The organism is Agromyces sp. H66 (genome assembly GCF_004959775.1).
Lineage (GTDB): Bacteria > Actinomycetota > Actinomycetes > Actinomycetales > Microbacteriaceae > Agromyces.
Genome location: NZ_SJZG01000012.1, coordinates 1 through 57,492, shown reverse-complemented (window position 1 = coordinate 57,492; position 57,492 = coordinate 1). Strand labels below are relative to the sequence as shown.

General features: G+C 71.9%; 48 protein-coding genes and 1 pseudogene (1 of these 49 only partly in view). 16 read left to right on the top strand and 33 right to left on the bottom strand.

Annotated elements, in window-relative coordinates; translation table 11 throughout:
- A protein-coding gene (locus tag EZM51_RS17020) for a permease (RefSeq protein ID WP_349236072.1) crosses the window boundary here: on the bottom strand, window positions 1–469 show its 5' end (the start). It extends 473 nt beyond the left edge of the window; only the first 469 of its 942 coding nucleotides appear in the window; it begins with the start codon at window positions 467–469; its stop codon lies off the left edge, out of view.
- A 162-nt stretch (window positions 470–631) separates the two neighbouring features.
- On the opposite strand from EZM51_RS17020, the gene EZM51_RS17015 reads away from it, so the two are divergent.
- Window positions 632–925: a DUF1905 domain-containing protein gene (locus tag EZM51_RS17015; protein WP_136709502.1), complete on the top strand. Its 294-nt coding sequence runs from the start codon at window positions 632–634 to the stop codon at window positions 923–925.
- A gap of 52 nt (window positions 926–977) precedes the next feature.
- On the opposite strand, the gene EZM51_RS17010 is transcribed toward EZM51_RS17015, so the two are convergent.
- Both EZM51_RS17010 and EZM51_RS17005 read right to left on the bottom strand, forming a co-directional pair.
- Entirely contained in the window at window positions 978–2,225 is a 1,248-nt protein-coding gene (locus EZM51_RS17010) for a sigma-70 family RNA polymerase sigma factor (RefSeq protein WP_248305721.1), read from the bottom strand.
- Window positions 2,226–2,227: 2 nt separating this feature from the next.
- A complete protein-coding gene (locus tag EZM51_RS17005; RefSeq protein ID WP_136709501.1) occupies window positions 2,228–2,602 on the bottom strand; it encodes a YciI family protein in 375 nt (124 codons plus the stop codon).
- Window positions 2,603–2,793: 191 nt separating this feature from the next.
- Here EZM51_RS17005 and EZM51_RS17000 point away from each other — a divergent pair, with 191 nt between their 5' ends.
- Entirely contained in the window at window positions 2,794–3,933 is a 1,140-nt protein-coding gene (locus EZM51_RS17000) for a YbdK family carboxylate-amine ligase (RefSeq protein WP_136709500.1), read from the top strand.
- Window positions 3,934–4,037: 104 nt separating this feature from the next.
- On the opposite strand, the gene EZM51_RS16995 is transcribed toward EZM51_RS17000, so the two are convergent.
- The 11 genes from EZM51_RS16995 to EZM51_RS16940 all read right to left on the bottom strand — a co-directional run bounded on the left by EZM51_RS16995 (window position 4,038) and on the right by EZM51_RS16940 (window position 17,131).
- Entirely contained in the window at window positions 4,038–7,154 is a 3,117-nt protein-coding gene (locus EZM51_RS16995) for a M14 family metallopeptidase (protein ID WP_169053958.1), read from the bottom strand.
- Window positions 7,155–7,334: 180 nt separating this feature from the next.
- Window positions 7,335–7,958, bottom strand: a complete 624-nt coding sequence (locus EZM51_RS20655) for a hypothetical protein (protein WP_169053957.1) — start codon at window positions 7,956–7,958, stop codon at window positions 7,335–7,337.
- A gap of 194 nt (window positions 7,959–8,152) precedes the next feature.
- On the bottom strand, window positions 8,153–8,740 hold the full coding sequence (locus EZM51_RS16980) for a hypothetical protein (protein ID WP_136709496.1): 588 nt from the start codon (window positions 8,738–8,740) through the stop codon (window positions 8,153–8,155).
- A 64-nt stretch (window positions 8,741–8,804) separates the two neighbouring features.
- Entirely contained in the window at window positions 8,805–9,032 is a 228-nt protein-coding gene (locus EZM51_RS20650; protein ID WP_169053956.1) for a hypothetical protein, read from the bottom strand.
- Window positions 9,033–9,330: 298 nt separating this feature from the next.
- Entirely contained in the window at window positions 9,331–10,221 is an 891-nt protein-coding gene (locus EZM51_RS16970) for a MurR/RpiR family transcriptional regulator (RefSeq protein ID WP_136709495.1), read from the bottom strand.
- Entirely contained in the window at window positions 10,211–11,209 is a 999-nt protein-coding gene (gene murQ, locus EZM51_RS16965; protein WP_136709494.1) for an N-acetylmuramic acid 6-phosphate etherase, read from the bottom strand. The genes EZM51_RS16970 and murQ overlap by 11 nt, the downstream gene beginning before the upstream one ends.
- Window positions 11,206–12,501, bottom strand: a complete 1,296-nt coding sequence (locus tag EZM51_RS16960; protein ID WP_136709493.1) for an anhydro-N-acetylmuramic acid kinase — start codon at window positions 12,499–12,501, stop codon at window positions 11,206–11,208. The genes murQ and EZM51_RS16960 overlap by 4 nt, the downstream gene beginning before the upstream one ends.
- Window positions 12,498–14,045 (bottom strand): glycoside hydrolase family 3 N-terminal domain-containing protein, encoded by a 1,548-nt coding sequence (locus tag EZM51_RS16955; RefSeq protein ID WP_136709492.1) that lies wholly within the window; start codon window positions 14,043–14,045, stop codon window positions 12,498–12,500. Before EZM51_RS16955 ends, EZM51_RS16960 begins: the two co-directional genes overlap by 4 nt.
- Window positions 14,042–14,869 carry a carbohydrate ABC transporter permease gene (locus tag EZM51_RS16950; RefSeq protein ID WP_211195962.1) on the bottom strand — a complete coding sequence of 276 codons (828 nt, stop codon included), beginning with the start codon at window positions 14,867–14,869 and terminating at the stop codon, window positions 14,042–14,044. Before EZM51_RS16950 ends, EZM51_RS16955 begins: the two co-directional genes overlap by 4 nt.
- Window positions 14,866–15,837, bottom strand: coding sequence for a sugar ABC transporter permease (locus tag EZM51_RS16945; protein WP_136709491.1), 972 nt, complete (start codon window positions 15,835–15,837; stop codon window positions 14,866–14,868). The genes EZM51_RS16950 and EZM51_RS16945 overlap by 4 nt, the downstream gene beginning before the upstream one ends.
- A 4-nt stretch (window positions 15,838–15,841) precedes the next feature.
- The gene (locus EZM51_RS16940; protein ID WP_136709490.1) at window positions 15,842–17,131 is read right to left on the bottom strand and encodes a sugar ABC transporter substrate-binding protein; all 1,290 of its coding nucleotides are present in this window, start codon (window positions 17,129–17,131) and stop codon (window positions 15,842–15,844) included.
- A 163-nt stretch (window positions 17,132–17,294) separates the two neighbouring features.
- Between EZM51_RS16940 and EZM51_RS16935 the strand changes: the two genes are divergently transcribed.
- On the top strand, window positions 17,295–18,320 hold the full coding sequence (locus EZM51_RS16935) for a BadF/BadG/BcrA/BcrD ATPase family protein (RefSeq protein WP_169053955.1): 1,026 nt from the start codon (window positions 17,295–17,297) through the stop codon (window positions 18,318–18,320).
- A complete protein-coding gene (locus EZM51_RS16930; RefSeq protein ID WP_136709488.1) occupies window positions 18,313–18,771 on the top strand; it encodes an NUDIX domain-containing protein in 459 nt (152 codons plus the stop codon). Before EZM51_RS16935 ends, EZM51_RS16930 begins: the two co-directional genes overlap by 8 nt.
- A gap of 90 nt (window positions 18,772–18,861) precedes the next feature.
- On the opposite strand, the gene EZM51_RS16925 is transcribed toward EZM51_RS16930, so the two are convergent.
- Window positions 18,862–20,547, bottom strand: coding sequence for an acyl-CoA dehydrogenase family protein (locus EZM51_RS16925; protein WP_136709487.1), 1,686 nt, complete (start codon window positions 20,545–20,547; stop codon window positions 18,862–18,864).
- Between the two features lie 231 nt (window positions 20,548–20,778).
- Here EZM51_RS16925 and EZM51_RS16920 point away from each other — a divergent pair, with 231 nt between their 5' ends.
- The 5 genes from EZM51_RS16920 (at window position 20,779) to EZM51_RS16900 (ending at window position 27,293) form a co-directional block, all read left to right on the top strand.
- Entirely contained in the window at window positions 20,779–22,512 is a 1,734-nt protein-coding gene (locus tag EZM51_RS16920) for an ABC transporter ATP-binding protein (protein WP_136709486.1), read from the top strand.
- A 107-nt stretch (window positions 22,513–22,619) separates the two neighbouring features.
- Entirely contained in the window at window positions 22,620–24,674 is a 2,055-nt protein-coding gene (locus EZM51_RS16915) for an ABC transporter ATP-binding protein (protein WP_136709576.1), read from the top strand.
- Between the two features lie 230 nt (window positions 24,675–24,904).
- Window positions 24,905–26,026: an alcohol dehydrogenase catalytic domain-containing protein gene (locus EZM51_RS16910; RefSeq protein WP_136709485.1), complete on the top strand. Its 1,122-nt coding sequence runs from the start codon at window positions 24,905–24,907 to the stop codon at window positions 26,024–26,026.
- Window positions 26,027–26,088: 62 nt separating this feature from the next.
- Entirely contained in the window at window positions 26,089–26,838 is a 750-nt protein-coding gene (gene fabG, locus EZM51_RS16905; RefSeq protein WP_136709484.1) for a 3-oxoacyl-ACP reductase FabG, read from the top strand.
- Entirely contained in the window at window positions 26,835–27,293 is a 459-nt protein-coding gene (locus EZM51_RS16900) for a MaoC family dehydratase (RefSeq protein ID WP_136709483.1), read from the top strand. The genes fabG and EZM51_RS16900 overlap by 4 nt, the downstream gene beginning before the upstream one ends.
- A 114-nt stretch (window positions 27,294–27,407) precedes the next feature.
- Here the strand turns inward: EZM51_RS16900 and EZM51_RS16895 are convergent, their stop codons facing one another.
- Window positions 27,408–28,631 (bottom strand): acetyl-CoA C-acetyltransferase, encoded by a 1,224-nt coding sequence (locus EZM51_RS16895; RefSeq protein ID WP_136709482.1) that lies wholly within the window; start codon window positions 28,629–28,631, stop codon window positions 27,408–27,410.
- Between the two features lie 13 nt (window positions 28,632–28,644).
- Window positions 28,645–29,862 carry an acyl-CoA dehydrogenase family protein gene (locus tag EZM51_RS16890; protein ID WP_136709481.1) on the bottom strand — a complete coding sequence of 406 codons (1,218 nt, stop codon included), beginning with the start codon at window positions 29,860–29,862 and terminating at the stop codon, window positions 28,645–28,647.
- Window positions 29,863–29,953: 91 nt separating this feature from the next.
- Between EZM51_RS16890 and EZM51_RS16885 the strand changes: the two genes are divergently transcribed.
- The 5 genes and pseudogenes from EZM51_RS16885 to EZM51_RS16865 all read left to right on the top strand — a co-directional run bounded on the left by EZM51_RS16885 (window position 29,954) and on the right by EZM51_RS16865 (window position 35,168).
- The gene (locus EZM51_RS16885; protein WP_169053954.1) at window positions 29,954–30,646 is read left to right on the top strand and encodes a QsdR family transcriptional regulator; all 693 of its coding nucleotides are present in this window, start codon (window positions 29,954–29,956) and stop codon (window positions 30,644–30,646) included.
- A 63-nt stretch (window positions 30,647–30,709) separates the two neighbouring features.
- Window positions 30,710–31,117 carry a thioesterase family protein gene (locus EZM51_RS16880; protein WP_136709480.1) on the top strand — a complete coding sequence of 136 codons (408 nt, stop codon included), beginning with the start codon at window positions 30,710–30,712 and terminating at the stop codon, window positions 31,115–31,117.
- A 126-nt stretch (window positions 31,118–31,243) separates the two neighbouring features.
- A complete protein-coding gene (locus EZM51_RS16875; RefSeq protein ID WP_136709479.1) occupies window positions 31,244–32,293 on the top strand; it encodes a phosphotransferase family protein in 1,050 nt (349 codons plus the stop codon).
- 1 nt (window position 32,294) lies between these two features.
- Window positions 32,295–33,497 (top strand): acyl-CoA dehydrogenase family protein, encoded by a 1,203-nt coding sequence (locus EZM51_RS16870; protein WP_136709478.1) that lies wholly within the window; start codon window positions 32,295–32,297, stop codon window positions 33,495–33,497.
- A 44-nt stretch (window positions 33,498–33,541) separates the two neighbouring features.
- Window positions 33,542–35,168 (top strand): annotated as a pseudogene (locus EZM51_RS16865) (AMP-binding protein).
- A gap of 79 nt (window positions 35,169–35,247) precedes the next feature.
- On the opposite strand, the gene EZM51_RS16860 reads toward EZM51_RS16865, so the two are convergent.
- The 11 genes from EZM51_RS16860 to EZM51_RS16810 form a co-directional block, all read right to left on the bottom strand.
- Entirely contained in the window at window positions 35,248–36,522 is a 1,275-nt protein-coding gene (locus EZM51_RS16860; protein ID WP_136709477.1) for an ABC transporter substrate-binding protein, read from the bottom strand.
- A 3-nt stretch (window positions 36,523–36,525) separates the two neighbouring features.
- Complete coding sequence (locus tag EZM51_RS16855; RefSeq protein WP_136709476.1) at window positions 36,526–37,701, bottom strand: branched-chain amino acid ABC transporter permease; 1,176 nt, start codon at window positions 37,699–37,701, stop codon at window positions 36,526–36,528.
- Window positions 37,698–38,576, bottom strand: a complete 879-nt coding sequence (locus tag EZM51_RS16850) for a branched-chain amino acid ABC transporter permease (RefSeq protein ID WP_136709475.1) — start codon at window positions 38,574–38,576, stop codon at window positions 37,698–37,700. The genes EZM51_RS16855 and EZM51_RS16850 overlap by 4 nt, the downstream gene beginning before the upstream one ends.
- Window positions 38,576–39,292 carry an ABC transporter ATP-binding protein gene (locus EZM51_RS16845; protein WP_136709474.1) on the bottom strand — a complete coding sequence of 239 codons (717 nt, stop codon included), beginning with the start codon at window positions 39,290–39,292 and terminating at the stop codon, window positions 38,576–38,578. The genes EZM51_RS16850 and EZM51_RS16845 overlap by 1 nt, the downstream gene beginning before the upstream one ends.
- The gene (locus tag EZM51_RS21140; RefSeq protein WP_136709473.1) at window positions 39,289–40,089 is read right to left on the bottom strand and encodes an ABC transporter ATP-binding protein; all 801 of its coding nucleotides are present in this window, start codon (window positions 40,087–40,089) and stop codon (window positions 39,289–39,291) included. Before EZM51_RS21140 ends, EZM51_RS16845 begins: the two co-directional genes overlap by 4 nt.
- Window positions 40,090–40,200: 111 nt before the next feature.
- The gene (locus EZM51_RS16835) at window positions 40,201–40,935 is read right to left on the bottom strand and encodes a glucose 1-dehydrogenase (protein ID WP_136709472.1); all 735 of its coding nucleotides are present in this window, start codon (window positions 40,933–40,935) and stop codon (window positions 40,201–40,203) included.
- Window positions 40,936–40,995: 60 nt separating this feature from the next.
- Complete coding sequence (locus EZM51_RS16830) at window positions 40,996–42,003, bottom strand: NADPH:quinone oxidoreductase family protein (RefSeq protein ID WP_248305720.1); 1,008 nt, start codon at window positions 42,001–42,003, stop codon at window positions 40,996–40,998.
- Complete coding sequence (locus tag EZM51_RS16825) at window positions 41,990–42,580, bottom strand: TetR/AcrR family transcriptional regulator (protein WP_136709471.1); 591 nt, start codon at window positions 42,578–42,580, stop codon at window positions 41,990–41,992. Before EZM51_RS16825 ends, EZM51_RS16830 begins: the two co-directional genes overlap by 14 nt.
- 12 nt (window positions 42,581–42,592) lie before the next feature.
- Entirely contained in the window at window positions 42,593–43,336 is a 744-nt protein-coding gene (locus tag EZM51_RS16820) for an SDR family oxidoreductase (protein WP_136709470.1), read from the bottom strand.
- Between the two features lie 55 nt (window positions 43,337–43,391).
- Window positions 43,392–44,465, bottom strand: coding sequence for a DUF1648 domain-containing protein (locus EZM51_RS16815; RefSeq protein WP_136709469.1), 1,074 nt, complete (start codon window positions 44,463–44,465; stop codon window positions 43,392–43,394).
- Window positions 44,462–44,812, bottom strand: a complete 351-nt coding sequence (locus tag EZM51_RS16810; protein ID WP_136709468.1) for a GntR family transcriptional regulator — start codon at window positions 44,810–44,812, stop codon at window positions 44,462–44,464. Before EZM51_RS16810 ends, EZM51_RS16815 begins: the two co-directional genes overlap by 4 nt.
- 135 nt (window positions 44,813–44,947) lie before the next feature.
- Here EZM51_RS16810 and EZM51_RS16805 point away from each other — a divergent pair, with 135 nt between their 5' ends.
- A complete protein-coding gene (locus tag EZM51_RS16805) occupies window positions 44,948–46,306 on the top strand; it encodes an MFS transporter (protein WP_248305719.1) in 1,359 nt (452 codons plus the stop codon).
- Window positions 46,307–46,320: 14 nt separating this feature from the next.
- Here EZM51_RS16805 and EZM51_RS16800 read toward each other — a convergent pair whose 3' ends face one another.
- The 4 genes from EZM51_RS16800 to EZM51_RS16785 form a co-directional block, all read right to left on the bottom strand.
- Window positions 46,321–49,341 carry a DEAD/DEAH box helicase gene (locus EZM51_RS16800; RefSeq protein WP_136709467.1) on the bottom strand — a complete coding sequence of 1,007 codons (3,021 nt, stop codon included), beginning with the start codon at window positions 49,339–49,341 and terminating at the stop codon, window positions 46,321–46,323.
- Between the two features lie 42 nt (window positions 49,342–49,383).
- Entirely contained in the window at window positions 49,384–50,946 is a 1,563-nt protein-coding gene (locus EZM51_RS16795) for a DUF3482 domain-containing protein (RefSeq protein WP_136709466.1), read from the bottom strand.
- A complete protein-coding gene (locus EZM51_RS16790) occupies window positions 50,943–52,442 on the bottom strand; it encodes a DUF2868 domain-containing protein (protein ID WP_136709465.1) in 1,500 nt (499 codons plus the stop codon). Before EZM51_RS16790 ends, EZM51_RS16795 begins: the two co-directional genes overlap by 4 nt.
- A 144-nt stretch (window positions 52,443–52,586) precedes the next feature.
- A complete protein-coding gene (locus tag EZM51_RS16785) occupies window positions 52,587–53,018 on the bottom strand; it encodes a hypothetical protein (RefSeq protein ID WP_136709464.1) in 432 nt (143 codons plus the stop codon).
- A 58-nt stretch (window positions 53,019–53,076) separates the two neighbouring features.
- Between EZM51_RS16785 and EZM51_RS16780 the strand changes: the two genes are divergently transcribed.
- Complete coding sequence (locus EZM51_RS16780; protein WP_136709463.1) at window positions 53,077–53,568, top strand: MarR family winged helix-turn-helix transcriptional regulator; 492 nt, start codon at window positions 53,077–53,079, stop codon at window positions 53,566–53,568.
- An 84-nt stretch (window positions 53,569–53,652) separates the two neighbouring features.
- Here the strand turns inward: EZM51_RS16780 and EZM51_RS16775 are convergent.
- Window positions 53,653–57,492, bottom strand: a 3,840-nt coding sequence (locus tag EZM51_RS16775; protein ID WP_136709462.1) for a S8 family serine peptidase, incomplete at its 5' end; no start/stop codon positions are given.

Below are 57,492 nucleotides of genomic sequence, written 5' to 3'. Positions count from 1 at the left end.
GATGCCGGCTGTAGATCCAGCCGATGAGGTTCGCGATGACGAAGCCGCCGAGGATGCGGCTGACGAGGATCCCGTCGTCCCAGCCGAAGGCCTGGTAGGTCGTGATGATCGTGACGGGGTTGAGGATCGGCGCCGCGACCAGGAACGTCATCGCCTCGCCGATGCTGAGCCCGCGCAGGATGAGTCCTCGCGCCAGGGGGACGTTGCCGCACTCGCAGACGGGGAGCAGTACGCCGAGCAGCGAGATGGTGACGCGCCGGGCGACCGGATCCCTCGGCAGCCGCCGGAGCAGGAAGCCCTCGGGCAGCCACACCTGCACGCCGATCGACAGCAGGATGCCGAGGAAGACGAACGGGAGGCTCTCGATGACGACGCTGATCGACAGGGTGAAGAAGTCTCGCACCGAGTTCGAGAGCGTGTCGCCCACGCTTTCGGGGGCGAACACCCGGATCGCGACGAAGAGCAGCACGAGTGCGATCCCGAGCGACAGGCCGACCCAGGTGGGAGGCCGTTGCGTGAGCCGGGGCGCCGGGGGCTGCAGGGTGGCTGGGGTCCACGGGCTCCAGCGTAGAGGACCGCATCGCGGGGTTCGAGCGCGTCGAGTGTCGGCGGACACGGGTACGATCCGGGCATGCGATTCCGGTTCACCGCTCCGCTCTGGGAGTGGGACGCACAGGGTGGTTGGTTCTTCCTGACGCTCCCCGAGGAGGCCGCCACCGACATCAAGGAAGTGCCGCGGATGCCGCGTGGCTTCGGTTCGGTGCGGGTGCGCGCCACCGTCGGCACCACGACGTGGTCCACCTCGGTGTTCCCCGACTCGAAGCTCGGCAGCTACGTGCTGCCGGTGAAGAAGGCCGTGCGCTCGGCCGAGGGACTCGAGCGCGGCGACGACGTGCGAGTCGACCTCGAGGTGCTCGACCTCTAGCTACCCGCGTGGCCCGGGGCAGCGGGCTTCGAGGCGGCGCTGGCGCGCCTCCTCAACCCGCGGAGCGCGCCTTGGCCGCGAGGTAGCGCTGCTCGGGCCCGTTGAGCGTGCGGCGTGCCGCCTCGGCGAACGCGAGCGACGCGGCATCCGTCGAGCCCGACCGCTCCAGCAGGTGCGCCCGCACGGCCCACGTGCGGTGATGGTCGGCGAGTGCAGCCGAATCGGCTTCGGCGCGGTCGAGCGCCGCGAGTCCGGCCGCGGGGCCCTCGACCATGGCGAGCGCCACGATGCGCCCGAGCGTCACCATCGGGCCGGGCGCGAGGCGCGCGAGCAGGTCGTAGAGTCCGAGGATCTCGAGCCAATCCGTGGCCTTGGTCGAGGACGCCTCGTCGTGCACGGCGGCGATGGCCGCCTGCAACTGATACGGCCCGATGGGGGCGCGGTCGAGCACGTCGGTCACGATCGCGACGCCCTCCTCGATCATGCGTCGGTCCCAGCGGGTGCGGTCCTGCTCGTCGAGGGGCACGAGCGCGCCGGTGTCGTCGGTGCGGGCGGCGCGTCGCGCGTCCGTGAGCAGCATCAGGGCGAGGAGCCCGGAGGTCTCGCCCGATGCATCCGGGTCCGCTCCGTGGAGCTGGCGGGCGAGGCGGATCGCCTCCGCCGAAAGGTCCACGCGGGCGAGCCGATCGCCCGAGCTCGCCGTGTGCCCTTCGGTGAAGATGAGGTAGAGCACGTGGCGGAGCGCGGCGAGGCGGGCCTCGAGCTCGTCGGCACGGGGCATCCGGAATCCCTCGCCGCTCGCCCGGATGCGCGCCTTCGCGCGCGAGATGCGCTGCGCGACCGTGGACTCGGGCACGAGCAGGGCGCGGGCGATCTCCGCCGTGGTGAGGCCGCCGACCGCACGCAGCGTGAGCGCGACCTGCGCGGCCCGCGTCAGCGCCGGGTGGCAGCAGAGCAGGAACAGCGTGAGCGTGTCGTCGGCGGCAGGCACGGGTGCCGGGGGCGGTTCCAACTCGGCGGCGTGCGACTCGCGGCGTCGACGTGCGGCATCCGATCGCACCTGGTCGATGTAGCGGCGTGCGGCGACCCGCACGAGCCAGGCGCGCGGGCTGTCGGGCACGCCGTCGCGCGGCCATTGGTCGGATGCGGCGATGAGCGCCTCCTGCACGGCGTCCTCGCACGCCTCGAAGTCGCCGTAGCGCCGCACGAGCACCGCGAGCGCCGACGGGGCGGCGTCTCGCAGTGCCCGCACCGCGTCGGTCACGAGCGGCTCCCCCGCGGCGCCCGGGTCGTGCGTCACGGTCAGAGGTCGTCGCCGCCGCTCATCTCGAGCACGGGACGCACCTCGATGAGGCCGAACCGCGATTCGGGGAACCGCGCCGCGATCTCGATCGCACGCGACTCGCTCTCGCAGTCGACGAGGTAGAAGCCCGCGAGCAACTCCTTCGTCTCGGCGAACGGCCCATCGCTCGCGACGGCGCCGTCGTCGGTCGCCGTGACCCGCTTGGCGAGCGAGACGTCGGCGAGCGCCTCGCTCGCGACCAGCTCACCGCGCGAAGCGAGCTCCTCGCTGATGCCCTGGTAGTACGCGTACCCCTCGGCCTGCTCCTCAGGGCTGAAGCCCTCCCACACGGCGCGCGACTCGGGGTTGCTGAAGATCTGGATGAGGTACTTCATCGCTGATCGCTCCTTCGTTCGACGGGAGGGCCGGACCGCGCTCCCACCAGTATGTCGAGGCAGGTCGCCGATTCTCGACGTCGGCCGCGACGTCCGTGCGTATCGGTCGCGATCGTGCGGCGCACGGGCTTGACAGCGCGGCATCCGCTCACCGAACCTTCGATTGCGAGTTGCACGCGAGAGGGGGCGTGGTGACCACCTTCGGTGTCGAAGAGGAGTTCCAGTTCCTGGATCCCGAGACGTTGCGTCCCGCGAATGTCGCAGCGTACGTGTTCGGCGCGCTGACGAGCTCCCCCGAGTGGCGGGACGTGACGCACAAGGAGTTCCTCGCCTCGCAGGTGGAACACGCCTCGGCGGTGTTCACCGACCACGACCGGGCGCGCGCGTCGCTCGTCGGGTTCCGGCGGTTCGTGGCCGATCGCGCGTCCGAGCTGGGGGTGGTCGCCGCGAGCACGGGGACGCCGCCCGACACCTCCCCGTTCCCCGCGATCACGGACGTCCAGCGGTACCACCGGATCGTGCGCGACATGGCGGGCGTCATCGCCGACCACCAACTGAACGGCCTGCACGTGCACGTCGGCGTTCCCGACCGGGAGGCCGGTGTCGTCGCGCTGAACGCGGCACGCCCGTGGATGCCGCTGCTCACCGCCATGTCGACGAACTCGCCGCTCTGGCGCGGCCACGACACGGACTACGACGGCTGGCGCACGATCCTGCTGCGGCGCTGGACCACCTCGGGCTGCCCGCCGGCCTTCGTGGACGCCGCCGACTACGACCGGCGCATCGCTCGACTGCTCGGCATCGGCGGCATGAAGGATCTCGCACTCCTCGCCTGGGACCTGCGCCTCTCGGAGCACCTGCCCACGATCGAGTTCCGCATGGCCGACGCGCAACTCGACGCGGAGACGACGTTGCTCATCGCGGCCGTCGTGCGGGCCCTCGTGACGCACGCGCTCGCGAAGCCCGAGGCGACGGATGCCGCAGCCGACGCGTCGGCGGACGTGCCGCCCGAGCTCCTCTCGGCCGCCTTGATGCATTCGGCGCGATTCGGCATGCGCCGGGAGGTTTTCGATCCGGCGACGGGCGGACTCGCGCCTGCGGGCGAAGCGCTGACGAGGTTCGTGCGGATCCTCGAACGCGAGCTCACCGAGGCGGGCGACGTGGAGGCGGTGTCCGAGGCGGTGGCGCGGATGCTGCGGGAGGGCACGGGCGCGGAGCGTCAGCGCGCGGCGTTCTCGCGGGGCGGCATACCCGGCGTGCGACGGCTCATGGAGTCCACGGTGGTCGCCGATCACGGTCGGCACGGCGAGCCGACGGCGTCGAGCCGGTAGGGCGGCGGCGCCTCCGCGCCCGGGGTTCCCGTTCGCGCCGGGCGTTGCCGCCCCGCCTGCGACATCCGGCGGGAACGGCAACACCCGGCGCTCAACGGAGCCCGTCAGTCGAGCAGGTGCTCAAGCGCCGTGTTCATCCAGGCCGCCCGGGTCGCGGCATCCGTGATCCCCTCGAAGCCGAAGCCGGTGATGAGCGATCCCGGGGTGGCCACCACCGCGGCTTCGGGGAAGCCCGCTGCCGTCGTGATGACGAAGTTGTTCGGGTTCGGCGCACTGCCCTCGGCAGGACCGGTGACCTCCCAGCCGCCGGTGTCCGAGCCCTCGAACGACGTCGACCCGATGCCCGTCGACACGGTGATGTCGTCGACGAACATGCCGAGCCCCTGGGTGGCCCAGTCGCTGATGTACGCGATCGACACCTCGACCTGACCGCCGGCGTAGGCCGACAGGTCGACCGTCCACTGCTGCCAGCCGCCCGAGTTGCCCGACGCGGCCCACCACTCGCCGCCGGTGGCGCCGGTCGGGTCGCAGGACGTGTCGTCGACGAACGTCTGGTAGTGGTCGAGGTGCGGGTGCAGGTCGCGCCAGCCGGCCGGGCAGCTGTCCCCGGTGTCCTGGTCGGTGTGAGCGTTGACGTCGGGCAGGGTCGTCCAGTCCTCCCCGCCGGCAGTGCGTGCCTCGACGGCGACGAAGTCCCAGTGCGCCTCGGTGTCGTACGAGGTCCAGAAGGACATCGTGGCGCCGCCGGCCGGAACGTCGATCGTGTTGGTCAGGCGCTTGTACGACACGTCGCCGATCTGCGAGTAGGCGTAGGCGTCGCCGGTGTGCGGCTCGAACGGGCCGCCCTCGCGATCCCACCTGCCCGCGACCCAGCTCTCGAACTGCGGGTACGTCGCCGGGTCGAGGATGCCGCTCGTCGTGATGAACGAGTTGCTGTGGCCCTGGTTCTGCGCACTGTCGGCTCCGTTGAAGCCCCAGTCGAGGCCGGTGAACGGAGCGTCGACTCCCAGCACGTCGAGGATGCTGCCGTCGTCGGCGGTGCCGGCGTCATCGACGGCCAGGTAGGCGCCGAGCCAGTACTGCAGCACGTCGTTCGTGAAGTCGCCCGAGCCGCCGAGCGCCCGGCACCGTGCGAACACCTCGGGATCGGCGCGGCACTCGGCGTTCTCGGCCGTGGGGTCGTAGAACTGCGTGCCGACGTTCGGCGTGTACTGGCTGCCCGCCCACGAGCCGGTGTACAGCACGCGACCGCCCTCGTTCATGAAGTCGCGGACCTCGAGGACCTCGTCCATCGCCAGCCGGGAGGCGTTGCCGCCGCCCCAGCCGAGGTCGCGCGTCACGATGTCGTCGCCGGTGTACCAGATGACGGCGTCGTAGTGCGAGAGCACTCCGAGCGCGTCGGGCGCGACTCGTCCGCGGGCGTCGACATCGTAGACGTCGTACCCGGTGCCGTTGGCGTCGAGCGCTGCGGTGTAGGAGTCGAGGTAGTGCGGCCCTGCGCCCTGGTCGGGCGAGGCGCCCGTGTAGTCCTCGGCGGCGAGGATCAGCACGTCGTCCTCGGATTCCTCGACGGCCTGGTAGGTGAAGGAGTCGCTCTCCTCTCCGCCGCCCTCGAACCAGACCTCGACGCTGTCGCCCGGACTGGTGCCCGTGACGACGCCGCTCATGATGGCGTAGTGCCTACCGGTCTGGCCGCCGTAGCGGTCGCCGCCCGTCCACTCCTCGGTCGGAGCGCTCACGGGGTCGCCGCCGTTGACGGAGTACTTCAGGGTCACGTCGCCGAGGCTCCGGCGAGCCAGGACGCGCACCTCCTGCGGGTCGCCGTAGGAGTAGTCGAACGTGAAGTTCGCCAACGGCAGGCCGGTCTTGTAGGTGTCGTCGCTCTTCAGGTAGAAGGGCTTGGTCTCGAGGCCGAGGTGCGAGACCGGGTCGGCCGGATCGGCCGCGGACTTGGCCACGTCGAGCGCGAACGGCAGGGCGCGCTCGAACTCGGCCTGCACCTGCACCTCGTCGTCGGGGAAGACGAAGCCGCCGCCCGCGTCGCCCTCGCCGAGTTCCGGCGTCCAGCCGAGGGTTCCTCGTTCGGCGTGCGCGTAATCGGTGGTCTCGCCGTTGGTCACGTACAGCACGTCCGACGACAGGCCCGGCTCGAAGCCCGGGATGGTCGGGGTGTCGAGGTTGCCCGAGAGCGCGTAGTAGATGGGGTCGTCGGCTGTCGGGGTGCCGATCTGCCAGCCTTCCGCGTACAGCAGCCACTCGCCGAAGGAGTGGTAGTTCACGTGGAACGAGAAGTCGACCTGGTCGTACAGGGCGATCATGGCCTGCGTCTCGGGTTCGGAGGCGGGCGAGGGGCCTCGGTAGGTCTCGCTCGAGATCTGCGATGACGAACCCTCTTCGTCGTAGCCGAAGTGCTCGGGGTAGTTGCGGTTGGGGTCGACGCCGTCGGCGCGGGTGATCTGGCCGTCGTTGTCGTTGTCGCGCAGGTTCTTCCGCCAGAGCCGCTCGTGATCGAACGTGTACTGGTATCCGTCGGGGTTGGCGACGAGCACGAACCAGAACTCGTTGTTCTTCAGGAGGTCCCTGACCTCGCGATCGTTGGCGCGCCAGCCGTCGATGAACGAGTTCATCAGTCGCCGGTTCACCTCGGTGGAGATCCACTCCCGCGCGTGCTGGGTCGAGCTGTAGAGCACCGCGGGCCGAGTGCCGTCGGCGATGCCCCTGGCGCCTTCGGTCAGCTTCATCGCGATGAGTTCGCGACCCTGGTGGGTTTCGCCGAGCACCTCGAGCTTGACCAACTGCGGGTTGTCCTTCGCGAGCTGGTACAGCTCGTCGCGGATGCCGCCTGGTTCGTCCCATGACCGCCAGACGTCGTATCCGGACGCCGCCTGCTCGGCCGCGAGCTGTCTCGCGGACTTGCCGTCCTTGTTCTTCTTGACCTTGACGTCGATGCCGCGGCCACGGAGGCTCTCGGCCTCCTCATCGGTGAGGACGAGGTCGACGTTCACGCCGGACTCGCTGTGCAGGGCTTCGGAGAGATCGAAGCCCGACGCGGCGAGTTCGGCGGCCTGGGCGGCGTCGACCTCCGCCGTGTACATGTCGAGCGCGCCGTCGTCGTCGACGGCGCTCGCCCCGATGGGGCCCAACATCGACATCGCCACGGCGAGCGTGGCGATACCGACGAGCGTGTTGCGAATGGAGCGGGTGGAGCGATTTCCGGCCATGAGAACTCCCCTTCGGTCCGTCTCCCGGCCCCGGAACGTGAGTGACGTCATCGTCGTGCGATCCCCGTGTTCGCCACATGTCCGTTGCTCCCTGCGGACTCTAGGGGTTAGAGTGCTCCTCCCCGTCGCCGCGTGTCAAGGTTCAGTCCACGTTTGCGCCCCGCTTCGCGGTTCTCCGCTTCAGCAGCCGGGCCCCGCGGGGTTCGCGTTGCAGTCGCCCCGCGTGAGGACCGTGTCGAACTCGCCGACGAGCACGCGCTGTGGATCACCCGCAACGGTGAGCGTGCCCGCGATCCCGCGCCACGGCGAACCGGCGAACCGGTACTCGGCGCGCAGTTCGACCGCGAGTTCGACGGTGTACGCGCCCGAGCGGTCGTAGACGTGACTCGTCGCCGTGTCACTGAACTCGCGCTGCCCGAGGGCCGCCCAGGTCGTACCTGGCGTGGATGCCACGACCACGGCCCCGTCGCTGTGCGTCCATCGGTAGCCGACCGGCGTGAACCGCACGTCGGCCGGTTGTCCGAGCAGGGCGCCGGACACGACCTCGACGGATGCCGCGGCGACGAAGTTCGCGGGCAGCCCCTCGATCGCCCAGCCGGCGGGTTCCATCCCGTTGCCGGGCGTGGCCGGTCGGAACGAGGCGATGTCCCGCAGCGTCACGACGACCGGCTCGTCGGGCTCGTCGGGCGGGACGGCGGGGTCGGCGGCGCAGAGCTCGAGGTTCGTGGGGCTGCAGGCGACCGGTGGGGGTGGGGCGGTATCGGCAGCGAGTTCTCCCCCGGGAGGAGTCGCTGAATCGGGCATCTGCCCGCTGCTAGGACCACCGCCTCCGTCCCAGATCGCATCGAGGATTGCTTCACCGGTCCCAAGCGATCCATCGATACTTGGACAGCCAAGCCATCCAACGCCTTCACTACAGGGTTCGACGGATTGCGGGAGGACTTGCGCCGAGTAGGGGAAGCTGCCCAGCCCCGCTACCCAGGAAAGGGCAGACAGAATCAGCAGAAATCGTCGCCCGACCATTGCTCCACCCCGTCGACCACAAGGAGCCTCGGATCAGATGTGTCAGAGATGAGGTGGGCCTGCAACGGAACCCGATCATCACGATCATCCGGGGTCACGTCGTCGCCGTTTACATTGACTGCTCGCGCACCGCTCACGTCTCGACAGAGATAGATCGAGACCTCTGCGCTCCCATCAAGAGCCGACCAACCGGCGAGGGAAGTCGTGTCGACGGAAATGCTCCCCACCAATCGCAGCCCGGCCGTTTGCAGGGCCGAGAACTCTTCTAGCACTTGAGGTGCAAACCGCTCCGACACATACGGGAGAACTCGGTCTGCGTCGGCCCCGCCGTCCATGGATACCGCGGCCGATGCCGCTCTGTACTCCTCATACGCTGCAACCGCCGCGGCAAGCGCCTCCTCGTCGGAGGCGAAGACCGGGTCAGCGGACGCCGGGGCCGACGGAGTCGGCGTGCTCTCGGGTGCGCCGGTGCAGCCGCTGAGCGTGAGCGCGAACATACCGGCAGCAGCGATCGCGACACCATGACGGCGCATCACGACTCGATGGTGGCGGAGGCTCGGCATGGCGATGAGCCTAGGCGAGCGGCACCTCGCGGACGGTCGTTATCCACAACTCGATCTGTGCCCGCTACTGCATGAGATCGCGAATCAGCTCGCCCCACTCGAAGCCGCACTCACGGCAATCGAACAACGGACCATCGACGTCGAAGGAGTCGGCTGCGGCATCCGTCTGGTCGATCTCCACCTGCATCGAGGTCGAGTGGATGACCGCACGCACCGCGACCGATCCGCAGCGCGGGCACGGCTCGTCGAGCACGTCGTGCCCGACGGTGATCTGCACCTGGTTCGTCGTCATGCGGCCACCGTACGCCCGACAGCCGATATCGCTCGTCGCACACGCTGATGACGCCGGCCGAGACGACCGTTTCCCTCTCAGAGGGTCAGTACTCCGGCACCGCGGCACTTCGGTACTGCGGCACTTCGGCACCGCGGCACTTCGGTACCGCGGCACCTCGGCACTTCGGTACTTCGGCACCCCCACACCGCGGCACTTCGGCACCACGGCACCACGGCACCGCATCCCGAACCGGAACACATGCTTCGGCCGCCGAGGTTCGCAAGCCGAAGACTGCAACGCCGGGACCGGCGGCGACTCAACCCTGGTCGCGCCGCTTCCGCCCGCTGACCTTGTGCGTCGCCGTGACCTCGAACGTGCGGCGAAGCGGGTCGGCGACCTCGGCGTGCCGACGCTGCGCCACCCGCACGAACAGGAAGTCCACGAGCGCGAGCTGTGCGATTCGGCTCGACATCGCCCCCATCCGGTAGGTCGACTCGCGCGCCTGCGTCGTGAGCACGGCGTCGGCGACCTCGGTGATGGGGGATTCGGACGAATTGGTGAGCGCCACCGTCAAGGCGCCCGCCTCTCGCGCGACGCTCAGCGCGTGGATCGTCTCCGACGTGAGACCCGAATGCGAGACGCCGATCGCGACGTCGCCCGGCTTGCGCAGCGCCGCCGACACGAGCGCGACGTGCACGTCGATCGAGCAGAACGCCGAGATGCCGATGCGCGCGAGCTTCTGCTGCAGGTCCTGGGCCGTCAGTCCGCTCGCGCCGAACCCGTACAGGTCCACGTGACCGGCGGCCGCGATCGCATCGACGACCCGATCGAGCACCTCGACGTCGAGTCCCTGCGCGGTCTGCTCGATCGCCAGCACCTCGTGGAACGCGATCTTCGCCACCACCTCGGCGGCGGAATCATCCGGGCTGATGTCCGAGTCGGCGAGTCCGAACCGGTCGCGCTCGGCCGCCTCGCGGCTGATCGCGCTCGCCACCTCCATGCGGAACTCCCGGTACCCGCTGTACCCGAGCGTCTGGCAGAAGCGCGCGACCGTCGACAGGGATGTGCCGCAGCGCTGCGCGAGCTCGGTGATCGTGAAATCCACGACGATCGAGGGATCCGCGATGATCGCCTCGGCTACGCGCGCCTCCGACGAGCTCAGCCGCGGCAGCGCCTGCCGCACGTTCGAGAGCACGTCACGGGCCATCGGTCTCCTCCGGTCGGATCGCGGCGGACGCAGCCACCGGCGCGGCGTCTGCGGACACGTCACTCAGAGCATCGCGCAACACGCCATCATGCGACGAGAGGCGCGCGACGGCCTCCTCGGGTGTGACCCCGGAAATGGTCACGAGGATCGCCGCCTTCACCGACCCGCCCACAGATTCGAGGGCAGCGGATGCCGCGGCCGCGTCCGCTCCCGTGGCGAGCATGACGATGCGTTCCGCACGGGCACGCAGCTTCGCGTTCGTGGCCTGCACGTCGACCATGAGGTTCCCGTGCACCTTGCCGAGCCGCACCATCGCGATCGTCGAGATGGCGTTGAGCACGAGCTTCTGCGCCGTGCCGCCCTTCAGGCGCGTCGAGCCGGCCACGATCTCGGGGCCGACGACGGTCTCGATGGCGAGGTCCGCGACCGATGCGATGCGACTCCCCGCGTTGCAGGCGAGCGCCACCGTGAGGGCACCGATCGCGCGAGCCCGCTCGAGCGCACCGACGACGTACGGCGTGCGACCCGACGCCGAGATGCCGACGACCGCGTCGCCGGCCGTGAGCCCGATCGCCTCGAGGTCGGCCGCGCCGCGGGCACCCTCGTCCTCGGCGTCCTCCACCGCCGACCGCAGCGCCACGTCGCCTCCGGCGATGACGCCGACCACGAGCGACGGATCGGTGCCGAACGTCGGCGGGATCTCGCTCGCGTCCAGCACGCCCATGCGCCCGGCGGTGCCCGCCCCGACGTACACGAGTCGACCGCCGGCACGCAGGCGCGGCACGATCGCGTCGATCGCGGCCGCGATCTGCGGCACCGCGTCCGACACCGCGGCGACGGCCTGCGCGCTCTCCTCCTGCATGGCGGCGAGCTGCGCCTCGGTGCCGAGCAGGTCGAACTCGCCGTGCGAGTCGTTGACGCGCTCGGTCGAGAGCTCGCCGAGCAACTCCCGCAGCGCGTCATGCCCGTGCGGTGCCGTGTGGTTCATCGCGGTGTTCCCCCGAGGTCGGTGGCGGTACTGGTGGTGACGGTGACGGATGCCACGCCCGCGAGCGGCGGCGGCAGCTGCAGCGGCATCCGTCCGGGCGTGAAGCGTCCGGCGACGCGCGGCTCCCCCGAACCGGCCGCCGACAATCGCACCGGGACGCCGTGCCAGCTCAGGACGCCGACGAGCGCGAACATGAGCGACTCCTTGAACGCCGGGTCGATGCCGCGGGCGTCGCTCGACTCGACCCGGATGCCGCGGTCGGCGGCGAGCGCCCCGAGACGCGCCAGCAGCACGGGATTCAGCGCCCCGCCGCCCGACACGATGAGGTCGGTCGGGGCATCCGTCGCCGGAATGGCGTTGACGACCGTGCGCGCAGTGAGCTCGGTGAGCGTGGCGCAGAGGTCCTCGAGCGGCGGCGTCGCGAGGGGGGATGCCGCGATCGACCCGTCGCCCGAACCGACCGCGTCGAGCGCCCGGTCGACGACGCCGAGGTCGAACGTCTCGCGTCCGGTGGTCTTCGGCACGGGCGCGGCGAAATACGGATGCCCCAGCAACTCGTCGAGGAGTCGGCGGTCGACGTGCCCGGTCGCCGCGAGGCGTCCGCCCTCGTCGCATCCGGCCTCGCCGCCGGTGGCACGCGCGACGACCGCATCGAGGAGCGCGTTGCCGGGTCCGCTGTCGAACGCGATGACCTCGCCGGATGGCCGCACGACCTGCACGTTGGCGATGCCGCCGAGGTTCACCGTCGCGATCGCACGATCCGCCGCCGCGGCCTCGGCGCCGAGCCACAGCCGATCGAACAGCGCCATGAGCGGGGCGCCCTCGCCGCCCGCGGCTATGTCCGCCGCGCGCAGATGCGAGAGCACGGGCGCGCCCACGCGGTCGGCGATCCACGCCGGTTCGCCGAGCTGCAGGGTTCCGCGCGCACGGCCGCCCTCGACCCAGTGGAAGAGCGTCTGGCCGTGCGACACGACGAGGTCGGGCGTGACCGCAGTGGCGTCGACACCCGCCGCGGCCGCCGACGCGAACGCCTGCCCGAGACGCGTGTCGAGCTCGCAGAACGCACCCGCGGAGAGCGTCTCGCCCGCCGACGCGGCGAGGATCCGCGCCCGGAGCTCGGGCTCCCAGTCGAGGGTCGCGGTGTGCCGCACGCGCAGCCCTGCCGCCGGGCGGGCGGACGGTCTCGAGTCGCCGCTCCGCGGCTCCCCGACCACCGGGTCGAGCGTGAACTCGACGACCGCGACGTCGATGCCGTCGGCCGACGTGCCGGATTGCAGCGACGACACGATCATGCGCTCGCCTCCAGGCGTCCGCCCGCGGCGAGCACCGCGCTCGCGGTCTCGGCGGCGAGCCGGCTCGCGGCGCGCGTGTGCAGCGCGGCGAGCGGCAGCGGCCCACCGGGCCAGCCGACGTCGACGACGACCGCGCCCGGGCGGATCGCCGCCAACTGCTCGATCACGTCGCGCTGTGCGCCCTGCGACGAGCCGACGCGATCGACGAGCACGACGAGCGGCTCCTCCCGCTGCGCCGCCGCCGCAACGGCCGACCGGAGCGACGCGCCGGCGGCCTCGCCTGCGTCGGCGCCCGCACCGGCAACCCCGCCCACGTCGAGTCGCACGACCTCCCCGCCGCCTGCGAGCGCGTCGGCGACGTAGTCGGCGTCGCCGTCCACCGCGATCGTGGCCCGCCCGCGCGCATCGAGCACGGTGCGCGGCGCCGGCATGGGCGGGAACCACGCGTCGACCGTGATCGCGGCACGGGCGACGGATGCCGCGTCGAGCGCCGCTCGCGAGGCATCCGTCGCCCTCCCCCGTTCGCCGGCCGTCCCACCGCCGGCGAGTGCGGCACCGAGCGCCCCCACTCGTGCCGCCGCCCGTTCGAGCACCGCCACCGGCAGCGCGCCGTCGTCGATCGCGGCGAGGATGGCCCCCTGCACCTCGCGGAAGTCGCGTTCGTCCTGATCGGGCATCGCCGCGGCACCCGGGTTCCTCGGGTTCCCGACGCAGAGCAGGTCGGCCCCGGCGAGGAGCGCCCGCACCGCGCCCGGCCCCGCCCCGACCGTGTCGCGCACGGCCGCCATGTCGAGCGCGTCCGAGACGATCACGCCGTCGAAGCCCATCGCGCGCAGCCGCCCCAGCACCGCCGGGTTGAGCGTCGCGGGCGCCTCGCCCCACGCGGGCACCACGAGGTGGCCGGTCATCACGGCCGCGGCACCGGCGTCGATCGCCGCGCGGAACGGCGGCAGGTGCATCCGCTCGATCTCCTCGGGGTCAAGGTCGAGGTACGGCAGCGCGACGTGCGAGTCGAGGTGGGTGTCGCCGTGACCCGGGAAGTGCTTCACGCAGGCCGCCGCGCCGGCCGACTGGATGCCGCGGACCGCCGCCGCGACGTGCCGGGAGACGAGCTCGGGCGTCGACCCGAACGCGCGCACGCCGATCACCGGATTGCCCGGGTCGGTGTTCACGTCGGCGACGGGAGCGAGCACCACGTTCGCGCCGACCGCGAGCGAACGTGCGGCCAGTTCGCGAGCGACGGCGGTCGTGGCATCCGGGTCGTCGACGAAGCCCAGCTGGGCGGCGCCCGGCAGGGTCGAGCCCGTGCGCGCCTCGAGGCGCGAGACGTTGCCGCCCTCCTCGTCGATGCCGATGAGGAGGTTCGGGGCGAGGTCGCGGAAGGTGCCGGCGGAGGGCACGTTGTGCGAGAACAGCACCGCGCCCGCGAGTCCCCCGTCGCCGAGCTCGCGTCGGAGCCAGTCGGGCACCTCGCGGCCGAGGTACCCGGGCCACAGCACCCCGCCCACGAGACGCCGGAGCGCGGGGTCGTTCACCGCGCTCATCCCTTGACCGCACCCGCCACGAGGCCCGCCGAGAGGCGGCGCTGCACGACGACGAAGAAGATCATGACGGGGATCGTGATGATCGTGGACGCCGCCATGATGTAGCCCCACTCGTTCGTGTGCTCGCCGAAGAACTGCTTGAGCCCGATCGCGACGGTGTAGTTCTCGGATGCCCCGCCGAGCAGCGTCATGGCGAAGATGAACTCGTTCCACGCGGTGATGAACGAGAAGACGGAGGTCGCGACGAGTCCGGGCATCACGAGCGGCAGCAGCACCGAGCGGAACATGCGTCCCCAGGTCGCGCCGTCGAGGTAGGCGGCCTCCTCGAGTTCGATGGGCACCGCCGCGACGAAGCCGCGGAGCATCCAGATGCCGAACGGCAGCGACAGGGCGACGTAGACGACCATCAGGCCGAGCAGCGTGTTGAGGAGCCCGAGGTCGCGCACCTGCACGAACAGCGGGATGACGAGCGCCTCGAGCGGCACCATCTGCACGACGAGGATCATGAGCAGCATCGAGGTGCGGAAGCGGAAGCGGAACCGCGCCACGGCGACCGATGCGAGGAGCGCGAGCACGGCGCTCGCGAGCACCGTGACGAGCGCGACCATCGCCGAGTTGCGCAGGAACACGTCGAAGCCGCCCTCGGTGAGCACGTACCCGAAGTTCTCGAGCGAGAACTCGCGCGGCAGCAGCGTCTGCCCGCCGGATCCGGCGCGAGCGTCGAACGCGCTCGAGAGCATCCAGAACGCGGGGAAGAGCGTGAACGCGAGCAGCAGCACGACGAGCACGGCCTTCACGGCGGAGGCCCGGGCGTTGCGGCTCACAGTTCCTCCTCCTTCAGCATGGTGCGCACGTAGACGACGGTGATGCCGAGCAGCACGACGGTGAGCAGCACGGCGATCGCCGAGCCGAAGCCGTAGCGGTTCTGCCCGAACGACTCGACGTACGACCACACGCCGAGGTTCAGCGCCTCGCGGTTCGAGCCCGCGCCGCCCGGCATGAGGTAGACCTGCGCGAACACCTTGAAGTCCCAGATCGTGGAGAGGATGATCACGACGGCGAACACCTGCCGGAGGTTCGGCACGATGATCGACCAGAAGCGGCGCCACGAGCCCGCGCCGTCGACCTCGGCGGCCTCGAGCATCTCCTTGGGCACGCCGAGAAGGCCCGCGAGGATCGTGATGGCCACGAACGGGAAGCCGTGGTGGATGACGTTGAGGAGCACGATCGCGTAGAACGTGTAGCGGTTCGTGAACCAGTTGACGGGCTCGTCCTGCAGGCCGATGGCCTGGAGCGTCTCGTTCACGATGCCGCGGTCGGCGTCGAAGATCCACACCCAGACGTACGTGCCGGTGACGGCGGGCATGGCCCAGGCGATCATGATCGCGCTGCCGACGACGGTGCGCCAGACCGGGCCGAGCGACGCCATGAGCACCGCGACCGCCGTGCCGAGGGCCACGGTGCCCGCGACGGCGAGCACCGCGAAGCCCACGGTGTTCGGCAGCACCACGGTCCAGAGGGTGGGGTCCGTGAAGATCTCGCCGTAGTTGGCGAGGCCGATCCAGTTCGCATCGCCCGAGACGATCTCGCGCAGGCCGTAGTCCTGCAGCGAGAAGAGGAACACGCGCACCAGCGGCCAGAGCAGCAGCACGGCGAGCACCGCGAGCGCGGGCGCGAGCAGCAGCCACGGACGCGCGCGGACGAGCGGGTTCTTCCGTTGCACGGGCCCGCCGGCCGCGCGGGGGGACTCCGCCCCCCGCGCGACCTGCGGCGCCTGGATCGTCGAGGTCACGACGTCAGTCGCCGTTCATGATCTCGTTCATCTCCGCAGCGGCGTCGGCCGTCGCCTGCTCGACCGTCTTCTGCCCGGAGAGGATCGCCTGGATGGCGGTGTTGGTGGTCTTCTTCGCCTGCACCGCGCCGTACTTCGGCGTCACGGGAACCGTGCCGCCGCCCTCGACGAGCTGCGTGGCGAACGGCGCGACGAGCGGGTCATCCGACTCCATCGTCTCGGCGAGCAGCGACGCCTGGCCCGGGAAGTAGCCCGACTGCTCGCCCCACTGCTCGGCGAACTCACCGGTGGTCATGAGCTTGATGAACTCCCACGCGAGGTCGGGGTTCTTCGCGGTGCTGAACATCGACAGGTGCGAGCCGCCGAGCACCGACGGCGCGATGCCGCCGTCCTTGCCGGGGATCGGGGTCGCGGCGAACTTGCCCTCGAGCTCGGCGTTCTTCTCGACGATCGCCGCGGGCGTCCACGAGCCCATGAGCGCCATCGCGACGTTGCCCTGCGAGAAGTTGTCGAGGACGTCGGTCTCCTTCCAGGTCGTCGCGCCGGCCGACGAGAAGCCGTGCTCCGTCGCGAGGCCCGTGTAGAAGGCGATGCCATCCTGCGACTCGGCGCTGTCGAGCCCCGAGACCCACTCGTCGCCGTCCTGCTCGGCGACCTCGCCGCCCGCGCCCCAGACCCACGGGTATACGGGGAACTCGGCGTCGCCTGGCACGGCGAAGGCCATCATCTCGGGGTGCGCGGCCTTGACGGCCTCGCCGGCCGCGACGATGTCGTCCCAGCTGGCCGGCGCCTCGAGCCCGAGCTCCTCGAAGATGTCGGAGCGGTAGACGAGCGAGCGCACCCCGGCGTACCAGGGCATGCCGTACAGCTCGTCGTCGTAGGTTCCGGATGCCACGAGCCCTTCGACGAGGTCGCCGCCGAGACCCTCGTCCTCGACGAAGTCGCCGATCGGGGCGAGGGCGCCCGCGTCGGCGAACTCGGCGGTCCAGGTGGTGCCCGTCTCCGCGACATCCGGCGTCGTACCGCCGGCGATCGACGTGACGAACCGGTCGTGCGCGTCGGCCCACTGCACGAACTCGACGTCGAGCTCGGCGCCGGTCTCCTCGGTGAAGGCCTCGGCGACGTCGTCGAAGAACGCCTCGGAGTCGGGGTTCGTGCCCTCCATGATCCAGACGCTCAGCGTCTCGCCCTCGGCGCTCACGTCGCCGCTGTCGGCGTTCGAGCCGCCCGAGCAGGCGGTGAGCCCGAATGCGGCCGTGGCGAGCACGGCGACGGGCAGCAGTCTTCTCTTCATTGATGGCTCCTCGTTGGAGATCTCGGTGGCGCAGCGCGCCCGGGGAATGTGACTCTGGAAGTAGTATTCGCGAAGCACGCAATGTTTGCAAGAAGTTTCCGAAATCGTGATCTCGTCGCGATCGTCGGTCCGAACGGATGCCGCGGCCCCTAGGCTCGGATTCGTGAACAGTGTCGCATCCGGCAACGGGTCGGCCGGCATCGCGGCCGACCGCTGGGTGCTCGGCGTGGACGTCGGCGGCACGGGCTCGCGGGCGGCGCTGGAGCCGCTGGAGCCGTCGGATCCCCTCGATCCGCGGGGGAACGGCGGCGCCGAGCGACGGGCACTCGAGGGCGGACGCGTGGCCGTGGCATCCGGCGGCTCGACCGCGCCCGAGATCATCGCCGAGCTCATCGAGCAGGTCCGGGCGCAGTGGCCGGATGCCGCGATCGCGGCGGTCGGCATCGGGGCCACCGGGCTGGCCTCGCTCGTGACCTCCCCCGGAGCGGCGCTCGAGCGACTCGGACGCGCCACGGGTGGAGCGCCCCTCGCCCTCGCGATCGACGCCGTGACCGCGCACCTCGGCGCGCTCGGCGGGCGACCCGGCGCCGTCGTCGCCGTGGGCACGGGCGCCATCGCGATCGGCACCGACCTGCGCACGCACTGGCGCAGGGTCGGCGGCTGGGGTCACCTGTGGGACGACCGCGGCTCGGCCGCCTGGATCGGCATCGAGGCGTTGAAGGCCGCCATCCAGACGCACGACGGCATCACCGACGACGCCCGCGCGCTCCTCGACGCGGCGGTCGACCGCTTCGGTCCGGCGCACTCGTGGCCGGGCCATCTGCTCACCCGGGAGGACCGCGCGGGCCGGCTCGCCGGGTTCGCGAGGGATGTCGCGGGGCTCGCGGCATCCGGTGACGACGCGTCGACCGACATCATGCGCCGTGCGGGGGCCGCGGTCGCCGCCACCCTCGCGGCCGCGCTCGACCCCGCCCTGCCGCAGACGGCCTCGGGCGTCGGCGGCGTGTTCGCCGCCGACGGGGCGTTCACGGCGTCGTTCGAGCAGGAGTTCGCGCGCCTCGCGCCGGACGCCGAGCTCGTCGCACCCGCGGGCACCCCGCTCGACGGCGCGGTACGGCTGGCGCGCCTGGTGGCGGCGGGCGACATGCCGGCGGGGCATCCGCCGTTCCTCTGGACCTGGCGTGGCTGAGACCAGCGCCGGCCTGCTGCTCTACCGTCGGATGCCCCGGTTCGAGGTGTTCCTCGGCCACATGGGCGGCCCGTTCTGGCGGGGCAAGGATGCCTCGGCGTGGTCGATCCCGAAGGGCACGTTCACCGACGAGGAGCCGCTCGCGGCCGCGCTGCGCGAATTCGCGGAGGAGGTCGGACACCCGGCGCCCGACGTCGAGTACCGGGAGCTCGGCGCCTTCCGGTACGCCTCGGGCAAGCGCGTGTGGGTCTTCGCCGGCGAGAGCGACTTCGACGCGAGCGACATCCGGAGCAACACCTTCGAGCTGGAGTGGCCGCCGCGGTCGGGTCGACGGCAGTCGTTCCCCGAACTCGACGCGGCCGGATGGTTCGCGCTCGACGATGCGCGGGAACGGCTCGTGAAGGGACAGCGGCCGGCGCTCGAGGCGCTCGCACGGCTCGTCGGGGCCTGACTCCGGCGGCGGCGGGCGTTCCTCGCGGCGGCGGCTCGAGTTCGGGCGGCCGCCGCGAACACGGGCCGCCGTGAGGTGCGGGATGTGCGCTCAGGCACGGGCGAGGATCGCGGCCGTGTCGGTGCCGGGCGGCAGCGTGCCGTAGAGCATGCCGCCCGTGCCCTCGAGGCGCGTGCGCACGAACGCGTCGGCGACCGCGCCGGGCGAGTGCTCGATGAGGAGCGCCGCCTGCAGCACGAGCGCGAGCCGCTCGGTGAGCTCCCGGGCCCGGGATGCCGCGGCCGCGACATCCGCCGCCACCTCGCGCACCACCGACTGCGCCTCGGCGAGCGCGAGGTCGAAGCCCGCGTGCTCGCCGCCCGCCCGCCCGGCGACGTCGAAGAACGCGTCGAACGCCTCGGGCTCGCGGGCGAGCACCCGCAGCACGTCGAGCGCGATGACGTTGCCCGAGCCCTCCCAGATCGCGAGCAGCGGCTGCTCGCGGTAGCGCCGCGCGAGCGGGAACGTCTCGGTGTACCCGTTGCCGCCGAGGCACTCGAGCGCCTCGTACGCGTGCCCCGGCCCGCGCTTGCAGACCCAGTACTTCGCCACCGCGGTGGCGAGCCGGCGGAAGGCCCGCTCGGCATCGTCGGCGTCGGTTCCCCTGAGCTCCGCCGAAGGGTCGTCGTACGCGCGCGCGAGCCGCATGGACGTGAGCGTCGCCGCCTCGGACTCGAGCGCGAGGTCGGCCACGACGGCCGCCATCGCCGGCTGGTCGACGAGGAGGGACCCGAACGCGCTGCGGTGCCGGACGTGCCACGCCGCCTCGGCGACCGACTGGCGCATGCCGGCGGCCGTGCCGATGACGCAGTCGAGCCGGGTGCGGTTGACCATCTGCACGATGGTGGCGACCCCGCGACCCTCCTCGCCCACGAGCCACGCGGTCGTGCCGTCGAACTCGACCTCACTCGACGCGTTCGAGCGGTTGCCGAGCTTGTCCTTCAGCCGCTGGACGCGGAACACGTTGCGCGAGCCGTCGGGCAGCACCCGCGGCAGGAAGAAGCAGCTGAGCCCGCCCGGCGCCTGCGCGAGCACGAGGAACGCGTCGCTCATGGGCGCGCTGCAGAACCACTTGTGGCCGGTCAGCCGGAACTCGCGCCCCCACGGGCCGTCGGCGCCGGTCGGCTCGGCGCGCGTGGTGTTCGCGCGCACGTCGGAACCGCCCTGCTTCTCGGTCATGGCCATGCCGACGATCGCCGAGCGCTTGCCGCCGGCCGCCCCTCCGCCCAACTCGGGTTCGTACTCCCGGCTCAGCAGCCGCGGCATCCACTCGTCGCGGAGTCCGGATGCCGCGAGCTCGAGCACCGGCACGGCCGCGTGCGTCATCGACACCGGGCAGGAATGCCCGGGCTCGACCTGCGCGAAGAGGAAGAACGCCGCGGCGCGGTCGACGTTCGCGCCCGGCCCCGGATCGGCCCACGCCGAGGTGTGCGCACCCGCTCCGAGCGCGGCCGCCATGATGCGGTGGTACGCGTCGTCGTACTCCACCTCGTCGATCCGGTGACCCCGCCGATCGTGCGTGTGCAGCACGGGCGGGCGCGTGTTCGCGCGCTCGGCGTCGCGCTGGAACGCCGCCGAGCCGACGAGGGCGCCGATCGCGTGCAGGCCGGGGCGGCCCGCGGCATCCGTTCCCCGTCGCCCCCACCGCGCGACCGCCTCGAGCAGCGGCGCATCGGCCGCGTACTCGTCGACGCCCTCGCGGGGCGGTGCCTGGTTGAGGATCTCGTGCGTGCTCATGGTCGGCCTCCGCGAGCCATTCTCACCCGCGGGTGCCGGTGCGGGTAGGGGCGGCTGGAGGGCGAGGATTCAGCCCTGAGCGATATCCCCCCACCGGAGGATGTCGGCGGCACCCGCTTGGATGCAGACTGAGCGGGTGCATCGCCGAGCCCGGCGCTCCAGCTCCGCCCGGTCGACCTTCCCCCGCACGCCATCCTCCACACCGTTCGCTCTCGTCCCTCACGGAGAACCATGCTCGGCAGACTCCTCATCCGCTATCTCAGGCCCTACCGGTGGTTACTCGTCGGCGTCCTGGCGTTCCAGTTCGCCTCGGCGCTCGCCTCGCTGTACCTGCCGAGCCTCAACGCCGACATCATCGACGAGGGGGTCGCGAAGGGCGACACCGACTACATCTGGTCGACCGGCGCGTTCATGCTGGCGATCTCGCTCGCCCAGATCACCGCGGCCATCATCGCCACCTACTTCGCGGCCAAGGCCGCGATGCGGGTCGGCCGCGACGTGCGCAACGACGTGTTCGACAAGGTGAGCGCCTTCTCCGAGCGCGAGGTGTCGCAGTTCGGGCCCGGCTCCCTCATCACCCGCAACACGAACGACGTGCAGCAGGTGCAGATGGTCGCCATGACCGGTGCGACGATGCTCGTGAGCGCGCCGCTGCTCGCGATCGGCGGCATCATCATGGCGCTGCGGCAGGACGTCGGGCTGAGCTGGCTCATCTGGGTCTCGGTCGCCACCATCCTCCTGGTCGCGGGCATCGTCGTCTCGCGGATGGTGCCGCTGTTCCGCACCTACCAGAAGAAGCTCGACGCGGTGAACCGCATCCTGCGCGAGCAGCTCACCGGCATCCGGGTGGTGCGCGCATTCGTGCGCGAGCGCATCGAGGAGGAGCGGTTCCGCGGCGCCAACACCGACATCATGGACGTCGGGCGCCGCGTGGGCACCCTGTTCATCACGCTGTTCCCGCTGTTCATGCTCGTGCTGAACCTGACCGTCATCGGCGTGATCTGGTTCGGCGCCGTCGAGGTCGACGAGGGCAACGTGCAGATCGGCACCCTGTTCGCCTTCATGCAGTACGTGGGCATCATCCTGAGCGGCGTCCTCATGGCCGCGTTCATGACGATCATGATCCCGCGCGCGGCGGTGTCGGCCGAGCGCATCGGCGAGGTGCTCGCCAGCGAGTCCACGCTCACTCGGCCGGCGAAGCCGGTCACCGAGTTCCCCGAGGTGGGCACCGTCGAGTTCCGGGATGCCGCGTTCGCCTACCCCGGCGCCGAGCACGCGGTGCTCGAGGGCATCACGTTCCGCGCCGAGCGGGGTGAGACCGTCGCGATCGTCGGCTCCACGGGTGCGGGCAAGACGACGCTCGTCTCGCTCATCCCGCGGCTGTTCGACGCGACGAGCGGTGCGGTGCTCGTGAACGGCGTCGACGTGCGCGAGGCCGACCTCGATCGGTTGTGGAAGACCATCGGCCTCGTGCCGCAGCGTCCGTTCCTGTTCGCCGGCACCGTGGCATCCAACCTGCGCTTCGGCCGCGAGGAGGCCACCGACGAAGACCTGTGGCACGCACTCGAGATCGCGCAGGGCCGCGACTTCGTCGCCGAGATGGAGGGCGGCCTCGACGCCCGCATCTCGCAGGGCGGCACCAACGTGTCGGGCGGCCAACGCCAACGCCTCGCGATCGCCCGGGCGATCGTGCACCGGCCCGACATCCTCGTCTTCGACGACTCGTTCTCGGCGCTCGACCTCACCACCGACGCGAGGCTCAGACAGGCGCTGTGGCGTGAGTTGCCCGACGTGACGAAGATCGTCGTCGCCCAGCGCGTCTCGACCATCACCGATGCCGACCGCATCATCGTGCTCGACGACGGCGGCATGGTCGGCGTCGGCACGCATGACGAGCTGGTCGAGACCAGCAGCACCTACCGCGAGATCGTCGAATCCCAGCTCGGAGTGGAGGCCACGGCATGAGCGCCGACATGGAGAAGCCCGAACAGGGCGCCGGCCGCGGCCGAGGGCGCGCCCGGGGCGGTGCCCGCGGCGGCGGCCGCGCGCGCGGCGTCATCGATCCCGCGCAGATGACCGAAGAGGAACGCATCGAGCACGAGCTCGCCGAGGAGGCGCGCCTCAATTCGGGCGACTGGAACGCCGTCGCTCCCGGCAAGGCGAAGGACTTCGGCGCCAGCTTCCGGCGGCTGCTCGGACTGCTCGCCCCACACAAGTGGTCGTTCGCCTTCGCGTCGCTGCTCGGCGCCATCGGCGTCGTGCTCACCGTCATCGCGCCGAAGGTGCTCGCCGAGGCGACGAACATCATCTTCGAGGGCTTCATCTCCTCGCAGATGCCGGCGGGCGTCACCCAGGCGCAGGTCGTCGACGGGCTCCGTGCCCAGGGCCAGGACGACCTGGCCAACATCGTCGAGGCCGCCACGCTCGTTCCGGGCGAGGGCATCGACTTCGTGCGGCTCAGCCAGGTCGTGATCATCGTGGTGTTCCTGTACGTCGGGGCATCCGTGCTCTCGTGGATCCAGGGCTACGTGATCAACGTGATCATGGTGCGCGCGATGTGGCGCCTGCGCGAGGACGTCGAGGCGAAGGTGCACCGCCTGCCGCTCCGGTACTTCGACCGGGTGCAGCGCGGTGAGCTCATCTCGCGCGTCACGAACGACATCGACAACATCACCCAGACGATGCAGCAGTCGCTCTCGAGCGCACTCACGAGCGTGCTCACCGTGGTCGGCGTGCTCATCATGATGTTCTCGATCTCGTGGCAGCTCGCGCTGGTCACGCTCGTGTCGCTGCCGCTCATGGGCGTCATCTTCGGCCTCATCGGGCCGAAGTCGCAGGCCGCCTTCGGCGTGCAGTGGCGCAAGGTCGGGCGCCTCAACGCCCGGGTCGAGGAGTCGTTCTCGGGCCACGCCCTGGTGAAGGTGTTCGGCCGCGAGCGCGACGCGAGCGAGAAGTTCCGCGCCGAGAACGAGGAGCTCTACGAGGCCGCGTTCAAGGCGCAGTTCCTGGCCGGCGTCATCATGCCGGGCATGATGTTCATCGGGAACCTCACCTACGTGGGCATCGCGGTGCTCGGCGGCCTCATGGTCGCGGGCGGCCAGTTGCGCCTCGGCGACGTGCAGGCGTTCATCCAGTACTCGCAGCAGTTCACGCAGCCGCTCGCCCAGCTCGGCGGCATGGCCGCGGTCGTGCAGTCGGGCACCGCGTCGGCCGAGCGGGTCTTCGAGCTCCTCGACGCCGACGAGCAGGAGGCGGACGCCGCCGACGCGCTCGAACCCGTGCAGGGCACCGGCACGATCGAGTTCGAGGACGTCTCGTTCTCGTACACGCCCGAGCGCCCGCTCATCCGGGACCTGTCGTTCCGGGTGGAGCCCGGGCAGACGGTCGCGATCGTGGGTCCGACGGGTGCCGGCAAGACGACGCTCGTGAACCTCATCATGCGGTTCTACGAGCTCGACGGCGGTCGCATCCTCCTCGACGGGCAGGACATCGCGTCGCTCACCCGGCACGACGTGCGCGCCCGCACCGGCATGGTGCTGCAGGACCCGTGGCTGTTCGCCGGCACGATCCGCGACAACATCCGCTACGGGCGCCAGACCGCGACCGACGACGAGATCCTCGACGCCGCTCGCGCGACCTACGTCGACCGCTTCGTGCACTCGCTGCCCGACGGGTACGACACCGTGCTCGACGAGGAGGCGTCGAACGTCTCGGCCGGCGAGAAGCAGCTCATCACGATCGCGAGGGCCTTCGTGTCGCAGCCCTCGGTGCTGATCCTCGACGAGGCGACCTCATCGGTCGACACCCGCACCGAGCTGCTGGTGCAGCACGCGATGGCGGCGCTCCGCAAGGGCCGCACGTCGTTCGTGATCGCCCACCGCCTCTCGACGATCCGCGACGCCGACCTCATCCTCGTGATGGAGCACGGCGACATCGTGGAGCAGGGCACGCACGACGAGCTCATCGCCGCGAAGGGCGCGTACTACCGCCTCTACAACTCGCAGTTCGAGCAGGCGGCGTACGACGTCGACGCGGAACTCGCCGCCGAGCGGGGCGAGGTCATGACCGGCCCGATCAGGACGCTCGAGGACGTCGTGGAGGAGGCCGCCGAGGCAGAGCTGAGCTGAGGCCGACGGCCGAGCCGGCACAGCGCGCGGTTCACGACCCGCAGACGAGCGAGCGGATGTCCCGACGGGGCATCCGCTCGCTCGTTTCTCATCCGACCAGGGGTCGAGCGCCTCTTCCGGGTCGAGGTTCGCGAACATACCGCGCAGTCGGTATGCTTTGCAGGCAAGGTTCGACGCGCTGCATCGACATAGACCGGTTCCGGCAACGGTCGACCTGACGAGGAGGTCTCATGCGCATCACGGGGGCAGTGCTCGAGCAATCGGGAGCCGACGCTCCCTTCGCGTCCTCGCATCCGTTCACCGTCGGATCCCTCGAGCTCGATCCGCCCGGTCCGGGCGAGGTGCTCGTGCGCATCGAGGCGGCGGGTGTCTGCCATTCCGACCTCAGTGTCGTCGACGGAAATCGCGTGCGTCCGACGCCCATGCTCCTCGGCCACGAGGCAGCCGGCGTCGTCGAGGCGCTCGGCGCCGACATCGCCGACCTCGCGATCGGCACGCGCGTCGTGCTCACGTTCCTCCCGCGCTGCGGCGATTGCCCCGAATGCCGCACCGACGGACGCCTGCCGTGTCGCGTCGGCAGCGCAGCGAACGACGACGGAACGCTGGTCGGCGGCGGCGTCCGGCTCCACCGCAGCGGGAGGGGCGGGCCCGAGATCGTCCGCCATCACCTCGGCGTGAGTGCGTTCGCGAGCCACGCCGTCGTGAGCCGCACCTCGCTCGTGCCCGTCGACGACGACGTGCCGGCCGAGATCGCGGCCCTCCTCGGCTGCGCCGTGCTGACCGGCGGCGGCGCCGTGATGAACGCCGGCCGCCCGGCACCGGGCTCTCGGATCACCGTGGTGGGACTCGGCGGCGTCGGCATGGCCGCGCTCCTCGTCGCCATCGCCCTCGGGCACGAGGTCGTGGGCGTGGACGCCCGGCCCGCGAAGCTCGAGGTCGCCCGTGCGCTCGGCGCGAGCGCCGCGTTCGGCCCGGAGGCGGTCGCCCACGCCGGCGATGCTGCCCGTGCACCGCTCGTGGTCGAGGCCGCGGGCTCCGCACGAGCCTTCGAGACGGCGTTCGCACTCACGGAGCCCGGCGGCACGACCGTCACCGTCGGCCTCCCCGCCCCCGACGCGAGATCGAGCATCTCGCCGCTCGTGCTCACCGCGCAGGCTCGCACCGTGGTCGGCAGCTACCTGGGCTCGGCCGTGCCGAGCCGCGACATCCCCCGGTACGTGGAGCTGTGGCGGAACGGCCGCCTGCCCCTCGAACGACTCGTGTCCTCGCGCATCCGGCTCGCCGACCTGGACACCGCCATGGACCGCCTCGCCGATGGCGGAGAACTGCGCCAGCTCATCGTCTTCGACTGATCGCGGTGCACTCCGCGACGTCCGACCGCCAACAGCATCGACCCCCACGAAAGGAATCCCGCATGAACCGAACCGCCATCGTCACGGGCGCCGCCCGCGGCATCGGAGCCGCCACCGCCCGTCGCCTCGCCGCCGACGGGCACGCCGTGGCCGTGCTCGATCTCGATGCCGCATCCTGCGCCGAGACCGTCGCGGCGATCGAGGCCCACGGCGGCCGCGCGATCGCCGTCGGCGCGAACGTCGCCGACGCCGCGGCCGTCGAGGGCGCCGTCACCCGCGTCGCGGCCGAGCTCGGCGCCCCGACGATCCTCGTGAACAACGCCGGCATCCTGCGCGACAACCTCCTCTTCAAGATGACCGACGACGACTGGGACGCGGTGCTCTCCGTGCACCTGCGCGGCGCGTTCCTGATGAGCCGAGCCGTGCAGGCGCACCAGGTCGAGGCGACCTGGGGCCGGATCGTGAACCTCTCCAGCACCTCGGCGCTCGGCAACCGCGGCCAGGCGAACTACGCCGCCGCGAAGGCGGGCATGCAGGGCCTCACGAAGACGCTCGCGATCGAGCTCGGGCGCTATGGCGTGACCGCCAACGCCGTCGCACCGGGCTTCATCGCCACCGACATGCTGCGCCAGACCGCCGAGCGCATGGGCATCACGAACGAGCAGCTGCTCGAGGGCGCCGCGAAGGAGATCCCGGTCGGCCGCGTCGGACAGCCCGAGGACGTCGCCGAGGCGGTCGCGTTCTTCTGCTCGGATGCCGCGAGCTTCGTCTCGGGCCAGGTGCTCTACGTGGCGGGAGGGCCGAAGGCATGACCGCAACGCTCGCCTCCCCCGAGTCGCTGCTCGACGCGGTCGGCACCGCGATCGGGCCCGGCGACTGGTTCACGATCGACCAGGCCCGCATCGACGAGTTCGCCGGGGCGACGAACGATCACCAGTGGATCCACGTCGACGTCGACCGCGCGACCGCCGGCCCGTTCGGCGCCCCGATCGCGCACGGCTTCCTGACCCTGTCGCTGCTCACGGCCCTCGCAGCGCCGCTGCTCCGCGTCGACGGCGTCGCGATGGGCGTCAACTACGGCTTCGAGCGCATCCGGTTCCTGCAGCCGGTGCGGGCCGGCTCCCGCGTGCGCGCGGTCGGCACCATCGCCGCCGCCGAGCGCGCGGCGGGCGGCATCCGGATGGTGCAGGACCTCACCGTCGAGATCGAGGGCAGCGACCGTCCGGCGCTCGTCGCCCAGTGGGTGACCCTCCTCGTGCCCGAGTGAACTCGAGTGGCCCGAGTCGACGGGTGGCCCGGGTCACCGGGTGACGCGGAGCAGCAACGCGGATGCCGCGGGCGACCATCGCCCGCGGCATCCGCGCTTCTCGGTTCGTGCGGCTCAGACCCGCTCGAGGATCATCGCCATGCCCTGCCCGCCACCGACGCACATCGTCTCGAGGCCGTAGCGGCCGCCGGTGGCCGCCAGCCCGTTGATGAGCGTCGAGGTGATGCGGGCGCCGGTCATGCCGAACGGATGCCCCACCGCGATCGCGCCGCCGTGCACGTTCAGCCGCTCGTGGTCGATGCCGAGCTCCCGCGCCGAGGGGATCACCTGCGCGGCGAACGCCTCGTTGATCTCGACCAGGTCGATGTCGTCGATGCCGAGCCCGGCGAGCGCGAGGGCGCGACGCGTCGACTCGACGGGGCCGAGGCCCATGATCTCGGGCGAGAGGGCGCTCACGCCGGTCGACACGATCCGCGCGAGCGGCGTGAGGCCGAGCTCTTCGACGACCCGGTCGGACACGACCACCACGGCCGCGGCGCCGTCGTTGAGGGGGCAGCAGTTGCCCGCGGTGACGGTGCCGTCGGGGCGGAACACGGGGTCGAGCGTCGCGAGGGTCTCGACCGTGACACCGGCCCGCGGCCCATCGTCGGCCGACACGACCGTGCCGTCGTCGAGGGTCACCGGGGTGATGTCGTTCGCCCAGAACCCCGAAGCGATCGCCGCCTCGGCACGCTGCTGGCTCGCCGCCGCGAACGCGTCCTGCTCCTCGCGGGAGATGCCGCGGATCTGCGCCACGTTCTCGGCGGTCTGCCCCATCGCGATGTACGCGTCGGGCAGGTCACCGCGGTCACGCGGATCCTGCCAGGAGGCGGCGCCGCCTGCGGCACGTTCGGCGGTGCGAGCCATCGCGGGGTCGAACAGCGGGTTCGTGATCTTCTCGCCCGGGATGAAGTCGCTGGAGCCCCGTCCGGTGTGCGTGATCGACTCCACGCCGGCGGAGACGAACACGTCGCCCTCGCCGGCCTTGATGGCGTGGAACGCCATCCGCGTGGTCTGCAGGCTCGACGAGCAGTACCGGTTCACGGTCGTGCCCGGCAGCGCGTCCATGCCGAGCAGCACCGACACGATGCGCGCCATGTTCATGCCCTGCTCGCCGCCCGGCAGCCCGGTGCCGAGCATCAGGTCGTCGATCCGGGCGGGATCGAGCGCGGGCACCTTGTCGAGCGCCGCACGGACCATCCGGGCGGCGAGATCATCCGGTCGGATGCCGGCCAGCGAGCCCTTGCGGGCGCGGCCGATGGGCGATCGTGCGGTGGCGACGATGTAGGCCTCGGTCATGCGATTCCCCTCCTCAGACGAACGCGGCGATGCCGGTGATGGCGCGGCCGACGATCAGCGTGTTCATGTCGTACGTGCCCTCGAATGTATAGACCGCCTCGGCGTCGGCGAAATACCGGGCGACGCCGTGGTCGAGCTGGATGCCGTTGCCGCCCATGATCTCGCGACACCAGGCGACGGTCTCCCGCATCCGCGCCGTGACGAAGGCCTTCGCCATCGCCGAGTGGTGGTCGCGCTGCTCGCCCTCGTCCTGCATCGCGGAGACGCGCATGCACAGGGCGATGCTCGCCGTGATGTTCGCGAGCGAGTTGGCGAGCTTCTCCTGCACCAGCTGGAATGATGCGATCGGCTTGCCGAATTGCTCACGCTCCTTGGCGTACGCGAGCGCGGCCTCGTAGGCGCCGACGGCCACGCCGATGGCCTGCCAGGCCACCTCGGCGCGGGTGAGGCGCAGCACGATGGCGACGTCGCGGAACGAATGGATGTTCTGCAGGCGATCGCGCTCGGGCACGACGACGCCGTCGAGCACGATGTCGGCGTTCTCGACGCCGCGCAGCGACTGCTTGCGCTCGATCTTCGTCGCCGTGAACCCCTCTGCGGGCTGGCGCACGATGAAGCCCTTGACCTGGTCGTCGGCGGTGTCGCGCGCCCAGATGACGACGATGTCGGCGAACGTCGCGTTGCCGATCCATCGCTTCGCGCCGTTGAGCACCCACTCGTCGCCCCGGCGGGTGGCGGTGGTCTCGAGGCCCTTCGCCGTGTCGGAGCCGTGGCCGGGCTCGGTGAGCCCGAAGGCTCCGATGACCTCACCGCGACCCATGGGCCCCATCCACTCGGCTCGCTGCTCGTCGGATCCGCCGACGCCGATGGCGTTCATCGCGAGGCCGCTGTGCACGCCGATGAACGTCGCGGTCGAGGGGTCCGCCCGCGAGATCTCGAGGGCGACCCACGCCCGGTACACGGCGCTGTTCTCGAATTGCCGGGTCTCGGGCCATCCGGCGCCGAACAGGCCGAGGTCGGCGAGGGCGGGGATGAGGTGGCGCGGGCTGCGCGCCTCGTCCCAGAGCCGGTCCGCGTGCGGCCGCACCTCGGCGTCGAGGAAGGCGCGGATCCGCGCGACGGACCGCTGCTCCTCGAGCGTCAACTGCTGTTGGAAGCCGTAGAAGTCGACCTCGAGCGGCGCGGCGGGTTCGGGTTGCAGCGCTCCGGGCTGCGTCATGGTGAGCGTCATTCGCTTCTCCGATCGTCGGTGATCGGTTCGAGTATGCATCATTTTTCAAAATGTTGCATCCGGCGCCTCGGGTTCGAGGTAGAGTTCCGGCATGCCCAGCTCCGCCACGGCCGCGACGGACCCCACCGCCACCGCCACCGATGCACCGCAGACCGACGACGCGCCGACGATCGCGACCGTCGGGCTCACCGCGGCCCCGTCGTGGCTCTCCGAGCGACTCGCCGGCGGATCGCACCCCGACGCGGTTCGCGCCTTCGGCCTGGCGCGCGAGGCGTTCATCGGCGGCCGCCGCATCGACATGGGCGGCCTCGCCACCACCCTGGGCGTCGACCGCACATCGCTCTTCCGCTGGGTGGGCAACCGCGACGCCCTGCTCTCGGAGGTGCTCTGGTCGCTCGCCATTCCGACGCTCGTGCAGGCGGAGCACGCCGCCGAGGGGCTCAGCGGAGCCGACCGGATCTCCACGGTGCTCACGCATTTCGTCGACGACCTCATCTCGGCCGACTACTTCCGCCAGTTCCTCCGCCGCGAGCCCGCGCGGGCACTGCGCCTCCTCACCACGAAGGAGAGCGAGATCCAGCGACGGTACGTCGCCACCGCCGAATGGCTCGTACGCCGCGACCTCGGCGACGAGCCGCTCGGTGGCGCCATCGACCCCGCCTCGCTCGCCTACCTGCTGGTCCGGGTGTCGGAGTCGTTCACGTACGCCGACCTCATCGCCGGCGACACCCCGAGCACCGCTCGCGCCCGGGTGGCCTTCCGCCTCCTGCTGCGGGCCGACTGACGCAGCCGGCCACCGCGACCCGCCGAACGACGCGACCGCCGACCACCGACCGAAGGGACGCCGGTGCACTACCCCGCACGCCAGCCGTTCGCCACGCGCTGGAACGACAACGACCAGTACGGTCACCTCAACAACACCGTGTACTACGAGGCGATGGACACCGCGATCAACGTGTGGATGATCGCGAACGGCGACCTCGATCCGCAGGGCTCCGCCATCGCGGTGTGCGCCGCCTCCTCGTGCGAGTTCCGGGCGTCCGCAGCCTTCCCGGAGCCCCTGGAGATCGGGATCGGCGTCGAACGGCTCGGCACGTCGAGCATCACCTGGGCACTCGGCATCCACCGCACGGATGCCGCGGAGCCGATCGCCACCGGCCGGTTCGTCCATGTCTTCGTGGATGCCGCGACCCGCACGCCGATCCCGGTCCCCGCCGGCATCCGCTCGGCCGTGGAGGGCCGCCTGCTCGCCTAGCGCCGGCTCGGGACATCCGATTCCCGTCGCTCGGTGCCAAACATACCGACCACGCGGTATGCTCATTGCCAAGCGGGCCGATCGGCCCGTCGGAGGCGCGGCCGTCGCGCGTGAAAGGTGGTCGAGATGACCGACACCCCCGGGTTGGATGTCGCGGGCCTGGCCCAGTGGCTGGCGGAGTCGCATCCCGAGCTGGTCGGAGGGCCGCTCACCGCACACCTGATCACCGGCGGCCGCAGCAATCTCACGTACCGCATCGACGGTGCGCGCCGACCGCTCGTGCTGCGCCGGCCCCCGCTCGGCCACGTGCTCTCGAGCGCGCACGACATGGCCCGCGAGCACCGCGTCATCACCGCGCTGCGCAACGCGGCGGTTCCGGTGCCGCCGACGGTGGACGTCGTCGACGACACGGCGACGGCCCGCGTCACCGGCACGCCGTTCTTCGTGATGGAGTTCGTCGAGGGTCGCGTGCTCGCCGACCCGGTGCAGAACGCCGACTTCACGTCGGCCGGCCTCGGCTCGCTGGGGCGCGAGCTCGCCGGCATCCTCGCGGAACTCCACGCGATCGACCCGGCGTCGGTCGGCCTCGAAGGCTTCGGTCGTGCCGACGGCTACCTCGAACGTCAGCTCGCGACCTGGCGCCGCCAGCTCGACGCATCGAGGTCGCGTGCGGTGCCGGCGCTCGACGAGCTGCAGGAGGGACTCGGCGAGCGGATGCCGCGTTCCGCTCGCGCCTCGCTCGTGCACGGCGACTACCGCCTCGACAACGCGCTCGTCGCAGGTTTCGGAGACACCCCCCGCATCGCCGCGATCCTCGACTGGGAGATGGCGACGCTCGGCGACCCGCTCGTCGACCTCGGCATGCTCGGTCTCTACTGGAGCATCACCGACCTCCCCGGCGGTCGGGGCGTGGCCCCGAGCGCGGTCGACCCGGCGGCGGGCTACCCCGACTTCGACGAGCTCGTCGACACCTACGCCGAGCGAGCCGGCATCGCCGTGCCCGAGCACTCGTGGTACCGCGCCTTCGCGGCGTACAAGCTCGCGGTGATCCTCGAGGGCATCCATTACCGGTACCGATCGGGCGAGACGGTCGGCGACGGTTTCGACCTCATCGGCGGCCTCGTGGAGCCGCTCGCCGTCGAGGGCCTCTCCCACGCCGCGGCCACGAGGATCTGACATGGACTTCAGCTTCGACGACCGCACCGCCGAACTCGCCGGGCGGGTGCGCGCCTTCCTCGACGAGCACGTGCTGCCCGCCGAGCCGGTGCTCGAGGAGCAGCTGGCCGCCACGCCCGACGAGTGGGGCTTCCGCCCGATCGTCGACGACCTGCGACGCGAGGCCCGCGCGCAGGGTCTCTGGAACCTGTTCCTTCCGGGCGAGCACGGCGCCGGCCTCACCAACGTGCAGTACGCGCCGCTCGCGGAGCTCACCGGCTGGAGTCCGCGCCTCGCGCCCGTCGCCCTGAACTGCGCCGCACCCGACACCGGCAACATGGAGGTCCTCGCCGAGTTCGGCAGCGACGAGCAGCGCGAACGCTGGCTGGAACCGTTGCTCGACGCCCGCATCCGCTCCGCCTTCTGCATGACCGAGCCGGCGGTCGCCTCGTCGGATGCCACGAACATCGCGACGCGCATCCGCCGTGACGGCGACGAGTTCGTGATCACGGGCCGCAAGTGGTGGTCGACCGGCGCGATGAACCCCGACTGCGAGGTGTTCATCGTCATGGGCATGACCGATCCCGACGCGCCGCGGCACCGTCGCCAGTCGATGATCCTCGTGCCCCGGGACACGCCCGGGGTCGAGGTCGTGCGCCCCCTCACGGTGTTCGGCTACGACGACCGCGACCACGGCGGCCACGCCGAGGTCGCCTTCCACGACGTGCGCGTGCCGGCGTCGAACCTCATCGCCGGCGAGGGCGAGGGGTTCGCGATCGCCCAGGCGCGGCTCGGACCCGGCCGCATCCACCACTGCATGCGCGCCCTCGGCATGGCCGAGCGTGCCCTCTCGCTCGTCGGCGAGCGCGCCCGGGAACGCGTCGCGTTCGGCGGGCCGCTCGCCGAACGCGGGGTCGTGCGCGAGTGGGCCGCCGACGCCCGCATCCAGGTGGAGTCGCTGCGCCTGCTCGTGCTGAAGACGGCCTGGCTCATGGACACCGTCGGCAACCGACGGGCGATGACCGAGATCCAGGCGATCAAGATCGCCGTGCCGCGGGCGGTGCAGTCGATCCTCGACCGCGCCATCCAGCTCTTCGGCGCCGCCGGGCTCTCGGGCGACCAGCCCCTCGCCGAGATGTTCGCCGGTGCCCGCGCGCTCCGTCTCGCCGACGGACCCGACGAGGTCCACCTCGCCGCGCTCGGGAAGGCCGAGCTGCGCCGCTGACGTCAGACGTCCGACCATCCGCATCGATCAAAGGAGATCACGACATGTCCCATACGCCCGACGACGCCATCGACGGCGACGGCCACGGCACGCTGTCGGTGGCGAGCATCCTCGCCGAGACCGCGTGGCGCAGCCCCGATCGCCCCGCGCTGCACTTCATGGGCGACACCATCGCCTACGGCCGGCTCTGGAACGAGACGCGCGCCTACGCGGGCGCACTTCGCGACCGGGGCATCCGCCGCGGCGACCGCGTGGCCATGCTCGTGCCGAACGTGCCCGACTTCCCCCGCGTCTACTACGCGGCGCTCTCGCTCGGCGCCGTCGTCGTGCCCATCCACCTGCTGTTCAAGGCGGAGGAGATCGAGTACGTGCTGCGCGACAGCGGCGCCGACCTGCTCGTGGCGGCCGGTCCGCNGCGACAGCGGCGCCGACCTGCTCGTGGCGGCCGGTCCGCTCCTCGCCGAGGCGGTCCCAGCGGCGAGCGCGGCCGGCGTGCCCCTCGTCACGGTGCTGACGCCGACCGTCGAGGCGGGCGGACCCGACCTCCCGCGGCTCGAGGCGGAGGCCGCGTCCGCGGCGCCCGTCGACCGGCACGTCGCGGTGCGCCCGACGGATGCCGCGACCATCCTCTACACGAGCGGCACCACGGGCACGCCGAAGGGCGCCGTCGGCTCGCATCTCGCGATCGTCGAGCAGGTGCACTGCGCCCTCATCGACGCGTTCGACCTGCGCGCCGACGACATCATCTTCGGCGGCCTGCCGCTGTTCCACACCTTCGGGCAGACGTCGGTGATGAACATCGCGTTCCGCCGCGGGGCATCCGTGATCCTCCTGCCGCGGTTCGATCCCGAGCAGGCGCTGGGCCTGCTCGTCGAGCACGGCGCGACCGTCTTCACCGCCGTGCCGACGATGTTCGTGGGCATGATCGAGGCGGCGCGACGATCCGATGGACGGCCGCCGCTGCGCTACGCGGTGTCGGGTGGCGCGGCGCTCCCGGTCGCGGTGCTCGAGGCGTTCGAGGAGACGTTCGGCGCCGAGGTGCACGAGGGATACGGCCTCACCGAGACGGCGCCCACGGTGTCGTTCAACACGGTGTACGAGCCCATCCGGCCGGGCACCGTGGGGCGGCCGTTCTGGGGCGTCGACGTCGCGATCGCCGAGGCCGAGGTCGAGGGCCGCATCGAGTTCGCCGAACCGGGTGCGCTCGGCGAGATCGTGGTGCGCGGCCACAACCTGTTCAAGGGATACATCGGGCGGCCGGATGCCTCGTCCGAGGCGGTCGTCGACGGCTGGTTCCGCACCGGCGACCTCGGCACCATGGTCGAGGGCGTCATCACGATCGTCGACCGCAAGAAGGACATGATCGTGCGGAACGGCTACAACGTGTACCCGACCGAGGTGGAGGCCGTCATCGCCCGGCATCCGGCGGTGGCGATGGCCGCGGTGTTCGGTCTGCCCGACGACACGCACGGGCAGGAGATCCACGTCGCGGTCGTGCCCCACGAGGGCCAGGACGTCGATCCCGAGGAGCTCATCGCCTTCACGCGGGAGCGCATCGCGGCGTACAAGTACCCGCGCGTCGCGCATGTCGTGGAGTCCCTTCCGCTCGGCGGCAGCGGGAAGATCGTGAAGCGCACCCTGGTCGAGCAGTTCAGCGCCGTGCGCAGGTGACGCGGGCCGCCACCACGCCGTCGCAGCACGAAGGATGCCGCGGGCCGATCTGGCCCGCGGCATCCGTGTTCCTGCTCCGCTACGGCTTCGGGATCCCGTCGCCGGCGAGCGGCACCGGCTTCGCCTCGACCTCCTCGACCGACTCGCCCTCGAGCGCGTAGGTGACGCCGATGAAGTCCTGCACGCCCTGGTCGACGGTGGTGATGCCGACGCCGGTGTACGCGGCGTGCTCGTCCTCGCCGAAGGCGAGCGGGAGGATGCCGTTGCCCTCGAGCTCACCCGACGAGATGGCGGCGAGCAGGCTCTCGCGGGTCGGGCTCTCGCCGGCCTTCGCGAGCGCCTCCGCGAACAGGTAGCCGACGCTCATGCCGTACACCGTGTTGCCGTCGAACGGCGCGCCGGCGTTGTACTCGTCGTTGATCTCGCGGAAGAGCTTCGACCACTCGTCGTCGGGTCCGAACGGCAGGTAGTTGGTGCTGGTGAAGCCCTGGAGGAGCTGCGGCGCGAGGTCCTCGCCGAGGAATCCGACGAGCGTCGGGTAGTCGCCGCCCGACGAGGAGGAGATCCACTGGGGGAACCAGCCGAGCTTCGCCGCCGTGCCGACCGCGAGTGCCGTGAAGCCGTTCACCGTCGCGAGCAGGTTGATCTCGCACCCGGCGGCCTTCATCGCACCGATCTGGGCCGTGACGTCCTGGTTCGACACCGAGTAGCGCTCGACGGCCGCGAGCCCGTCGGCGCCGAGGACCGTCTCGGCGCCCTCGATGAACTCGGCACCGAAGTCGTCGTCCTGGCCGAGCAGGCAGACGACCGCGTCGGGATGCTCGTCGGCGGCGTACCGAGCCAGCGCCGCGCCCTCGACGACGTAGTCCGCATTGAGCGCGAACGTCATCGGGTACTCCTCGGGCTGGTTCCAGCTCGTCGAGCCCGAGGCCACGAAGAGGTCGGGCACCCCGTTCTGGTTGAGGTAGTCGAGCACGCTGGTGTGCGTCGGGGTGCCGAGCCCGTTGAGGATCGCGAAGACCTCGTCCTCCTGCACGAGTTCGCGCACGACGGTCTGGGTGGTCGCCGGGTTGTAGCCGTCGTCCTTGACGAGGTACTCGATCGAGCGCCCGTTGATGCCGCCGTTGTCGTTGACGTAGTCGAAGTACGCGCTCGTGGCGGCCGAGATCGACGAGTAGCCGGCGGCCGCGGGCCCCGTGAGGGGCTGGTGCGAGCCGATCGTCACGGTGTCGTCGGTGACGCCCGGGGTGTCGGCGGCGACGCCCGGCGTGCTGCAGGCGCTCACGGTGAGGAGCAGCGCGGATGCCGCGACGACGGCGGCCGCCCGCGTGGTTGGTGCTCGGTGCTGTGACATGGGTCACCTCTCTGTTTCGGTGGGGATGGAGTGCGATACGGAGGACGTCGAGGTCGTGACGGGGACGGCGGGAGGTGGTGCGTCAGCCGGCGCCACGGGTGTGCCGGCCGCGACCTGGTCGCGGGCTCGGGGCATCCGACGACCGAGCGCACCCGCGATGCCGCCCGGCCAGACGGCCGTGACGACGATGAGCAGCAGGCCGAACACGAGCACCGAGACGTTGCCCGAGAGCCGTTGCTCGACGTCGGCGGGGAGCTCCAGCGCGGCGGTCGCCGTGCCGATGAGCCACGGCAGCAGCACCACGACGACCGCGCCGAGCGCGGCGCCGCCGATGCTGCCGAGACCGCCGATGACGACGGCGACGAGCAGGAGCAGGGAGAACGCGAGCGTGTAGGCGCCCGGGCTCACCGACTGGGTGACGAAGCAGAGGAGCGCTCCGCCGACGCCGGCGGAAATCGAGCTCATCGTGAAGGCGAACACCTTGACCCGCCCCGCGGGAACGCCCGAGAGGCGGGCGGCCGTCTCGTCGCCGTGCACCGCGCGCATCCGCAGGCCGGCGCGGCCCCGGCGGAGCCCGGCGAGCACGGTGACGGTGACCGAGGTCACGAGGATCGCCACCCACGCCTGCCACTGCTCGACGGCGATGAGGGTGCGCAGGAACGGCGGCACGCCGTCGTAGGCGATCTGGAGTCCCTGGTCGCCGCGGAATACGCCCGAGAAGACGCTGGTGACGGCCGGGAGCGCGATCACGACGGCGAGGGTGAGTCCCGCGAGGTACGGCCCGCGCAGCCGCGCCGCGGCGAGGCCGAGGAGGAGGCCCGCGAGGCCCGCGACGACGACGGCACCCACGAGCGAGACCAGGAACCGGGCGACGCCGTCGACACCGGCATCCGTCGACGCGTTCGCCGTGAGCGCGTAGCCGTACCCGCCCGCGGCCATGAGCGCGGCGTGCCCCAGCGAGAGCTGGCCGGTGAGGCCGACCAGCATCGTGAGACCCGCGGTCGCGCAGAAGTAGGCGGCGATCACCGCGAGCTGGTAGTTGCGGTACGGGTCGAGGAGGAAGGTGCCGCCGATGGCGACGAGCGTGAGGATGACGCTCGTGACGAGGAGCCGAGGCGTGCCCGTCAGCCGTGGTGCCCCGTTGAGCGAGGCGAACGTGGGGAACGATGGTGCGGTCATGCGGTGCGCGCCTCCCGTGCCGCGAAGATGCCGCCCGGCCGCACGAGGAGCACGACCACGAGGAGCACGAGCACCGCGATCGGGGCGACCGTCGAACCGAGGTAGCCGGTGACGAGGCTGATGACGAGACCCACGACGAGTCCGCCGATGAGGGCGCCGGGCGGCGAATCGAGTCCGCCGACCACGGCGACCGTGAACGCGTAGACGAAGAGCATGTCGGTCGAGTGCGGGTTGAGCCCGAGTTCGGTGGGCACGAGGAGGAGCGCGGCGAGCGAGGCGACGGCGGCCGAGAGCATCCACCCGATGGTGAGCATGCGCGACACGCGCACGCCCAGGAGGCGCGACACCTCGGGCGCGAAGGCCGAGGCGCGCAGCTGCAGGCCGAGCGACGTGCGCGTGAAGAGCAACGCGAGCGCGGCCATCACCGCGACGGCGACGACGAGCACGAAGAGGTCGTACGGCGAGAACACCGGGACGCCGGCGATCATGATCGGTCGCTCGTCGAACGGCACCGCCATCGGCCGGTGCTGCTGGCCGAAGAGGATGCCGAGCGCCGACTGCAGCACCATGACGAGCCCGATCGCGATGATGACCCCCGAGAACGGGGAGCCCTGCGGCGCGAAGCGCATCACGCCGCGCTCGACCGCGAAGCCGATGGCCGCCCCGGCGAGCAGGGCGCTGCCGAGGCCCAGCCAGTACGAGCCCGTGAGGCCGGTGACCGCGAACGCGACGTAGGTCGCGACCACGGCCATCGCCCCCTGCGCGAAGTTGACGATGCGGGCGGCGCGCCAGATGAGCACGAGGGAGAGGGCGAATAGCGCGAACACGGCGCCGCGGGCGAGACCCGTGGCGAGGAGGTAGAGGAGTCGGTCCATCAGAATCCCAGGTAGGCGTGGCGGAGGGCGGAGTCGGCGGCGAGCGTGTCGGCCGGGGCGTCGGCGACGATCTCGCCGAGGCCGAGCACGATGCCGCGGTCGGCGATCGAGAGGGCGCTCGTCACGTTCTGCTCTGCGAGCAGCACGGTGAGGCCGGTGCGGTCGGCGGTGTCGCGAAGCACCTCGAGGATGCTCGCGACGACGAGCGGCGCCAGCCCGAGCGAGGGCTCGTCGAGCAGCAGCAGCCGGGGCCGGGCGATCAGCGCGCGCCCGAGGGCGAGCATCTGGCGCTCGCCGCCCGACAGCTGGTGGCCGGCGCTCGACCGGCGACGGGCGAGCGGTTCGAACAGCTCGTAGATCTCGTCGATGGCGCGCTCCCGCTCGGCGCCGCGGAAGCGCCACAGCGCGCCGAGCCGCAGGTTCTCGTCGACGGTGAGCTCGGCGACGACGCTGCGCCCCTCGGGCACCTGGGCGAGGCCGCGGCGGGCCCGGTCTTCGACGGCGACGTCGTCGAGCACGTCGCCGTCGAACACGACGCTGCCGGACCGCGGCGCGACGAGACCGGCGATCGCCCGCATGAGGGTCGTCTTCCCGGCACCGTTCGCGCCGAGGAGGCCGACGACGGCTCCGGACGGGATGCTGAAGCTCAGCTCGTGCAGCACCGGGGCGCCGCCGTAGCCGACGACGAGCCGGTCGATCTCGAGGAGGTCGCTCACGATGCCGCCTTCACGCCGAGGTAGGCCGCCTCGACGAGCGGGTCGGCCTGCACCTCGGCGGGCAGCCCGCTCGCGATCACCCGGCCGAAGTCGAGCACCACCACGCGGTCGGCGAGTCCCATCACGAAGTCGACGTGATGCTCGACGAGGAGGACGGAGCATCCCGTCTCGGCGATACGGCGGATGACGTCCCCGAGCTGTTGGAGGTCGTCGGCGCCGAGGCCGCCCGCCGGTTCGTCGAGGAGCAGCAGGTTCGGCCTCGTGACGAGGGCGCGGGCGAGCGCGACGCGCTTGCGCTCGGGGTAGGGCAGGTCGTCGACCGGGCGATGCGCGGCATCCGCCAGGCCCAGGTCGGCGAGCTGGGCGAGCGCCGTCGCCGCGGCGGCGTCGGCATCGTGGCTGGCGCCTCGCGGGCGCCGGGTGCGGCCGCCGGCTGCGGCTCCGCGGCCGCGGCCGCTCAGTGGCACGAGCACGTTCTCGAGCACCGTCATGCCCCCGAAGAGCCCGAGCCCCTGCAGCGTGCGGGCGACGCCGAGCGCGGTGAGCGGTGTGGGCGAGGCGGGCACGGGCCGGCCGTCGAGGCGGATGTCGCCCGAGCGGCGGCGTACCAGGCCGGTGACGGCGTTGAACACCGTCGTCTTGCCGGCGCCGTTCGGGCCGATGAGCGCCACGGTCTCGGCCGGCGCGACGTGGAACGACACGTCGTCGAGGGCCAGGAGTCCGCCGAAGGCAACGGTCAGGTCGGAGACCTCGAGTCGCGGCGGCGGAACGCGGACGGCGGATGGATCGACGGGCATATCGGCACCTCTTCGTGTCGGATGTCCCCACTGTACCTTAGAAACCGACCAGACGGTATGTAGATGTTGCAGATCGGCCGAACCGCAGGCGGCGCCCTGCCGACGCCCCCGTCAGCGGTGCGCGATGCCGACGGTCATGCCGCCGTCGACGACGAACTCCGCGCCCGTCGTGTAGGCCGAGGCGTCGCTCGCGAGGAAGACGATCGTGCCCGCGACATCCGCTGGCCGGGCCGGCCTGCCGAGCGGGATGACGAGCGCGTCGGGGTCGATGCGCGTGGTCATCTCGGTGAGGATGAGGCCCGGATGCACCGAGTTCACGCGGATCCCGGCGGGCCCGAGCTCGACGGCGAGCGACTTCGTGAGCCCGCGCACCGCGAACTTGGAGGCCGTGTAGCCGTGCAGGCCCGGGCTGCCGCGCAGGCCCTCGACCGAGGAGATGTTGATGATCGAGCCGCGACCGGCCGCCTTCATCACGGGCACGACGGCGCGGCATCCGAGGAACGTCCCGGTGAGGTTCACGGCGATCACGGCGTCCCACTTCGCGCGGGTGTAGTGCTCGATGGGCGCCGCGTTCGCGATGCCGGCGTTGTTCACGAGCACGTCGACGCCGCCGAGCGCGTCGGCGGTGTCGGCGACGACGCGCGTCCACGCCTCCTCGTCGGTGACGTCGAGGGGCGTGAAGCGCGCGCGAGGCCCGAGGTCGCGCGCGAGCGCCTCCCCCTCGTCGGCGAGCAGGTCCGCGATGACGACCTCGGCGCCGGCGGCGTGCAGCGCCCGCACGTAGGCCTCGCCGAGGCCCCTGGCCCCGCCCGTGACGATCGCGATGCGGCCCTCGAGCTCGCTCAATGGAAGCTCCTTCCGCGCCGCCCGGCGGCGCACTCGATGCGTCGGGGGCCCGGGTGGCCCTCAGTCGGCGACGCGGATGACGAGACGACCGGTGGTCGCACCGCCGGCGAGCTCCTGCACGGCGTCGGGCGCCCGGTCGAACGGCACGACGGCGCTGACCACGGGCGCGATGGCACCGGCGTCGGCCAGTCGGGTGAGCTCGGCGTGCGCCTCGTCGACGAGGTCGCGCCGGCGCTGCTGGTAGAGCGCCCAGTGCAGGCCCAGCACCCCGTAGTTCTTCACGAGCGCGTGGTTCGCCCGCACCGGCGGCACGGTGCCGCCCGCGAATCCGACGACCACGATGCGCCCCTCGAACGCGATGCACTTCGTCGAGAGCTCGAAGCTCTCGCCGCCCACGGGGTCGAACACCACGTCGACGCCCGCGCCGGCGGTCGCCTCGCGCACGGCGGCCACGAGGTCGTCCCGTCCGCGGACGAGGACCCGCTCGGCCCCTGCGGCGGTGGCGACCTCCGCCTTCGCGTCGCTGCCGACCACGCCGATCACGCGCGCACCGGCCGCGACGCCGAGCTGCACGGCGGCCGTGCCGACGCCGCCGGCGGCGGCGTGCACGAGCAACCACTTCCCGGGTTGCAGCGCGGCACGGCGGTGCAGGCCGAACCAGGCGGTCTGGTACGCGATCGTGAGCGCGGCGCACTGGGCGTCGTCGAGGGCTTCGGGCGCCCGGTGCACCGCGGGAGCCGGCACCACGGCGTACTCCGAGAGCACGCCGATCTGCGAGGCGACGACGCGGTCGCCGACGGCGAAGCCGCGCGCCCCGTCGACGCCCTCGCCGAACTCGACGACGTCGCCGCTGAGCTCGATGCCGGGGATGAAGGGCAGCTCGGGTCGCACCTGGTACTCGCCGCGGGCGAGCAGCACGTCGGGGAAGTTCACGGCGACCGCCCGCGTGCGCACGAGCACCTCTCCCGGTCCGGGCTCGGGAGCGGCGACGTCGCGCTGCTCGAGCACGTCGACGGGCTCGCCGTGGCGGGTCACGAGCCAGGCCCGCATGGCGTCAGCTCGCGACATCCGTCGTCCTGATGCTCGTGAGGAAGAGGTCGGTGATCTGCTCGGCGACGAGCGTCTTGCCCTCGGCGCCGTGCGGCGAGTACCAGTGCGAGAGGTAGTGCACGTCGCTGAAGAAGTGCGCGATGAGCACGGGGCGGGGGATGTCGGTGCGGTAAAGGCCCTCGGCCTGTCCGCGTTCGATGAGCGCGGCGAACTCGTCGTGGTAGGCGCGACGACGGCGGGTGACCTCCTGCTGGCGCGGGGCGGTGAGCATGTGCATGCTGCGGAAGAACACCGTGCCCTCGGGCAGGAAGTCGATCGAGGTCTCGATGACGTCGACGCAGACCGCGCGGAGCACCTCGTCGACCGGACCGCCGCGCGCGATGATCTCGTCGAGGTGCGCCTTCTGCAGCGACAGCATGCGGTCGTAGATCGCGAAGAGGAGGTCGTCCTTCGACTCGAAGTAGTGGTACATGGCGCCCTTGGTGACGCCCGCGGCCTCGACGATCTGCTGCACGCTCGTGTTCGCGTAGCCCTGCGTGGCGAAGAGGTCGACGGCGGCCCGGGTGACCTCGTCGGCGACGTTGGTGTCTCTCATGCGTCCAATCCTTCACCCGACGGGGCGGATGCTGCCGCCGCCGTCGATCGGGAGCGTCTGGCCGGTGATCCAGCCGGCGTCGTCGGAGAGCAGGAATGCGACCGGCCCCGCGACGTCGTCTGGCTCGCCGAGCCGGCCGAGCGGGTACTCGGCGGCGACCTCCGCCTCACGTCCCTCGTAGAGGGCGCGGGCGAAGCTGGTCTTGATCACCGCGGGGGCGACGGCGTTCACCCGGATGCCCGGGGCCAGCTCGTACGCCAGCTGCATCGTGAGGTTCACGAGCGCCGCCTTCGAGACGCCGTAGAACGCGATGTTCGGGCTGGCGGAGAGCCCCGAGATGGATGCCAGGTTTACGATCGACCGCGAGAGGCCGGCACGCACCGCGTCGCGCGTCCAGTCGAGGGCGGCGACCACGTTCACCTCGAGGATCTTGCGGATGACGGATGCCTCGACCTCGAGTGCGGGACCGTACGCCGGGTTGATGCCGGCGTTGTTCACGAGGTGGTCGAGTCGGCCGCCGTGCCGCTCGGCGAGGTGGGCGAAGACCGCGGCGCGGTGCTCGGGGTCGTCGGCGCGGCCGGCGACGGCCGACGCCCGGTCGGCGCCGAGTTCACCGATCGCGGCGTCGAGCCCCTCCTGCTTGCGTCCGGTGATGACGACGGATGCCCCTTCCGCCACGAGCCGCTTCGCGATGGCGAGGCCGATGCCTCGGCTCGCGCCGGTGATCAGGGCGACCCTGCCCTCGAATCTCTGCACGTCGGGTTCCTCATCTCGCCATACCGTCTGGTCGGTATGAGGAGCGTAGCACGCCTCAGGGCTCCGACTGCTCGCGGCGGCGCAATGCCATCAGGGTGGCCGCGGCGATGGCTGCATCGTCGACCGTCACGACGAACGGCCCACGATCCCGGCGGGTCACCTGCAGCGCCTCGCCGGCCCGGAGCACGACGCCGAACCTCCCGTCGAGACCGCTGCGCAGGCCGATCCCGCCGAACTCGGCCATCGGGTGCACGGTGACCCGCTCGGCAGAGACGACATCGTGGAGGGCGACCCGCAGGGTGGGCACGCCGAGCACCGACCGCACCGCGAGCCCGCGCTCGTCGACCCGCACGCGGAAGACCAGCGTCGCCGCCCCCAGGAGCGCCAGGAGCACGGCGAGGATCACCAGCGGCCAGATCGGCGCGGTCGTGGTGATGCCGAGTCCAACGGCGAGCCCCACGAGCAGGGCGACAGCGCCGAGCACGGCGATGCGCGCCGGCGCTCCAGCCGCCGTCGTACGCACCCAGACGACGCGTTCGCCGGCCGCGAGCGCGATCGGCTCGGGCGATTCGGCCTCATCGCCCGGCTCCGGGAAGGTCTCGCCCGGCAGGATGAACCACGACACGAGCCCCACGATCACCGCCGCCGCCAACCCGGTGGCCAGCCCGGGCTCCACGCCGGGCGCGTCGGCGGCGTCGGCGATCCCACGCTGCACCCCCGCGCTCCAGGTCGTGACGATCGCGAGCAGTGCACTCATCGCCGGCGAGACCGCACCGAGGAGCCGCGGACTCGGTCCCCACGCGCCGTTCCGCAGGCCGGGGAGCGCGCTCGAGGTCATGAGCAGGGGAATACCGAGTCCGATGACGGCGGTCAGCACCGGAAGGGTCCACGCCGGGGCGAAGCCGTCGGGCCCATCAGGGGTCCAGTGGATGGCCACCGGATCGGGCAGCTCGGGCAGCCACCAGAGCTGCAGCGCCACTGCCGCGATGGTGAACACCACCGGCACGAGCATGGCCAGCACGATGAAGCGGCGGATCGGCACCCGATGTTTCGTCGGCGCCGGCGGGCGCTCGGACGCCGTGCTTCCCTGCGTGGTGCGGCGGGCGGCCGGCGTTCGCGGTTCGGTCATCGATAGGTCTCCTTCACGAGGGATACGAGCGCGTCGGCGGTGATACCCGCCGTGCGGGCACGATCGACCAGCTGCACGATGTCGGCGTTGAGCGTGCCCAGGGTGCCGGCGGCCTCCGTCACCACGGCGTTGCGCCCCCGCCTCAGGTCGATCAGGTGCTCGTCGCGCAGCAGCTGGTAGGCGCGCAGCACCGTGTGCAGGTTGATGCCGAGACCGTCGGCGACATCCCGGGCGGGCGGCAGCTTGTCGCCCACCTGGAGCACGCCGGCAGCGAGCTGTGCGCGTACGGACGACGCCACCTGCTCGTACAGCGGTTCGTCCGCACCGGGTTCGACTCGGATCAGCATGGGACCAGTGTGGCACATAGTTTGATGACATATAGAACTTTGCGCTATCTGCTCATGACGCGTTCCACCGCTCGGTAGTCTGGAACCGATCGGGCGCGGCTCGCGGCCGTCTCACTCTTCGACAAGGCTCCCCCCGTGACGACTGCCCTCCCATCCGTGCGCCCGTGGCGCCTCTGGCTGGTGTGGGGCATCGGCGTCGCCGCCTACGTGCTGTCGGTCACGAACCGAACATCGCTGTCGGCGGTCGGCGTGGAGGCGGCCGTGCGGTTCGACGCGGATGCCTCGATGCTGTCGATGTTCGCCGTCATCCAGCTCTTCGTGTATGGCGCGATGCAGATCCCGGTGGGGCTGCTGCTCGACAAGTTCGGTGCGCGACCCATCATCACGATCGGCATGTTCCTCATGGCCGTCGGGCAGCTCGTCATGGCGTTCGCTCCCGACGTGGCCACGGCGATCCTCGCGCGCATGCTCGTCGGCGCAGGTGATGCGGCGATCTTCCCCAGCGTGCTGCGGGTCGTGGCGGTATGGTTCCCCGAGCGGCAGGCGCCGTTGTTCGTGCAACTCACCGGCATCGTCGGACTGACAGGACCCCTGCTCTCGATCCTGCCGTTCGCGGCGCTCCTGCATGCGACGACCTGGACCGTCGCGTTCGGCGGGCTCGCGGGTCTCGGCGTGCTGTTCACGGTGCTCACGTTCGCGGTGATCCGCAATCATCCGCCCGGTCGCCCGGCGGATGTCTCGGTCGACACCACCACGGGCGCGATGCACGTCGTGACGTCGGCGGCCGACCTGCGCGTGGGCTTCCGCGAGTCCTGGGCGCACCCGGCGACGCGGCTCGCGTTCTGGTCGCACTTCACGACGCCGTTCGCGGGTTCGGCGTTCATCCTGCTGTGGGGATTTCCGTTCCTCACGATCGGCGAGGGACTGACGCCGGCGATGGCGTCGCTCGTGTTCACCGTCTTCGTGGTCTCGGGCATGCTCGTCGGACCCGTCATCGGCGCGCTCTCGAGCCGGCACCCGATGCGCCGGTCGCGGATGCTCGTGCTGCCCATCATCGGCATCCAGATGCTCGCGTGGCTCGCCGTCATCGCGTGGCCCGGGCAGGCGCCCCTGTGGCTCCTGCTCGTGCTGGCGCTCGCCCTCAGCACCGGCGGCCCCGGGTCGATGATCGGATTCGACCACGCGCGCACGTTCAACCCGAGCCACCGCCTGAGCACGGCGACCGGCATCGTGAACGTCGGCGGGTTCCTCGCAGCCCTGCTCGCGGTCCTCTTCATCGGCATCGCGATGGACGTGCAGGGCGCCGGCACGCCCGACACCTACAGTCTCGACGCGTTCCGCATGGCGTTCCTCACGCAGGTGCCGCTGTGGCTGCTCGGTGCCGGCTTCATCGTCTTCGAGCGCAAGCGCACGCGCGTGCACATCGGGCTCGACGAGCCGCGGCCTCGGCGGCGGCGACCTCGCGAGCGCGACCGCGACCGCGACGCGGACTGACGCGCTGCTCGCGCTCAGTCGGCGAGCAGCCCCCGCAGGTCGGCGGCCGTGAGCGAAGCATCCGTCAGTCCCTCGTCGTCGAGGAGCGACGCGACGAGCTCGCCCTTGCGGGCCTTCAGCTCCATGACCTTCTCCTCGATCGTGCCCGTCGCCACGAGCCGGTACACCATGACCTGCTTCGACTGGCCGATGCGATGCGTCCGGTCGATCGCCTGCGCCTCGCTGGCCGGATTCCACCACGGGTCGAGGAGGAACACGTAGTCGGCTTCGGTGAGATTCAACCCGAATCCGCCCGCCTTCAGGCTGATCAGGAACACGGATGCCTCGCCCTCGCGGAACCGGGCGATCACCTCGTCGCGGCGGCGCGCCGGCGTCGACCCGTCGAGGTAGGCGTAGGGCACGCCCGCGGCATCCAGGCGCGCGGCCGCCCGCCCGAGGAACGACGTGAACTGGCTGAACACGAGCGCGCGATGTCCCTCGCCGAGCACGTCGTCGAGCTGTTCGAAGAGCGCGTCCAACTTCGCCGACGCCATGCCCGCGTACCGTTCGTCGTCGATGAGCGTCGCATCGAGCGCGAGCATGCGCAGCAGCGTGAGCGAGCGGTACACGATGAAGCGGTTGCGGTCGAGGTCGTCGATGAGGCCGAGGAGCTTCTGCCGCTCTCGCTGCAGCATGGTGTCGTACAGGCGCCGATGCCGCGGGTGCAGCTCGACCTGCAGCACCTGCTCCTGCTTCGGCGGCAGCTCGGGCGCGACGAGCTCCTTCGTGCGACGCAGCATGAGCGGCCGGACCCGCCGGCGCAGCCGCGCCATCCGTTCGGTGTTGCCGTCGTTCTCGATGGGTCGCCGGTAGCGTTCGTCGAACGCCCGTCGCGACGGGAAGAGCCCCGGTGCGACGATGGCGAGCAGCGCCCACAACTCGCTCAGGTCGTTCTCGACCGGGGTGCCCGTGACGGCGAGCCGGAACGGAGCCCGGATGTCGAGGGCCGCCTGATGCACCTTCGTCGCCGCGTTCTTCACGAACTGCGCCTCGTCGAGCACGAGGCCGCCCCACTCGATGGCCGCGAAGGCGTCGGCTTCGAGGCGCAGCACGGCATACGTCGTGACGACGATGTCGGCGGCGGCCGCGGCATCCGCGATGCGACCTCGCCGCTTCGCCTCGGTCGCCGTGACCGTCGCGACGCGCAGTCGAGGGGTGAACCGTGCCGCCTCGCTCACCCAGTTCGATGCGACCGAGGTCGGCGCGACGACGAGGAACGGCCGGCCGGCCGACGCCGACCCCTCGGACGCCGGCGCCGGCGCCGCCGCCTCGACCGCATGCGCGATGAGCGCGAGCGTCTGCGCCGTCTTGCCGAGCCCCATGTCGTCGGCGAGGATGCCGCCGAGCCCGTGCCGCCAGAGGAACGCGAGCCAGCGGAACCCCGCCAGTTGGTACGGCCGCAGCGGCAGTGCGAGCCCGGCGGGAGACGGCACCTCCTCGACGGCGCCGTGCTCGAGCCCCGCGATGGTCGCACGCCAGGTGAGCGCCGGCTCCGAGACATCCGCGAGGTCCTCGAAATCGGCCCACAGGCTCGTCCGGCTGCGGTGGATGCGCAGGCCCGTCTCCCACTCGGCGAGCGTGCCCGCCTCCTCGATGAGGTCGCGCAGTTCGTCGAACACCGGCAGTTTGAGGTTCAGGTAGCTCTTGTCGACGAGCAGGAGCCGCCGCTGCCCCTTCGCGAGCGCCCGGAACAGCGGCATGAACGGCACGGGCCTGCCGTCGACGGTGAGCTGCACGCCGAGGTCGAACCAGTCCCGCTTCTGCGATTCGACCGTCGTCACGCGCACCTCGGGAACGGCGGTCACCTCGCGGTAGTCGGGGCGCTCGCCGGTGATGTCGATGCGCAACCCGCCGCGTTCGGCCAGTCGTTCGAGTCGCGGCATCCGCTCGGCCGTGAACTCGGCGGCGTCGAGGCCGCGCAGGATGATCGCGTCGAGCGGCACCCACCCGAGCTCGTCGGCGACGCGGGCCAGCAGGTCGTCGTCGAGTTCGGGGTCGGCCGCGGCGGCGGCGATGGATGCCTCGGATGCCTCCACCGGGCTGGTGCGTCCGTCGGCGTGTTCCCAGCGCCAGGCGAGGCGCAGCACGTCGCCCGGCTCGAACGCCGCCTCGAGCACGAGCGTCGCGGGCGGAGCCTCGGGAGGCTCGAAGCTGCCGTCACGGCTCACGACCGGCAGCGACCGGGCGAGGGCGTGGAAGTGCCCGCGAAGGAACGTCGGCACCTCGGCGGCCGGCACGACGATCGGCTCGGGCGGCGACGCGAGCAGGGCGCGCTGCGCGGGGGTGAGCTCGCCGTTCGCGGCCGGCGCGAGCTCGATCACCCCGGCGTCGAAGTCGGAGCGGTAGACGCCGTGCCACGCGATCGGCCGCACGTGCTCGACGGGGTGAACGCCGTCGTCGATCGCGACCGTCGGCACCAGGGTGAGTCCGCCGGGGCCGTTGGAGCCGCCTCCGGACGGGTCCGCGACGCTCGCGTCGAGTCCCACCGTGGCGCTCCCCCGCAGCACGACGTCGGGTGTGACATCCGATCCGACGAGCGCGATGCCGAGTCGGCCGGCCTCGGCCAGCAGCCCCCAGAGCAGGGGGCTCTCGAACTCGTCGAGCGTGATCCACTCGGAGCCGTATCGGTACACCGCGGGCGTCGTGCCCTTCAGCATCGCGAACTGGGCGAACCACCGCGACTGCGCCGGGTCGACGCCCGCGGCGCTCGCCTGGTAGGCGATGTTCTGCCACGTCAGTCCGTCTTTCACCCAGGCTCCCCTGGTGCCCTGGGTGACCGGCCGCACCGCGAGTCGGTCGACGGATGTCGCGCGCCGAGCCGTCTCGTCGCGAGCTCCGCGCCACTCGCCGTTGCGGCGCTCGATGCGGCGGCGCAGTTCGAACTGGAGCCCCAGCGGACGCGTCGAGGGGGCGGCCTCCGAGACGGATGCCTCGACACCGTGCCCGAGCCCCGCGAGCGCCGTGCGCCAGTCGTGCGGTGGAGCGTCGGCGGGCATGCCCACCATGCTCGCACGGGGCGCCGACAGCGGCGCCGCTCTTCAGCCCGCGGGGGTCCGGAGCGCCCCCGGGTAGAGCTCGTCGAGCAGTTCGAGGGCGAGTTCGCGGAGCACGCCGCGCAACGCGCGCTCGAGCCGTTCGCACCCGTCGCCCGCCGCGCCGGCGCTGGCCGACCGCAGCTCCCACACTGCCGCCAGCCGCTCCCGCTTCGCGACGACGGCGTCGACGACCATCGGGCGCCAGAACGGCGGGTACTCGCTCTCGGTCCACGCGCCGCGGCCGCGCCCGTAGTGGGCGACCGCGAGGTAGCGCAAGAGCGCCGAGGTGACGAGCCCGTCGAGGAACGCCTCGTCCCAGCGAAGACTCGACTCGGTGCGGCCGCGCATCACGTTGACGCCGCGCGCGATGCCCGCACCGCCGAGCGCGCCGACGATGGCACCCGCCACCAGGCCGGCGCCGAACGTGAGGCCGCCCGCCATGAGGTCGGCGCCGAGCCCGGTGAGCGCGCCCGACACGACTCCCGACACGACACCCGTGCGCCCCTCGTCGAGTGGCGCATCGACGCGGATGTCGCCGGCCATCCGATCGAGCACCTCGGCCGCCGCGCGGCCCTCGAGTTCGTGGATCACGATGAGCCGCTCGGTGCTCGCCCCGAGGCCCGACTCGAGGCGACCGCCGAGCCGGCTCGCCGCCTGGGTGCGCGCCTGCGCCCGCGCCGCGTTCGGCAGCCCGACCGAGCCGCCGAGCCGAGTCGCCAGCGGCTCGGCCGGCAGCACCTCGCGGTCGCATGCGGCCGTCGCGATGGGTTCGGCGAGCACCGTCATCGCCTCCTCGAACTGCGCCATGCGGCGAGCACGCCACGCCTGCGAGAGCCGAGCGAACGCGGACGCCTTCGCCTCGGGAACCACGCGTCCGATCGCCGCGAAGAGCGTGAACTCCTGCACCCAGCAGCGCGCGAAGGCGTCGAGCGCGAGCACCTCCCGCACGTCCGCGAGCCCGGCGACGGCACCTCGCCAGCGGGCCGCCTCGGCCGCCTCCGCCGCGTGCTCGCGCGGGCGCCCGGTCTGGTTGAGGAGCACGAGCACGGGCTTTCCCACCCAGTCGAGCACCTCGAGCTCGGGCCCGAGATAGCCGGCGTCGCCGGGCTCCTCCGCTGCGTTCACCAGGTAGAGCACGACGTCGGCGTGGTCGGCGACGTTGCGCACGGCGAGCTGGGTGAGCCAGAACGGTTCGTCGCGATAGCGGTCCCACACCTGCGACAGGAACCAGCCGAGCGGGTTTCCCGACTGGCGCAGCCGCCGCACGAGGCGCACGCTGTCGCCGAATCCCGGCGTGTCCCACAGCGTGAGCGTGTCGCCCTCGGGCGTCTGCACGAGCGGGAACGGCGTCGCCTCGATGGTGACGTGCGGCGCGTCGCGCACCTCGCCGACGTCGCGTCCGAGCAGGGTGCGCGCGAGCGTCGTCTTGCCGGCGTTGGTGTGCGAGATGAGCGAGAGCGCGATGGCGCCGGGCTCGGGCACGGACGTCGCGCCGATCGGTTCGCCCGCCGCGCCCGTCGGCTCGCCCGCCGCGCCCACCGGCTCACCTGCTCCGGGGTCGGTCATGGCACCCTCCCGCGCGGCGGGTCGTCGACGCCCCTGGCGGATGCTGCGAGCTCCGCCTCCGCCGTCGCGAGATCGGGTTCGGCGAGGTCGACGAACACCGGGGTCGCGCCGTGCGCGGTGACGAGGTCGCGCCACGCGTCACGACGTGCGACGAGCCGCTCGTCCTCCCCGGTCCATCGGGCGCGGAATCCCGACTCGTCGACGAGCGCGGTGAGCGGATGCCCCGAGCCGACGCCTGTGGCGAGCGCGTCGAGGAACTCGCCGTGCGCCTGGCGCTCGGGCGTCGCGGCGAGGGCGAACAGCGGGACGACGACCTCCTCGGCGGCCGCGAGCCGCGCGAACGACAGGTTCGCGAGTGCCTCGTCGTCGCCCCACGCGACCGGAGCCTCCACGGTGACGGATGCTCCGTCGTACGCCCGCGCCAGGATCGCGTCGAGTCCGCCCCGCGCCGCGGGACTCAGCGTGTAGCTGTACGGCACGACCCGGATCCGCCCCGAACGGCCGAGGTAGCGTGCCACCAGCCGCCGGTAGTAGGGGTCCGTCAAGGGCAGCGCGATCCGTGCGGCCCGGCGTCGCTCGACGAGTCCCGACACCAGCGCCAGCACGAGCCGGGGGATCACGACCACGGAGGCGACGCTGCCCGCGAGCAGGTGCATCCAGGTAGCCGCGTTCTCGCTGTCGGGCGCGCGGATGGCCGCGACCTCCGCGACATCCGGAATCGGAATGCCCGTGAGCCAGGAACCCGGGGCCAGCGTGACGGCGAGCAGCCCGCGCACCTGCTCGGCGTCGAGGAACGTGCTCTCCCACGTGGCGCGGTACTCGAAGGCGAGGCCGCGCAGGTAGAGTCCGGCGATCACGCCGAGCGCCGTGGCGGCGGCCGCGAGATGCAGCACGCGTGCCGCCCGCGCACCGTAGAGCGGCGCGGACAGTCGAGCCCAGTCGGAGGGCAGGGTCTCGAGGATGGTGCGCCGCGCCGCGCCGGCGTCGCCGTCACGCGCACGCGCCCGCGCTCGCGCCCCGGCCCGCGCGCCCGCCGGCGTGCGCAGCGCGGCGAGCTCGATGAGGAGCGCCCGGAGCGGACCGGGCCGGCCACGGAACGCGACGAGCCGAACGACGAGCGTGAGGTATACGACGACGTTCCAGACGAGGAGGAGGAACACGGGCGGGGCCAGCAGGTTGATGCTCGAACCGCCGCCGATGCGATCGACGACGAGGCCGAGCACGAACGCGGCCGCCACGACGACCGCGCCCACCCAGGGCCGCCAGCGCAGCGCGCGCACCGTGCGCGGCACGGCGGGCTGGCGCGGACCGATGCGCTCGAGCACGAGCCGGGCCCGACGGGTCAGGAACGCCTCGGCGGTCGCGCCCTCGCCGACCACCTCCGCGGCGGCGCGGCTCGCCCAGTCGCGGTCCGCGTCGGTCCAGAGCAGGCGATCGCGATCCCCAGTCTCGACGGCCCGGGCCGCGATGACCTCGAGGGCGGCTGACTCGTCCATCAGGCGCATTCTATGGCGGGCCGCTTCGCGACCCTCGGGATGAGGAGGCGCGGCGCCATCCGGTCCCCGGGATGAGGAGGCGCACCGTCCACCGCGGAACCCGCCGTCGGCTGCGCGGATGCCGCATCGCTCCGTCGCCGTTCCTCAGCCCACGGGCGAGGCGAGATCGGATACCCCCGCCACCGGCCGCGGCGAACGGGCCGCGCTGTGACGGAGCAGCCATCCGGCCGACACGAGGTGGATCGCGGCGAGGACGGCGCCGCCGACCATCATGCCCGGCACGGCGTAGGCGATGCCGATGACGCTGTCCCCCACCTGCGCAGCGCCCGCCACGAGCAGCATCGGCACCGGGCCGGGCGAGCGCCTCCACAGCAGGACCACCACCGCGACGCCGATCGGCAGTGCGCGGACGGCGTAGAGGCCCGCGAAGATGGCGACGGCGTCGCCGCCGTTAATGCCGGGCAACACCGTCGCCGGATCGAGCACCCCGACGACGCCGAAGCCCGATGCCACCAGTGCCGCCAGTCCGTTGGCCACCACGAGGGGCCACCAGCCCCTGATCACTCGCGCCGTCATCGTTCACACTCAGTATCATTCATGTTCTGAAGCATATCCGATCAGTATCATCGATCGCATGAAGGGCTCGCCGCCGCGTCTGGCCGATTCGGTCACCTTCCGACTCGGCGCGCTCGGGCTCCAGGCGCTGGACCGACTGGCACCGCGCCTCGAGCTGCACGGCCTGAAGCCGAAGCACCTCGGGATGCTCGCGCTTCTCGACTCCGTCGACGCGAGCTCGCAGCTCGAGGTCGCCCGCGCCATGAACATCGCGCCGAGCCTGGTGGTCGCCCTGGCGGATCACCTGGAGGACCTGGGGGCGATTCAGCGTGTCAAGGATCCCGAGGATCGTCGACGCCACGTGCTGCGGCTCACCGACCGCGGGCGCGACCTGCTCCAGACCTGCACCGACGACGCCTACGCGATCGACGCGCACCTCACCGCCGAACTGAGCCCCGCCGACCGGGCAGACCTCGCCCGTGTCCTCGGTGAGCTCGCCCGGACGGCCGGACTGCCGGCGCTCCCGCAGCTCCGCGCGAGCGCCGACGACACGGGTGGACACGCGAGCTGAGACGGCCCCGGCGCGCTTCCCCACCCCACGCGGAGCAACACGATGGGGCCCGGGCGTCGCCGCCCGGGCCCCGTGCGGACCGCCCTAGGGAAGCAGTCCGCTCGTGCCGCCGCGAAGCAGAGGGGACGCGCTCTTGGCCGGGGCAGCCTCGAACGCGCGCACGATCTCCTGCGAGAACGTGCTGCCTGCGGCATCCGTCGCCGTGACCCGAAGGTCCACCCAAGAGCCCGCATCGGGCACGGCGAGGTCGGCCGCGTACCTCGTGACGAAGTCGCGACCAGTCGGGAAGGTGACGAACGGCAGGACCTCGGGCGTCGCGCCCGCGGCATCCGTCGCCGTGAGCTCGATGGGCTGCCAGTCGCCGCCGGCGACCCGCACCTCGAGCGTGGCACCGTTCAGCGCGGCGCTTCCGGATGCCCCGGCGACGTGCCCGAGCTCGACCCCGAGTGCGACCGGGGTACCGGCCTTGCGACCCGCGCCGACGAGCCCCGAGGCGTCGAGTTCGACGTCGTACCAGGCCTGGATCATCGGCAGGACCTGCTCGGTCCAGTCGTCGGCCGTCCCGGTCGACCGGAAGGTCCACTCGGTCACCGTCTCGGTCGATGATGCGAGCGCCGATCCGTCGTGCGTGGCCGTGTTCACGACGCGCCACTCCGACTCTCCGTCGGGCGCGCCCCACACGTTCGCCGACTGGTAGGGCGACGAGGCGAGCAGCTCGCCGTCGACGTACACCTCGGTCAGCTGCGCACGGTCGTCGGTGCCCGCGAACACGTCGAACGCACCGGTGCGCTCGGGGTTGGCACCGTCGGCCCACGACGGCACGTTCACCTGGGCGGCCGGGCCCGTGCGGTGCGGCGCCCAATAGCCGGGGCCGACGTACGGGCGCACGACCGGACCGAAGAAGCTCGACTCGGCGACCTGCTCGGGCTCGTAGGCACGACGCACATCGCGCACCTCCCAGCCCACGTCGACGAGTTCGGCGTTCTGGTACCACTCGACCTGCTCGGTGTTCACCCATTCGGTGCGCTCGATGCCGCGTGTCGTGCGCATCGCGTAGCCCGAGCCGTACAGTGCGCCCGGCACGAAGTCGTACCGGAACTCGCCGACGGTGCCCCCGTCGCCGTAGTACGTGGTGTCGATGCGGGCGAGGTCGCCGGGGCGGTAGTGCAGGTCCTCGGGGATCGCTCCCTCGCTGAACCGCACGATGTCGTACGTCTCGGTCGCGTTCGCCACGCCGGAGCCCTTCACGACGACGGTCTTCGCGGCCATGGACTCGAGCAGCGCCCGACCCTGGATGCCGCTGACCGAGGCCACGGGAATCGGGACCGATGTCACGTAGTCGTCGGCTCCGACCCACTCGCTGAGCTCACCGTCGGCGTCGTTCACGACGATCAGGAACGCCGCTCCGGCGGCGGCGGCATTCGCTGCGCGCTCCGACGGCGACACCGCGTCGGACCGCGTCGCGACCGCGACCTTGCCTGCCGCGTCGACCGCGGCGAAGTCGTCGGCGCTGCCGGCGCCGACGTCGATCGCCCGGGCTCGCAGGCTCCCGTCGAGCGGAACCGCGCCGGCCTGCTCGATGACGTCGAGGTCCGCTCCGCCTGCCGTGAGCGAGAGCGTCTGCTGCAGGCGCCAGCGCGTCGTGAAGTCGAAGCTGTCGGAATCGGAGGCGTCGAGCGGCTGCGCGTACAGCGTGTCGACCAGCACCGTCGGAATGAGGCTGCCACGGAAGCCGTCGGACTGGAAGTCGACGCGACGGAAGGCCGGCGACACCGTGTCGTCACCGACATCGACGGAGATCGGCTCCGTCTCCCGGGCGTCGAACGCCACCGTGGTGTCGCCGTCGAGCACGAGATGCGGGTCGCCGACGAGCGCGATGCCGTGCGCGTCGGCCGCCTCGGCCACGTCCATGAACGACATGAGCGAGTAGGTGCCGGCCGGCAGACGCAGTGTCGTCTCGCCGACGACGGGGAGCACGCCGATCGCCCTGGTCTCGCCGTTCCACAGCCACCCGTACGCCTCGGCGGGTTCGCCGTCGAAGCCCGTGGCGGTGACCGTGACGTCGTAGCGCTCCTCCTCGGCGATGATGCCGAGCGCGGTGCGGGTCACCGGTTCGCCGTCGATCGACGCGACGAGGGCGCCCGAGAGCTGCGTGCCCGCGGGCACCGCGGCCGGGTCGGCCGTGAGCGTCACGGAGCGGGTCTCGCCCGCCGGGATCGAGAGCTGGTCGGCGTCCATCGCGAGCACGCCGGCCGGGGCATCCACCGAGAGCGGCCCGATGCCGCCGCCGCCGCCCGACGACGGCGTCGTGTCGGCCAGCGTCGCCGCGAGGTCGAGGACGACCTCGGCGTCGCCGCGGTTCGTGAACTCGATGGTGCGCTCGACCTGGTCGGGCGACTCGCCCCACGAGAGCATGCCGAAGTCGCCGGAGCCGGCCGCGATGACCGGCGCGTCGAGCGCCTGGTCGATGTCGACGACGCCCGAACCGGCCTGGTAGGGGGTGAGGCCGACGTCGGTCGTGGTGCTCACGAGCGCCGCGCGCAGCTGCTCGGCCGTGTACTCGGGATGCTGCTGCTTCACGATCGCGGCCGCGCCCGAGACGTGCGGGGTCGCCATCGACGTGCCGCTCATCCCGACGTACGCGCCGTCGCCGGCGCTGTCGGCCGAGCGGGCGGCCGTGACGTCGTTGCCGGGGCCGACGAGCTCGGGCTTCAGCGCGCCCGACCACGCGAGCGGGCCCTGGCTCGAGAACCACGACAGGATGCCCGTCGGGTCGTCGACCGAGCCGACCGTCAGCGCCTTCGCGGCCGCGCCCGGCGACCCGATGGTCTCGGGTGCCGACGAGTTGCCGGCGGCGACCACGAACAGGGCGCCGGTCTCGTCGGCGATGCGGTCGAGCGCCTCCGACATGACGTCGGTGCCGTCGGATGCTTCGGACGTGCCGAGGCTCATCGACACGATGTCGGCCCGCTCGCCCGCCCACTGCATGCCGGCGATGATCCACGACTCCATGCCGTAGCCGTCGGCCCCGAGCACCTTGCCGATGATCAGGTCGGCGCCGTCGGCCACGCCGCGGTGGATGCCGCCGCTCGCGGCACCGGTGCCGGCGATGGTCGACGCGACGTGCGTGCCGTGGCCGTGCGGGTCGTCGCCGACCTCCTCGCCGGGCACGAAGCTCGCCGAGTCGGGCAGCACCGCGCCCGCGAGGTCGGGGTGGGTATCGTCGTATCCCGAGTCGAGCACCGCGACCGTGACGCCTTCGCCCGTGTAACCGGCGGCCCACGCCTCGGGCGCCCCGATCCACGGGGTGCTCGAGTCGAGCGTCGCCTGCACCATGCCGTCGAGGTGGATGGCCTCGATCCCGCCGCCGAGCTCCACGTCGGCGCCGTCGCCGTCGGGCGCGGCACCGAAGGTGCGAGGGGATGCCGCGGCATCCGTCAGGGCGGCCCAGGTCGCCTCGGCGCTCGCGTGGTCGGCCGCCGCGGCGGCACCGTCGATGCTCGCGAGCGGCGCGCCGACCTCGAGACCCGGCACGGGCACCGACCGACGGGACGCCCGGCCCTCCTCGAATTCGAGGATGACGGGGGTCGCGTCGACCGACGCGTCGTCGTAGCCGAACTCGATGAGCTGCGACACGTTGAACAGGTCGGCGTCGACCACGCCCGCCGCGACGTACGGCAGAGCCGACCGCGGCATGACGTGCAGGTCGCCGTCGACCTCGGCGGTCTGGATGCCGGCACCCGGCGCGGCCGGCTCGATCTCGACGGCGTGCGTGCCGTCGGCGAGGTCGGTGACGGTGACGCGGTCGCCCGTGATGAGGGTGACCGAGTGCGTACCACCGGCGGCGGCGGGCGCCGACGCGGACGGCGGGCCCCCGGCGGGCCCGCCCGCGTCGGGCGCGGCGGTCGCGGGGAGCGCGGCCGC

What these genes read in the sequence shown, in the direction of transcription:
- EZM51_RS17015 (WP_136709502.1), top strand. Translation starts at nt 632, where the DNA reads ATGCGATTCCGGTTCACCGCTCCGCTCTGGGAGTGGGACGCACAGGGT.
- EZM51_RS17005 (WP_136709501.1), bottom strand. Translation starts at nt 2,602, where the DNA reads ATGAAGTACCTCATCCAGATCTTCAGCAACCCCGAGTCGCGCGCCGTG.
- EZM51_RS16995 (WP_169053958.1), bottom strand. Translation starts at nt 7,154, where the DNA reads ATGGCCGGAAATCGCTCCACCCGCTCCATTCGCAACACGCTCGTCGGT.
- EZM51_RS20655 (WP_169053957.1), bottom strand. Translation starts at nt 7,958, where the DNA reads ATGCCCGATTCAGCGACTCCTCCCGGGGGAGAACTCGCTGCCGATACC.
- EZM51_RS16980 (WP_136709496.1), bottom strand. Translation starts at nt 8,740, where the DNA reads ATGCCGAGCCTCCGCCACCATCGAGTCGTGATGCGCCGTCATGGTGTC.
- EZM51_RS20650 (WP_169053956.1), bottom strand. Translation starts at nt 9,032, where the DNA reads ATGACGACGAACCAGGTGCAGATCACCGTCGGGCACGACGTGCTCGAC.
- EZM51_RS16970 (WP_136709495.1), bottom strand. Translation starts at nt 10,221, where the DNA reads ATGGCCCGTGACGTGCTCTCGAACGTGCGGCAGGCGCTGCCGCGGCTG.
- murQ (WP_136709494.1), bottom strand. Translation starts at nt 11,209, where the DNA reads ATGAACCACACGGCACCGCACGGGCATGACGCGCTGCGGGAGTTGCTC.
- EZM51_RS16960 (WP_136709493.1), bottom strand. Translation starts at nt 12,501, where the DNA reads ATGATCGTGTCGTCGCTGCAATCCGGCACGTCGGCCGACGGCATCGAC.
- EZM51_RS16955 (WP_136709492.1), bottom strand. Translation starts at nt 14,045, where the DNA reads ATGAGCGCGGTGAACGACCCCGCGCTCCGGCGTCTCGTGGGCGGGGTG.
- EZM51_RS16940 (WP_136709490.1), bottom strand. Translation starts at nt 17,131, where the DNA reads ATGAAGAGAAGACTGCTGCCCGTCGCCGTGCTCGCCACGGCCGCATTC.
- EZM51_RS16925 (WP_136709487.1), bottom strand. Translation starts at nt 20,547, where the DNA reads ATGAGCACGCACGAGATCCTCAACCAGGCACCGCCCCGCGAGGGCGTC.
- EZM51_RS16920 (WP_136709486.1), top strand. Translation starts at nt 20,779, where the DNA reads ATGCTCGGCAGACTCCTCATCCGCTATCTCAGGCCCTACCGGTGGTTA.
- EZM51_RS16915 (WP_136709576.1), top strand. Translation starts at nt 22,620, where the DNA reads ATGACCGAAGAGGAACGCATCGAGCACGAGCTCGCCGAGGAGGCGCGC.
- EZM51_RS16910 (WP_136709485.1), top strand. Translation starts at nt 24,905, where the DNA reads ATGCGCATCACGGGGGCAGTGCTCGAGCAATCGGGAGCCGACGCTCCC.
- fabG (WP_136709484.1), top strand. Translation starts at nt 26,089, where the DNA reads ATGAACCGAACCGCCATCGTCACGGGCGCCGCCCGCGGCATCGGAGCC.
- EZM51_RS16900 (WP_136709483.1), top strand. Translation starts at nt 26,835, where the DNA reads ATGACCGCAACGCTCGCCTCCCCCGAGTCGCTGCTCGACGCGGTCGGC.
- EZM51_RS16895 (WP_136709482.1), bottom strand. Translation starts at nt 28,631, where the DNA reads ATGACCGAGGCCTACATCGTCGCCACCGCACGATCGCCCATCGGCCGC.
- EZM51_RS16890 (WP_136709481.1), bottom strand. Translation starts at nt 29,862, where the DNA reads ATGACGCTCACCATGACGCAGCCCGGAGCGCTGCAACCCGAACCCGCC.
- EZM51_RS16885 (WP_169053954.1), top strand. Translation starts at nt 29,954, where the DNA reads ATGCCCAGCTCCGCCACGGCCGCGACGGACCCCACCGCCACCGCCACC.
- EZM51_RS16875 (WP_136709479.1), top strand. Translation starts at nt 31,244, where the DNA reads ATGACCGACACCCCCGGGTTGGATGTCGCGGGCCTGGCCCAGTGGCTG.
- EZM51_RS16870 (WP_136709478.1), top strand. Translation starts at nt 32,295, where the DNA reads ATGGACTTCAGCTTCGACGACCGCACCGCCGAACTCGCCGGGCGGGTG.
- EZM51_RS16860 (WP_136709477.1), bottom strand. Translation starts at nt 36,522, where the DNA reads ATGTCACAGCACCGAGCACCAACCACGCGGGCGGCCGCCGTCGTCGCG.
- EZM51_RS16855 (WP_136709476.1), bottom strand. Translation starts at nt 37,701, where the DNA reads ATGACCGCACCATCGTTCCCCACGTTCGCCTCGCTCAACGGGGCACCA.
- EZM51_RS16850 (WP_136709475.1), bottom strand. Translation starts at nt 38,576, where the DNA reads ATGGACCGACTCCTCTACCTCCTCGCCACGGGTCTCGCCCGCGGCGCC.
- EZM51_RS21140 (WP_136709473.1), bottom strand. Translation starts at nt 40,089, where the DNA reads ATGCCCGTCGATCCATCCGCCGTCCGCGTTCCGCCGCCGCGACTCGAG.
- EZM51_RS16830 (WP_248305720.1), bottom strand. Translation starts at nt 42,003, where the DNA reads ATGTCGCGAGCTGACGCCATGCGGGCCTGGCTCGTGACCCGCCACGGC.
- EZM51_RS16825 (WP_136709471.1), bottom strand. Translation starts at nt 42,580, where the DNA reads ATGAGAGACACCAACGTCGCCGACGAGGTCACCCGGGCCGCCGTCGAC.
- EZM51_RS16815 (WP_136709469.1), bottom strand. Translation starts at nt 44,465, where the DNA reads ATGACCGAACCGCGAACGCCGGCCGCCCGCCGCACCACGCAGGGAAGC.
- EZM51_RS16810 (WP_136709468.1), bottom strand. Translation starts at nt 44,812, where the DNA reads ATGCTGATCCGAGTCGAACCCGGTGCGGACGAACCGCTGTACGAGCAG.
- EZM51_RS16800 (WP_136709467.1), bottom strand. Translation starts at nt 49,341, where the DNA reads ATGCCCGCCGACGCTCCACCGCACGACTGGCGCACGGCGCTCGCGGGG.
- EZM51_RS16795 (WP_136709466.1), bottom strand. Translation starts at nt 50,946, where the DNA reads ATGACCGACCCCGGAGCAGGTGAGCCGGTGGGCGCGGCGGGCGAGCCG.
- EZM51_RS16790 (WP_136709465.1), bottom strand. Translation starts at nt 52,442, where the DNA reads ATGGACGAGTCAGCCGCCCTCGAGGTCATCGCGGCCCGGGCCGTCGAG.
- EZM51_RS16785 (WP_136709464.1), bottom strand. Translation starts at nt 53,018, where the DNA reads ATGACGGCGCGAGTGATCAGGGGCTGGTGGCCCCTCGTGGTGGCCAAC.
- EZM51_RS16780 (WP_136709463.1), top strand. Translation starts at nt 53,077, where the DNA reads ATGAAGGGCTCGCCGCCGCGTCTGGCCGATTCGGTCACCTTCCGACTC.